At 73.0% G+C, this 57,671-nt stretch carries 48 protein-coding genes, 2 rRNA genes and 1 pseudogene (1 of these 51 running past the window's edge); 36 read left to right on the forward strand and 15 right to left on the reverse strand.

Features of this window, described 5'->3' with window-relative positions; genetic code table 11:
* The 4 genes and pseudogenes from FHX78_RS27605 to FHX78_RS37175 all read left to right on the forward strand — a co-directional run.
* Positions 1 to 1,464 (forward strand): 23S ribosomal RNA (locus FHX78_RS27605) (it extends 1,656 nt beyond the left edge of the window).
* Between the two features lie 104 nt (positions 1,465 to 1,568).
* Positions 1,569 to 1,685, forward strand: a 5S ribosomal RNA gene (gene rrf / locus FHX78_RS27610).
* Between the two features lie 538 nt (positions 1,686 to 2,223).
* Positions 2,224 to 2,892, forward strand: a pseudogene (locus FHX78_RS38335) (hypothetical protein); the annotation flags it as partial.
* Positions 2,893 to 3,138: 246 nt separating this feature from the next.
* Positions 3,139 to 3,960, forward strand: coding sequence for a tetratricopeptide repeat protein (locus tag FHX78_RS37175; RefSeq protein ID WP_194734455.1), 822 nt, complete (start codon positions 3,139 to 3,141; stop codon positions 3,958 to 3,960).
* Positions 3,961 to 4,027: 67 nt separating this feature from the next.
* Here the strand turns inward: FHX78_RS37175 and FHX78_RS27620 are convergent, their stop codons facing one another.
* Positions 4,028 to 5,317 carry a DUF1015 domain-containing protein gene (locus FHX78_RS27620; RefSeq protein ID WP_145870108.1) on the reverse strand — a complete coding sequence of 430 codons (1,290 nt, stop codon included), beginning with the start codon at positions 5,315 to 5,317 and terminating at the stop codon, positions 4,028 to 4,030.
* Between the two features lie 72 nt (positions 5,318 to 5,389).
* On the opposite strand from FHX78_RS27620, the gene FHX78_RS27625 reads away from it, so the two are divergent.
* From FHX78_RS27625 to FHX78_RS27640, 4 genes are all read left to right on the forward strand, one after another.
* A complete protein-coding gene (locus tag FHX78_RS27625; protein WP_145870109.1) occupies positions 5,390 to 6,418 on the forward strand; it encodes an HAD hydrolase-like protein in 1,029 nt (342 codons plus the stop codon).
* Between the two features lie 82 nt (positions 6,419 to 6,500).
* Positions 6,501 to 7,544 (forward strand): FecCD family ABC transporter permease, encoded by a 1,044-nt coding sequence (locus FHX78_RS27630; RefSeq protein WP_145870110.1) that lies wholly within the window; start codon positions 6,501 to 6,503, stop codon positions 7,542 to 7,544.
* The gene (locus tag FHX78_RS27635; protein WP_145870111.1) at positions 7,541 to 8,578 is read left to right on the forward strand and encodes a FecCD family ABC transporter permease; all 1,038 of its coding nucleotides are present in this window, start codon (positions 7,541 to 7,543) and stop codon (positions 8,576 to 8,578) included. The genes FHX78_RS27630 and FHX78_RS27635 overlap by 4 nt, the downstream gene beginning before the upstream one ends.
* Entirely contained in the window at positions 8,575 to 9,456 is an 882-nt protein-coding gene (locus FHX78_RS27640; RefSeq protein ID WP_145870112.1) for an ABC transporter ATP-binding protein, read from the forward strand. Before FHX78_RS27635 ends, FHX78_RS27640 begins: the two co-directional genes overlap by 4 nt.
* On the opposite strand, the gene FHX78_RS27645 is transcribed toward FHX78_RS27640, so the two are convergent.
* Positions 9,440 to 9,787, reverse strand: coding sequence for a sterol-binding protein (locus tag FHX78_RS27645; protein WP_145870113.1), 348 nt, complete (start codon positions 9,785 to 9,787; stop codon positions 9,440 to 9,442). The genes FHX78_RS27640 and FHX78_RS27645 overlap by 17 nt on opposite strands.
* A gap of 41 nt (positions 9,788 to 9,828) precedes the next feature.
* Between FHX78_RS27645 and FHX78_RS27650 the strand changes: the two genes are divergently transcribed.
* From FHX78_RS27650 to FHX78_RS27670, 5 genes are all read left to right on the forward strand, one after another.
* On the forward strand, positions 9,829 to 10,203 hold the full coding sequence (locus FHX78_RS27650) for a hypothetical protein (RefSeq protein ID WP_145870114.1): 375 nt from the start codon (positions 9,829 to 9,831) through the stop codon (positions 10,201 to 10,203).
* 7 nt (positions 10,204 to 10,210) lie between these two features.
* Entirely contained in the window at positions 10,211 to 11,026 is an 816-nt protein-coding gene (locus FHX78_RS27655; protein ID WP_145870115.1) for a TlyA family RNA methyltransferase, read from the forward strand.
* The gene (locus FHX78_RS27660; RefSeq protein WP_145870116.1) at positions 11,023 to 11,928 is read left to right on the forward strand and encodes an NAD kinase; all 906 of its coding nucleotides are present in this window, start codon (positions 11,023 to 11,025) and stop codon (positions 11,926 to 11,928) included. The genes FHX78_RS27655 and FHX78_RS27660 overlap by 4 nt, the downstream gene beginning before the upstream one ends.
* A gap of 175 nt (positions 11,929 to 12,103) precedes the next feature.
* Entirely contained in the window at positions 12,104 to 13,822 is a 1,719-nt protein-coding gene (gene recN / locus FHX78_RS27665) for a DNA repair protein RecN (RefSeq protein ID WP_145872182.1), read from the forward strand.
* A gap of 590 nt (positions 13,823 to 14,412) precedes the next feature.
* Positions 14,413 to 15,549, forward strand: a complete 1,137-nt coding sequence (locus FHX78_RS27670; protein ID WP_145870117.1) for a glycosyltransferase family 4 protein — start codon at positions 14,413 to 14,415, stop codon at positions 15,547 to 15,549.
* A gap of 16 nt (positions 15,550 to 15,565) precedes the next feature.
* Here the strand turns inward: FHX78_RS27670 and FHX78_RS27675 are convergent, their stop codons facing one another.
* Both FHX78_RS27675 and FHX78_RS27680 read right to left on the reverse strand, forming a co-directional pair.
* The gene (locus FHX78_RS27675) at positions 15,566 to 17,197 is read right to left on the reverse strand and encodes a PucR family transcriptional regulator (protein ID WP_145870118.1); all 1,632 of its coding nucleotides are present in this window, start codon (positions 17,195 to 17,197) and stop codon (positions 15,566 to 15,568) included.
* A 158-nt stretch (positions 17,198 to 17,355) separates the two neighbouring features.
* Positions 17,356 to 19,158: a glycoside hydrolase family 15 protein gene (locus tag FHX78_RS27680; RefSeq protein ID WP_145870119.1), complete on the reverse strand. Its 1,803-nt coding sequence runs from the start codon at positions 19,156 to 19,158 to the stop codon at positions 17,356 to 17,358.
* A gap of 462 nt (positions 19,159 to 19,620) precedes the next feature.
* On the opposite strand from FHX78_RS27680, the gene FHX78_RS27690 reads away from it, so the two are divergent.
* The 11 genes from FHX78_RS27690 to FHX78_RS27740 all read left to right on the forward strand — a co-directional run bounded on the left by FHX78_RS27690 (position 19,621) and on the right by FHX78_RS27740 (position 32,630).
* Complete coding sequence (locus tag FHX78_RS27690; RefSeq protein ID WP_145870121.1) at positions 19,621 to 21,270, forward strand: CTP synthase; 1,650 nt, start codon at positions 19,621 to 19,623, stop codon at positions 21,268 to 21,270.
* 111 nt (positions 21,271 to 21,381) lie between these two features.
* Entirely contained in the window at positions 21,382 to 22,008 is a 627-nt protein-coding gene (locus tag FHX78_RS27695; RefSeq protein ID WP_145870122.1) for an NUDIX domain-containing protein, read from the forward strand.
* Positions 22,009 to 22,269: 261 nt separating this feature from the next.
* Entirely contained in the window at positions 22,270 to 24,330 is a 2,061-nt protein-coding gene (locus tag FHX78_RS27700; RefSeq protein WP_145870123.1) for a tetratricopeptide repeat protein, read from the forward strand.
* A 145-nt stretch (positions 24,331 to 24,475) separates the two neighbouring features.
* Entirely contained in the window at positions 24,476 to 25,591 is a 1,116-nt protein-coding gene (gene ald, locus FHX78_RS27705) for an alanine dehydrogenase (RefSeq protein ID WP_167531998.1), read from the forward strand.
* A 446-nt stretch (positions 25,592 to 26,037) separates the two neighbouring features.
* Positions 26,038 to 27,174, forward strand: a complete 1,137-nt coding sequence (locus FHX78_RS27710) for a ParA family protein (protein ID WP_145870125.1) — start codon at positions 26,038 to 26,040, stop codon at positions 27,172 to 27,174.
* Complete coding sequence (locus FHX78_RS27715) at positions 27,159 to 27,710, forward strand: hypothetical protein (protein WP_145870126.1); 552 nt, start codon at positions 27,159 to 27,161, stop codon at positions 27,708 to 27,710. The genes FHX78_RS27710 and FHX78_RS27715 overlap by 16 nt, the downstream gene beginning before the upstream one ends.
* A gap of 321 nt (positions 27,711 to 28,031) precedes the next feature.
* Positions 28,032 to 29,111: a segregation and condensation protein A gene (locus FHX78_RS27720; RefSeq protein ID WP_425282240.1), complete on the forward strand. Its 1,080-nt coding sequence runs from the start codon at positions 28,032 to 28,034 to the stop codon at positions 29,109 to 29,111.
* Positions 29,108 to 29,773, forward strand: a complete 666-nt coding sequence (gene scpB / locus FHX78_RS27725; protein WP_145870128.1) for an SMC-Scp complex subunit ScpB — start codon at positions 29,108 to 29,110, stop codon at positions 29,771 to 29,773. The genes FHX78_RS27720 and scpB overlap by 4 nt, the downstream gene beginning before the upstream one ends.
* Positions 29,773 to 30,816: a pseudouridine synthase gene (locus FHX78_RS27730; protein WP_145870129.1), complete on the forward strand. Its 1,044-nt coding sequence runs from the start codon at positions 29,773 to 29,775 to the stop codon at positions 30,814 to 30,816. The genes scpB and FHX78_RS27730 overlap by 1 nt, the downstream gene beginning before the upstream one ends.
* 63 nt (positions 30,817 to 30,879) lie before the next feature.
* Entirely contained in the window at positions 30,880 to 31,599 is a 720-nt protein-coding gene (locus tag FHX78_RS27735; protein ID WP_145870130.1) for an NUDIX hydrolase, read from the forward strand.
* Entirely contained in the window at positions 31,596 to 32,630 is a 1,035-nt protein-coding gene (locus FHX78_RS27740) for an ADP-ribosylglycohydrolase family protein (protein ID WP_145870131.1), read from the forward strand. The genes FHX78_RS27735 and FHX78_RS27740 overlap by 4 nt, the downstream gene beginning before the upstream one ends.
* A 27-nt stretch (positions 32,631 to 32,657) precedes the next feature.
* Here the strand turns inward: FHX78_RS27740 and FHX78_RS27745 are convergent, their stop codons facing one another.
* Together FHX78_RS27745 and FHX78_RS27750 are read right to left on the reverse strand one after the other, a co-directional pair.
* Positions 32,658 to 33,359, reverse strand: a complete 702-nt coding sequence (locus tag FHX78_RS27745) for a nucleotidyltransferase domain-containing protein (RefSeq protein ID WP_145870132.1) — start codon at positions 33,357 to 33,359, stop codon at positions 32,658 to 32,660.
* A gap of 22 nt (positions 33,360 to 33,381) precedes the next feature.
* Positions 33,382 to 33,795 (reverse strand): Rieske (2Fe-2S) protein, encoded by a 414-nt coding sequence (locus FHX78_RS27750; RefSeq protein ID WP_145870133.1) that lies wholly within the window; start codon positions 33,793 to 33,795, stop codon positions 33,382 to 33,384.
* A 246-nt stretch (positions 33,796 to 34,041) separates the two neighbouring features.
* Here FHX78_RS27750 and aroH point away from each other — a divergent pair, with 246 nt between their 5' ends.
* From aroH to der, 5 genes are all read left to right on the forward strand, one after another.
* Positions 34,042 to 34,404 (forward strand): chorismate mutase, encoded by a 363-nt coding sequence (gene aroH / locus FHX78_RS27755; protein WP_145870134.1) that lies wholly within the window; start codon positions 34,042 to 34,044, stop codon positions 34,402 to 34,404.
* Positions 34,401 to 35,486, forward strand: coding sequence for a prephenate dehydrogenase (locus tag FHX78_RS27760; protein WP_145870135.1), 1,086 nt, complete (start codon positions 34,401 to 34,403; stop codon positions 35,484 to 35,486). The genes aroH and FHX78_RS27760 overlap by 4 nt, the downstream gene beginning before the upstream one ends.
* Before the next feature lie 135 nt (positions 35,487 to 35,621).
* Entirely contained in the window at positions 35,622 to 36,308 is a 687-nt protein-coding gene (gene cmk, locus FHX78_RS27765; RefSeq protein WP_145870136.1) for a (d)CMP kinase, read from the forward strand.
* Positions 36,305 to 36,952 carry a lysophospholipid acyltransferase family protein gene (locus tag FHX78_RS27770; protein ID WP_145870137.1) on the forward strand — a complete coding sequence of 216 codons (648 nt, stop codon included), beginning with the start codon at positions 36,305 to 36,307 and terminating at the stop codon, positions 36,950 to 36,952. Before cmk ends, FHX78_RS27770 begins: the two co-directional genes overlap by 4 nt.
* Before the next feature lie 77 nt (positions 36,953 to 37,029).
* A complete protein-coding gene (gene der / locus FHX78_RS27775) occupies positions 37,030 to 38,520 on the forward strand; it encodes a ribosome biogenesis GTPase Der (RefSeq protein ID WP_145870138.1) in 1,491 nt (496 codons plus the stop codon).
* 68 nt (positions 38,521 to 38,588) lie between these two features.
* Here der and FHX78_RS27780 read toward each other — a convergent pair whose 3' ends face one another.
* A complete protein-coding gene (locus tag FHX78_RS27780; protein ID WP_145870139.1) occupies positions 38,589 to 39,002 on the reverse strand; it encodes a hypothetical protein in 414 nt (137 codons plus the stop codon).
* Between the two features lie 88 nt (positions 39,003 to 39,090).
* Entirely contained in the window at positions 39,091 to 39,873 is a 783-nt protein-coding gene (locus tag FHX78_RS27785; RefSeq protein ID WP_145870140.1) for a hypothetical protein, read from the reverse strand.
* A 540-nt stretch (positions 39,874 to 40,413) separates the two neighbouring features.
* Between FHX78_RS27785 and FHX78_RS27790 the strand changes: the two genes are divergently transcribed.
* A complete protein-coding gene (locus FHX78_RS27790; RefSeq protein WP_145870141.1) occupies positions 40,414 to 41,085 on the forward strand; it encodes a LysM peptidoglycan-binding domain-containing protein in 672 nt (223 codons plus the stop codon).
* Positions 41,086 to 41,190: 105 nt separating this feature from the next.
* Here FHX78_RS27790 and FHX78_RS27795 read toward each other — a convergent pair whose 3' ends face one another.
* From FHX78_RS27795 to FHX78_RS27805, 3 genes are read right to left on the reverse strand one after another with little or no spacing between them, the layout of a single operon-like run.
* Complete coding sequence (locus FHX78_RS27795) at positions 41,191 to 41,859, reverse strand: ABC transporter ATP-binding protein (RefSeq protein ID WP_145870142.1); 669 nt, start codon at positions 41,857 to 41,859, stop codon at positions 41,191 to 41,193.
* Positions 41,856 to 44,957: an ABC transporter permease subunit gene (locus FHX78_RS27800; protein ID WP_145870143.1), complete on the reverse strand. Its 3,102-nt coding sequence runs from the start codon at positions 44,955 to 44,957 to the stop codon at positions 41,856 to 41,858. The genes FHX78_RS27795 and FHX78_RS27800 overlap by 4 nt, the downstream gene beginning before the upstream one ends.
* An 11-nt stretch (positions 44,958 to 44,968) precedes the next feature.
* On the reverse strand, positions 44,969 to 45,448 hold the full coding sequence (locus tag FHX78_RS27805) for a hypothetical protein (RefSeq protein WP_145872183.1): 480 nt from the start codon (positions 45,446 to 45,448) through the stop codon (positions 44,969 to 44,971).
* 144 nt (positions 45,449 to 45,592) lie between these two features.
* On the opposite strand from FHX78_RS27805, the gene FHX78_RS27810 reads away from it, so the two are divergent.
* Entirely contained in the window at positions 45,593 to 46,159 is a 567-nt protein-coding gene (locus FHX78_RS27810; protein WP_145870144.1) for an MTB12 C-terminal domain-containing protein, read from the forward strand.
* The gene (locus tag FHX78_RS27815) at positions 46,128 to 47,429 is read left to right on the forward strand and encodes an ABC transporter substrate-binding protein (RefSeq protein ID WP_145870145.1); all 1,302 of its coding nucleotides are present in this window, start codon (positions 46,128 to 46,130) and stop codon (positions 47,427 to 47,429) included. Before FHX78_RS27810 ends, FHX78_RS27815 begins: the two co-directional genes overlap by 32 nt.
* A 12-nt stretch (positions 47,430 to 47,441) precedes the next feature.
* Here the strand turns inward: FHX78_RS27815 and ctaD are convergent, their stop codons facing one another.
* A complete protein-coding gene (gene ctaD / locus FHX78_RS27820) occupies positions 47,442 to 49,133 on the reverse strand; it encodes an aa3-type cytochrome oxidase subunit I (protein WP_145870146.1) in 1,692 nt (563 codons plus the stop codon).
* 419 nt (positions 49,134 to 49,552) lie between these two features.
* Between ctaD and FHX78_RS27825 the strand changes: the two genes are divergently transcribed.
* Positions 49,553 to 49,768, forward strand: a complete 216-nt coding sequence (locus FHX78_RS27825) for an I78 family peptidase inhibitor (protein WP_145870147.1) — start codon at positions 49,553 to 49,555, stop codon at positions 49,766 to 49,768.
* Positions 49,769 to 49,849: 81 nt separating this feature from the next.
* On the opposite strand, the gene FHX78_RS27830 is transcribed toward FHX78_RS27825, so the two are convergent.
* Entirely contained in the window at positions 49,850 to 50,854 is a 1,005-nt protein-coding gene (locus FHX78_RS27830) for a phosphatase PAP2 family protein (RefSeq protein WP_145870148.1), read from the reverse strand.
* 237 nt (positions 50,855 to 51,091) lie between these two features.
* On the reverse strand, positions 51,092 to 52,399 hold the full coding sequence (locus tag FHX78_RS27835; protein ID WP_145870149.1) for a glycosyltransferase family 39 protein: 1,308 nt from the start codon (positions 52,397 to 52,399) through the stop codon (positions 51,092 to 51,094).
* 262 nt (positions 52,400 to 52,661) lie between these two features.
* Here FHX78_RS27835 and FHX78_RS27840 point away from each other — a divergent pair, with 262 nt between their 5' ends.
* Together FHX78_RS27840 and FHX78_RS27845 are read left to right on the forward strand one after the other, a co-directional pair.
* On the forward strand, positions 52,662 to 54,269 hold the full coding sequence (locus FHX78_RS27840) for an MFS transporter (RefSeq protein WP_145870150.1): 1,608 nt from the start codon (positions 52,662 to 52,664) through the stop codon (positions 54,267 to 54,269).
* Positions 54,270 to 54,390: 121 nt separating this feature from the next.
* Complete coding sequence (locus FHX78_RS27845) at positions 54,391 to 55,581, forward strand: acyl-CoA dehydrogenase family protein (RefSeq protein ID WP_145870151.1); 1,191 nt, start codon at positions 54,391 to 54,393, stop codon at positions 55,579 to 55,581.
* 36 nt (positions 55,582 to 55,617) lie between these two features.
* On the opposite strand, the gene FHX78_RS27850 is transcribed toward FHX78_RS27845, so the two are convergent.
* Positions 55,618 to 56,055, reverse strand: a complete 438-nt coding sequence (locus FHX78_RS27850) for a cell division protein SepF (protein ID WP_145870152.1) — start codon at positions 56,053 to 56,055, stop codon at positions 55,618 to 55,620.
* Positions 56,056 to 56,346: 291 nt separating this feature from the next.
* Here FHX78_RS27850 and FHX78_RS27855 point away from each other — a divergent pair, with 291 nt between their 5' ends.
* Complete coding sequence (locus FHX78_RS27855) at positions 56,347 to 57,522, forward strand: DUF5685 family protein (protein WP_145870153.1); 1,176 nt, start codon at positions 56,347 to 56,349, stop codon at positions 57,520 to 57,522.
* Positions 57,523 to 57,671: the final 149 nt, after the last annotated feature.

A 57,671-nucleotide genomic window follows, 5' to 3' on the forward strand; every position in this document is an offset into this window, starting at 1 on the left:
TCCATCCCGGGCGGTGGTTGTCCCGGGGTAAGGGTGTAGGACGTCAGGTAGGTAAATCCGCCTGGCAATAGTCTGAGACCTGATGCCGAGCCGATTGTGGTGAAGTGGATGATCCTATGCTGTCGAGAAAAGCCTCTAGCGAGTTTCATGGCGGCCCGTACCCTAAACCGACTCAGGTGGTCAGGTAGAGAATACCGAGGCGTTCGGGTGAACTATGGTTAAGGAACTCGGCAAAATGCCCCCGTAACTTCGGGAGAAGGGGGGCCACGTCCGGTGAGAGCACTTGCTGCTTGAGCTGGGGGTGGCCGCAGAGACCAGCGAGAAGCGACTGTTTACTAAAAACACAGGTCCGTGCGAAGCCGTAAGGCGATGTATACGGACTGACGCCTGCCCGGTGCTGGAACGTTAAGGGGACCGGTTAGCTTGGATTCGTCCGGGCGAAGCTGAGAACTTAAGCGCCAGTAAACGGCGGTGGTAACTATAACCATCCTAAGGTAGCGAAATTCCTTGTCGGGTAAGTTCCGACCTGCACGAATGGCGTAACGACTTCTCGACTGTCTCAACCATAGGCCCGGTGAAATTGCACTACGAGTAAAGATGCTCGTTTCGCGCAGCAGGACGGAAAGACCCCGGGACCTTTACTACAGTTTGATATTGGTGTTCGGTTCGGCTTGTGTAGGATAGCTGGGAGACTTTGAAGCGGCCACGCCAGTGGTTGTGGAGTCGTCGTTGAAATACCAGTCTGGTCGTGCTGGATGTCTAACCTGGGTCCGTGATCCGGATCAGGGACAGTGTCTGATGGGTAGTTTAACTGGGGCGGTTGCCTCCTAAAGGGTAACGGAGGCGCCCAAAGGTTCCCTCAGCCTGGTTGGCAATCAGGTGTTGAGTGTAAGTGCACAAGGGAGCTTGACTGTGAGACCGACGGGTCGAGCAGGGACGAAAGTCGGGACTAGTGATCCGGCGGTGGCTTGTGGAAGCGCCGTCGCTCAACGGATAAAAGGTACCCCGGGGATAACAGGCTGATCTTCCCCAAGAGTCCATATCGACGGGATGGTTTGGCACCTCGATGTCGGCTCGTCGCATCCTGGGGCTGGAGTCGGTCCCAAGGGTTGGGCTGTTCGCCCATTAAAGCGGTACGCGAGCTGGGTTTAGAACGTCGTGAGACAGTTCGGTCCCTATCCGCTGTGCGCGTAGGAGTCTTGAGAAGGGCTGTCCCTAGTACGAGAGGACCGGGACGGACGAACCTCTGGTGTGCCAGTTGTTCTGCCAAGGGCATGGCTGGTTGGCTACGTTCGGGAGGGATAACCGCTGAAAGCATCTAAGCGGGAAGCCTGCTTCGAGATGAGGGCTCCCACCTCCTAGAGAGGGTAAGGCTCCCAGTAGACGACTGGGTTGATAGGCCGGATATGGAAGCACGGTAACGTGTGGAGTTGACCGGTACTAATAGGCCGAGGGCTTGTCCTCAGTTGCTCGCGTCCACTGTGTTAGTTCTGAGACAACGACCGTTGTCGGCTTTGAGCAGAACAGACAATAGAAGAGTGTGCTTGTTCGCTCGAAACCATTAGGGTTTCGGTGGTCATAGCGTAGGGGAAACGCCCGGTTACATTCCGAACCCGGAAGCTAAGCCTTACAGCGCCGATGGTACTGCAGGGGGGACCCTGTGGGAGAGTAGGACGCCGCCGAACAATCTTTGGAAGGACCCCTGGTCCCAGCGTTCAGCTGGGACCAGGGGTCCTTTTTTATTTATGCTTGCAGTACCGAAGACAGGAGTCACCGATGTCCACCAACTCTCCCGATGACCGACCGGAGCGCGACCAGCGGCGACGGGACAGTGGTGACCGGTCCGACCGGCCTGACCGCGGCGGTCAGCGCGGCGGCCCGCGCAGGGACAACGACCGCGACCGAGGGTTCCGGCGCGACGACCGCGCCGGTGGCCGGCCGGAGCGTGGTGGTTTCCGCGGACGGGACGACAACCGCGGTGGCGAGCGCGGCGGTTACCGCGGCCAGGACGATCGCCGTGATGACCGCCGTGACGGCCGTCGCGACGGTGACCGTGAGCGCTCCGGCTTCCGTCGTGACGACGACCGGGGCTACGGCCGCCGCGACGACCGACGCGATGACCGACGGGGCGACGACCGGGGCGGTGACCGCGCCGGCTACCGGGGCCGCAGCGACGACCGTGGGGAGCGCGGCGGGTTCCGCCGTGACGACAGCCGTGGTGGCGAGCGTGGCGGTGACCGCGGTGGCTTCCGTGGGCGTGATGACCACCGTGGCGGTGACCGTGGCGGCTTCCGGCGTGACGACGACCGTGGTGGTTTCCGCCGCGAGGACAGCCGGGACGGCGACCGTGGTGGTTTCCGTCGTGAGGACAGTCGTGGTGGTGACCGGGGTGGTTACCGCGGGCGCGATGACCGGGGTGGGGAGCGCGGCGGGTTCCGGCGTGACGACAGCCGCGGTGGTGACCGCGGTGGTTTCCGCCGTGACGACAGCCGTGGTGGCGAGCGTGGCGGTGACCGCGGTGGCTTCCGTGGGCGTGACGACCACCGTGGCGGTGACCGTGGCGGCTTCCGGCGTGACGACGACCGTGGTGGTTTCCGCCGCGAGGACAGCCGGGACGGCGACCGTGGCGGATACCGCCGTGACGACAGCCGGGACGGCGATCGCGGTGGCTTCCGTCGTGAGGACAGTCGTGGTGGTGACCGGGGTGGTTACCGCGGGCGCGATGACCGGGGTGGCGAGCGCGGCGGGTTCCGGCGTGACGACAGCCGCGGTGGTGACCGTGGCGGCTTCCGCCGTGACGACAGCCGCGGTGGCGAGCGCACCGACAGCCGTGGCGAGCGCGGTGGCTTCCGGCGTGAGGACACGCGCGGCGGTGACCGTGGCGGCTTCCGCCGCGAGGACAGCCGGGGTGGCGACCGTGGCGGCTTCCGCCGGGAGGACTCCCGTACGGGCGAGCGCGGTGGATTCCGTGGGCGTGACGACCGTGGGCGTGACGACCGGGGACGTGACGACCGTGGGCGTGGGCCTCGTCGGGACGACCGGGGCGGACGTCCCGGTGGGTTCCGTGGGCGTGACGACCGGCACGGCGGCGGGCGGTTCCGTGAGGAGCGCGACCGGGACCGCGAGCCGATCAAGCGGCTGCCGATCCCCGAGGACGTCACCGGCGAGGAGATCGACAAGGACGTACGGCAGGAGTTGCAGAGCCTGCCCAAGACGCTCGCGGAGGACGTCGCCAAGAACCTGGTGATGGTCGCCCGGCTGATCGACGAGGACCCCGAGGGCGCGTACGGCTACTCCAGGGTGGCCCTGCGGCTGGCGTCGCGCGTCGCCGCCGTACGGGAGGCGGCCGGTTTCGCCGCGTACGCCAACCAGAAGTACTCCGAGGCGCTCGCCGAGTTCCGTGCCGCGCGGCGGATGACCGGCACCGTGGAGCTGTGGCCCCTCATGGCCGACTGCGAGCGCGGGCTCGGGCGGCCGGAGAAGGCGCTGGACATGGCCGGGGCGCCCGAGGTGCAGAAGCTGGACAAGGCCGGGCAGGTCGAGATGCGGCTCGTCGCGGCCGGCGCCCGGCGTGACATGGGGCAGCTGGACGCGGCGATCGTGACGCTGCAGAGCTCCGAGCTGGCGTCCCACTCCGTGCAGCCGTGGACCGCGCGGCTGCGCTACGCCTACGCCGACGCGCTGCTCGCGGCCGGCCGGTCCGGTGAGGCGCGTGAGTGGTTCGCCAAGGCCGTGGAGGCCGACCGCGACGGCAGCACGGACGCCTCCGACCGGCTGGCCGAGATGGACGGCGTCGAGTTCGTGGACGCCCTCGGCGAGGACGAGCACGAGGACGAGGACCGGGACGCGGACGACACCGTCCGCGCGGACGAGCACGTCGAGCACGTCGAGCACGTCGAGCCCGTCGAGCACGACAGGGACGACGAGGACGACGAGGACGATGAGGACGACAAGGACTGACGTCCTCGGCGGGCAGCGGGTGTGAAGGGGCGGGTCTCGTGGAGGCCCGCCCCTTGCCCGTCAGACCTCAGAGGTCGAGTGCGCGCAGGACCAGGCCGGAGGCCGGCTTCGGGCCGAACGACGTCGACTTGCGCGGCATCGTGACGCCCTGGCGCGCGAGGTCACGGACGACGTCCTCGTGCACCGGGTGCATCAGGACGGCCGTGCCGCCGTCGCGGCGGGCCTTCTCGACCGTGGCGGCCGTGTCGTGGATGTAGGCGATGTGGGCCGGGGAGTCGGGGACGCGCCAGACGTGGTCGAGGAGGGTGGCGTGCAGCACCGTCGCGTCCAGGGTGCGCCAGGCCGGCGGCCGGTCGGCCGGGACCGTACGGGCGAGCAGGTCCGGGTCCGGGCGGTCGACGAGGTGGAAGGCGCCGTCTCCGGCGAGGAGGAAGGCGTTGCCGTCGGAGGCCGCCGCGGCGAGGGCGTCCATCGCCCCGGACAGCGGGGCGTCGAGGCGGCGGACCCGGAACAGGCCGTCGAGCGCGGCCAGGGCGTCCGCGGGCGGCAGCCCGTGCAGCAGGCGGTGGATGGCGCGGACGCGCAGGGGGTAGCGGGCCGTGTCGACGAGGAGGACCAGGCCGTGGTCCCAGGGGCTGGGGGACGGATGCTCCGCGCGGAGCCGGCGGTAGGTCGCCCAACGGTGGTGGCCGTCGGCGATGAGCGCCTGGTGGCCGGCGAGCTCCCGCCGGACCGCGGCCAGGTCGGCGGGGTCGGTGAGGGACCACAGACGGTGGTGGAAACCGTCCTCGGTGGTCGTCGCCAGGAGGGGCGGCCGCCCGGCCGTGCGGTCGATCAGGTCGGCGGTGGCGGTCGCCGAGTCGTCGCCGCGGTAGGTGAGCAGCAGCGGTTCGAGGTTGGCGGAGGTGGCCCGCATGAGGTCCGCGCGGTCGGCGACGATGTGCGGCATGACGTCCTCGTGCGGCAGGACCAGCCGCTCGCCCGGGTCGGAGACGCGCAGGGCGCCGATGAGGCCGCGCTGCACCATGCCGTCGCCGTCGCGCTGCTCGTAGACGTACAGGCCGGGTGCGGGGTCGGCGGTCAGGACGCCCTCCGCGCGCCAGCGGCGCAGGGTGTCGGCGGCCTGGGCGTTGCGGGCCTCCGGTGTGTCCGCCTCCGGGAGGATCAGCCGGACGATGTTGTACGGGTCGGCGGACTGGAGGTGGTGCAGGCCGTCGGGGCGGACGACGACGTCGTACGGCGGGGATGTCACGGCGGCCAGGCTGCCGACCCGGTCGGGGTCGTAACGAAGGCCTCGGAACGGGGTGAGTTCCAGGCCTCGGGGCGCCTTTGCTTCCGAGTGACCTGCGGTGTTCATCCCGGCATCGTACGGGTGTCGGTGGCATGGGGGATGATCGGGGGAAAACCGTCGAACGAGGAGCGATGCGGAATGAGCCGGAGCGTCAGGACGAGGCCCGAGGGCAGTGGGCAGGCCCTGAGCGAGGCGTACGACACGGCGCTGCTCGATCTCGACGGTGTGGTGTACGCGGGCGGTGACGCGATCGCCCACGCGGTGGAGTCGCTCGCGGCGGCCCGCGAGGGCGGTATGCACCTCGCGTACGTGACGAACAACGCCCTGCGCACCCCGGACGTGGTGGCCGGGCACCTGACCGAGCTGGGGATACCGACGGAGGCCGGCGACGTCATCACCTCCGCGCAGGCCGTCGCCCGGCTGATCAGCGAACAGGTGCCGCAGGGTTCCCGGGTGCTGCTGATCGGCGGCGAGGGACTGCGGGTGGCGCTGTGTGAACGCGGGCTCGTACCGGTGGAGTCGGCGGACGACGACCCGGTGGCGGTCGTGCAGGGGTACGGCGGGCCCGAACTGCCGTGGGGGCGCTTCGCGGAGGCGTGCTACGCCGTGGCGCGCGGGGTGCCGTGGTACGCCTCCAACACCGATCTGACGATCCCCAGCGGGCGCGGCATCGCCCCGGGCAACGGCGCGGCGGTGGAGGTCGTCCGGATCGCCACGGGGGCCGAGCCGCAGGTCGCGGGCAAGCCGCTGCCGCCGATGCACCGGGAGACGATCCTGCGCACGGGCGCCCGGCGGCCGCTGGTGGTGGGGGACCGGCTGGACACGGACATCGAGGGCGCGTTCCACGGCGAGGTCGACTCGCTGCTGGTGCTGACCGGGGTGACCGACGGCGCCCGGCTGCTCGCCGCGCCGCCGCGGCACCGGCCGACGTATGTCGACGCCGACCTGCGCGGGATGCTCACCGGGCAGCCGGAGGTCGTCGGCGCGGGCGACGGGTTCCGGTGCGGCGGCTGGACGGCGGTGGCCGGGTCGGCGGCGCTGGAGCTGGACGGGGACGGTGACGCGCTGGACGGGCTGCGCGCGCTGTGCGCGGCGGCGTGGACGGCGGCCGGGGACGGTGTGTGCGAGCTGGACGGCGGGAAGGCCCTGGCGCGCCTGGGCCTCTGAGCGGCCGTCGCGGACGTCCGCCCGCCCCGGTGCGGGAGCCGGGGACCTTGAGCAAATGGCAGGGTAGGCTAACCTAACCTGCGTGTTGGTCGAGAGTCCCCCAGAACAGCGCGCGGACATTGCCCCCGCGCCCCCGAACCGCCGGGCGATACGTTTCCTCGGACTGCTCGTCTCCGTGGTGATCCTGGTGCTCGTCGCTGTGGCGAGCATCGTGGTCGGCGCGAAGGAGCTGTCGCTGGAGCAGGTCTGGCACGGCCTGTTCGCGGAGACGGGCACCTACGGCGACGTCGTCGTGGCCGACAGGCTGTCACGGACCGTGCTGGGCGTGCTCGTAGGCGCCGCGCTCGGTCTGGCGGGGGCGGTGCTCCAGGCACTCACCCGCAACCCGCTGGCCGACCCGGGACTGCTCGGCATCAACGCGGGCGCGTCCGCGGCCGTGGTCAGCGCCATCACCTTCTTCGGCGTCACCTCGCTGTCCGGCTACGTGTGGTTCGCGTTCAGCGGTGCGGCGGCCGTCGGCGCGCTGGTGTGGTTCCTCGGCGGCAGCCGGGGCGCGACGCCGGTGCGGCTCGCGCTCGCCGGTACGGCCATCAGCGCCGCCCTGTACGGGTATCTCCAGGCCATCATGATCCTGGACGACGCCGCGCTCGGCCGGATGCGCTTCTGGACGGTGGGCTCGCTGGCCACGGGGAACGACTCGACCATCGAGCAGGTCCTGCCGTTCCTGCTGGCCGGGTTCGTCCTCGCCCTCGCGCTCGCCCGGCCGCTCAACGCCATGGCCATGGGCGACGACACCGCCAAGGCGCTCGGCGCCAACCTCAACCGTACCCGGGCGCTGTCCATGCTCGCCGCGACCGTGCTGTGCGGGGCCGCGACCGCCGCCTGCGGGCCCATCATGTTCGTCGGCCTGATGGTGCCGCACGTCGTGCGTTCCTTCACCGGACCCGACCTGCGCTGGATCCTGCCGTACGCGGCCGTCCTGTCGCCCGTGCTGCTGCTCGGCGCCGACGTGCTCGGCCGGATCGTCGCCCGCCCCGCCGAACTCCAGGTCGGCATCGTCACCGCGATCCTCGGCGGTCCGGTCTTCATTTATCTCGTACGACGGCGGAGGACGGCCCAGCTGTGAAGACCAACCGCGCGGTGCGCACCCCCGGCGGCCTCTCGGTCCGGCTGGACGCGCGCGCCCTCACCGTCGTCGTGCTGCTGCTGCTCGCGGCGCTCACCGTGAGCGTGGTGCTGATCGGCACCGGCGACTTCCCGATCCCGGCCGCCGACGTGCTCAGGACCCTCGTCGGAGAGGGCAACGCCGGCCAGGAGTTCATCGTCACCGAGCTGCGGCTGCCCCGGGTCGTGGTCGGGCTGCTGGTCGGCGCCTCCCTGGGACTGGGCGGCGCGCTGTTCCAGTCCATCTCCCGCAACCCGCTGGGCAGTCCGGACGTGCTCGGCCTCGGACAGGGCGCGACGGCCGGTGCGCTCACGATGATCGTGCTGTTCTCCGGCAGCGCCAACCAGGTCGCCCTCGGCGCGCTCGCCGGCGGACTGGTGACCGGGTTCGCCATCTACGCGCTCGCCTGGAAGCGGGGTGTGCACGGCTATCGGCTGGTCCTGGTCGGCATCGGTGTCTCCGCGGTCGTCACGGCGGTCAACGGCTACCTGCTCACCAAGTCCGACATCGTGGACGCGGCCCGCGCGGTCGTCTGGATGACGGGATCGCTCGACGGCCGTGACTGGGACCAGGTCTGGCCCCTGCTCGCCCTGTGCGCCGTCCTCGTACCGCTCGTCCTCGTCAACTCCCGCGGCCTGCGGATGATGGAGATGGGCGACGACGTCTCGTACGCCCTCGGCGTGCGGGTCGAGCGCGTGCGGCTGCTGCTGATGCTGTCGGCCGTCCTGCTCACCGCGTCCGCGACCGCCGCCGCCGGACCGGTCAGCTTCGTCGCGCTCACCGCGCCGCAGCTCGCCCGGCGGCTGACCCGCTCGCCCGGGCCCAACCTGGTGCCCGCCCTGGTGATGGGCGCGACGCTGCTGGTCACCGCCGACTGGGTGTCGCAGCGGGCGTTCGGCGCCGACCAGCTGCCCGTGGGCGTGGTCACCGGCGTGCTCGGCGGCGTCTACCTGCTGTGGCTGCTGGTCACCGAGCGCAGGGCGGGTCGGATATGAGCACCGACAGCACCACCAGCAGCGGGCCGAACCACCGAAGGAGCACCGTGAACCGACTGTCCGCCGAGAACGTCACCCTGGCCTACGACCAGCGGGTCATCGCCGAACAGCTGTCGGTGGAGATACCGGACAACTCCTTCACCGTGATCGTCGGGCCCAACGCGTGCGGCAAGTCGACGCTGCTGCGGGCCCTGTCCCGGATGCTCAGGCCGAGCGAGGGACGGGTCCTGCTCGACGGGCAGGTCATCCAGTCGATGCCCGCGAAGAAGGTCGCCCGCACCCTCGGCCTGCTGCCCCAGTCGTCGATCGCGCCCGACGGCATCACGGTCGGCGACCTGGTCGGCCGCGGCCGCTACCCGCACCAGGGACTGCTGCGCCAGTGGTCCGCCGAGGACGAGCGGGTCGTCCAGGAGTCGATGGCCCACACCGGCGTCGCCGAACTCGCGGAACGCTACGTCGACGAACTCTCCGGCGGGCAGCGCCAGCGCGTGTGGATCGCGATGGCGCTGGCCCAGCAGACCCCATTGCTGCTGCTCGACGAGCCGACCACCTACCTGGACATCCAGCACCAGATCGACGTGCTGGACCTCTGCGCCGACCTCCACGAGCAGCAGGGCCGCACCCTCGTCGCCGTCCTCCACGACCTCAACCACGCGGCCCGCTACGCCACCCACCTCATCGCCCTGCGCGGCGGGAAGGTCATCGCCCAGGGCGCGCCGAACGACATCGTCACCGCCGAGCTGGTCGAGGAGGTCTTCGGCCTGCGCTGCCAGGTCATCGACGACCCCGAGACGGGCACACCGCTGATCGTTCCGGCGGCGCGCAGGGCACGGGCGAAGGACACGGCGGAGAAGGTGGGAGTCACAGGAGCTTCCTGAGGCGGAACAGGTCGCGCAGGCCCGCCTCGACGCGCACCCGGCCCGACCCCCAGGCCCTGGCGAAGTGCAGCTCGCCGTCGACCAGGGCCACCAGGTCGTCGCCCGCCATCGCGAGCCGCAGCTGCGCCCTCTCCCGCGGCGGGCCGGGAAACGTGTCGTGGACCTCGATCCGGCCGCCGGTGAGCCGGCCGGCGAAGGTCACGTCCAGGTCGGTGATGTGACAGCTGACCGAGCGGTCCATCGCGGCGGCCGCGCGGGCGTCCCCCTCGGCGTGCCGCATGCTGTCCGAGAACGTGTCGAGCGCCGCACGGCACTCCTCGATCGTGGCCATCGCCGACGACGGTACCGCAGCCTTCGCGGTAGCGTCGGGGCATGAACGACGCAGTACCGCAGGCGCGGGACGCGGAGCCGGAGCCGGGCCCGGGTGCCGCGGCGCCGGAGCACCCCGCGCCGCAGCCGCCGCCCGGCGACGACGGCCCCGCCGCCCCCGCGCCCCTGCACGTGCCCCGCACCCCCACCGGGCACCCCGAGGTGGACGCCCACGTGGAGCGGCTGGCCGACGCCGACCACCTCACCACGGACGGCCATGTCGCGGTGTACGAGGATGTGCACCGGGGGCTGCGCGACGCGCTCACCGCGCTCGACGCCCGCCCGGGCCCTCCGGCTCCCGCCGGTCACCCGGCGGCCACCCCGCAACCAGGCCCTTCGGGCCACCCATCCGACATGGCACACGGACACAGGAGCTGAACCGAACGTGGCAGGAGTCGCACGCCGCCGTCTCGACGCGGAGCTGGTCCGCCGTAAGCTCGCGCGCTCGCGTGAGCACGCCAGCCAGCTGATCGCCGCGGGGCGGGTCAGCGTCGGCAGGACGGTCGCGACCAAACCCGCCACACAGGTGGAGACCGCCGCCGCGATCGTCGTCTCCGAGGACGCGGGCGACCCCGACTACGTCTCGCGCGGGGGCCACAAGCTGGCCGGCGCGCTCGACGCCTTCGTGCCGCGCGGACTGGTCGTCCGCGGGCGGCGGGCCCTCGACGCCGGCGCCTCCACCGGCGGCTTCACCGACGTCCTGCTGCGGTCCGGGGCGGCGCACGTGGTCGCCGTGGACGTCGGATACGGACAACTCGCCTGGTCGCTGCGGAACGATGAACGCGTCACCGTCAAGGACCGTACGAACGTACGCGAGTTGACGCTCGAAGCGATCGATGGGGAACCTGTGGATCTTGTGGTGGGGGATCTGTCCTTCATCCCGCTCGGACTGGTGCTGCCCGCCCTGAAACGGTGCGTGAAGCCGGACGCCGACCTGGTGATGATGGTCAAACCGCAGTTCGAGGTGGGCAAGGAGCGGCTGGGCAGCGGCGGCGTCGTCCGCAGCCCCCAGCTGCGCGCCGAGGCCGTCCGGGGAGTGGCGGCCAAGGCCTGGGAGCTGGGCCTGGGGGCGATGGGCGTGACGGCGAGCCCGCTTCCCGGGCCCTCGGGGAATGTCGAATACTTCCTGTGGCTGCGGGCCGGGGCTCCGGAACTGGACCCGGCCGATGTTGACCGTGCTGTGGCGGAGGGGCCGCGTTGACACCGAACCGAGCTCGTACTGTTTTCCTGCTCGCCCACACGGGGCGGCCCGCGGCCATCCGCAGCGCCGAACTCGTGGTCAAGGGGCTGCTGCGCTCCGGCCTCGGGGTGCGCGTCCTGGAGGACGAGGCCCGCGACCTGCCGCTGCCGGACGAGGTGGAGACCGTCAAGGAGGCCACCCCGCAGTGCCTCGACGACTGCGAGCTGCTGATCGTGCTGGGCGGGGACGGCACGCTGCTGCGCGGCGCCGAGTTCGCCCGCGCCTCCGGCGTGCCCATGCTCGGCGTCAACCTCGGACGGGTCGGGTTCCTCGCCGAGGCCGAGCGGGACGACCTCGACAAGGTGGTCGACCGGGTGGTGAACAAGGCGTACGAGGTCGAGGAGCGCATGACCGTCGACGTCGTCGTGCACCGCAACGGCGACATCGTGCACACGGACTGGGCGCTGAACGAGGCGGCCGTGCAGAAGGTGTCCGCCGAGCGGATGCTGGAGGTCGTCCTGGAGATCGACGGGCGGCCGGTCACCGGGTTCGGCTGCGACGGGATCGTGTGCGCCACCCCGACCGGTTCGACCGCGTACGCGTTCTCCGCGGGCGGGCCCGTGGTGTGGCCCGAGGTCGAGGCGCTGCTGATGGTGCCGATCAGCGCGCACGCGCTGTTCGCCAAGCCGCTGGTGACCTCGCCGGACTCGGTGCTGGCGGTGGAGATGCTGCCGCACGTCCCGCCCGGGGTGCTGTGGTGCGACGGGCGGCGGACCGTCGAGCTGCCGGTCGGCGCGCGCGTGGAGGTGCGACGGGGGGCGGTGCCGGTGCGACTGGCCCGGCTGCACCACGCCTCCTTCACCGACCGGCTGGTCGCGAAGTTCGCGCTGCCCGTGTCCGGGTGGCGGGGGGCGCCGCACTAGGAGGCCTCGCCGGGACCGGGGCGGGTTCCGGGGAGCCGGCCGGTGCGGCACCGTCCGCGGCGGCTCGCGCGGCTCCCCGTAACCCTGGGGGACGTGCACTCCCGTGGGTGACAAGGGCGGGGGCGGTCGCACTCCCCGGCTCGGACCTCGTAAGGTCGTGTCCGTGTTGGAGGAGATGCGGATACGGTCGCTCGGAGTCATCGACGACGCTGTCGTCGAGCTGTCGCCCGGCTTCACCGCCGTCACCGGCGAGACGGGCGCGGGCAAGACCATGGTGGTCACCAGCCTGGGTCTGCTGCTGGGTGGACGGGCGGATGCGGCCCTGGTGCGGATCGGCGCGCGCAACGCGGTCGTCGAGGGGCGGATCGCCGTGCCCGAGGGCGCCGCGGCCGTCGTACGGGCCGAGGAGGCGGGGGCCGAGCTCGACGACGGGACGCTGCTGGTGAGCCGTACCGTTTCCGCCGAGGGACGCTCGCGGGCGCACCTGGGCGGGCGGAGCGTGCCCGTGGGGCTGCTCGCCGAGCTCGCCGACGACCTGGTGGCCGTGCACGGCCAGACCGACCAGCAGGGGCTGCTCAAACTGTCCCGGCAGCGCCAGGCGCTCGACCGGTACGCCGGTCACGCGGTGGGCGTGCCGCTCGGCAAGTACGCGGAGGCGTACAAGCGGCTGCGGGCCGTCACCACCGAGCTGGAGCAGATCACCACCCTGGCGCGCGAGCGGGCCCAGGAGGCCGACCTGCTGCGCTTCGGGCTGGACGAGATCGCCGCCGTGGAACCCCGCGCGGGAGAGGACGTGGAACTGGCGGAGGAGGCCGAGCGGCTCGGGCACGCCGAGGCCCTGGCGTCCGCCGCGGCCGTCGCGCACGCCGCGCTCGCGGGCAATCCGGAGGACCCCGAGGGCGTCGACGCCGGGACGCTCGTCGCGGGCGCCCAGCGGGCCCTGGAGGCCGTACGGGCGCACGACCCGGCGCTGGCGGCGCTCACCGACCGGATCGGGGAGGTCGGCATCCTGCTGCGCGACGTCGCCGGGGAGCTGGCCGGGTACGCCGACGACCTGGACGCCGACCCGCTGCGGCTGGCGGCCGTCGAGGAGCGGCGGGCCGCGCTCACCGGACTGGTCCGCAAGTACGGCGAGGACGTCTCCGCCGTACTGGCCTGGGCCGAGCGGAGCGCCGAGCGGCTGACCGAACTCGACGGCGACGACGAGCGGATCGGGGAACTCACCGCCGAACGCGACGCGCTCCGCGCCGAACTGGGCGTGCTGGCCCAGGAGCTGACCGACGCCCGTACGGAGGCGGCGGAGCGGTTCGCGGCGGCCGTGACGGCCGAGCTGGCCTCGCTCGCCATGCCGCACGCGCGGGTGTCGTTCGACATCCGGCAGACCGAGGACCCGGAGGGCGTCGAGGTGGGCGGGCGGACGGTCGCCTACGGCCCGTCGGGCGTGGACGAGGTCGAGCTGCTGCTGGCCCCCCACCCCGGAGCGCCGCCGCGGCCCATCGCGAAGGGCGCGTCGGGCGGTGAGCTGTCGCGTGTGATGCTGGCCGTGGAGGTCGTGTTCGCGGGCACGGACCCCGTGCCGACGTACCTCTTCGACGAGGTGGACGCCGGGGTCGGCGGCAAGGCGGCGGTGGAGATCGGGCGGCGGCTGGCGCGGCTGGCGAAGACGGCGCAGGTCGTGGTCGTCACCCACCTGCCGCAGGTCGCCGCGTTCGCCGACCGGCAGCTGCTGGTGGAGAAGACCAACGACGGGTCGGTCACCCGGTCCGGCGTGAAGGTCCTCGAAGGGGAGGACCGCATCCGCGAGCTGTCCCGGATGCTGGCCGGGCAGGAGGACTCCGAGACGGCCCGCGCCCACGCGGAGGAACTCCTGGCGACGGCACGGGCGGACGGCTAGCCGGTCACGGTCCCGCGGACGGGCGACCGCACCCGCGTGCCCGCTGCCCCCGGACTCTCGCCGCCGCGCTGTGCGGTGCGTACGACGACGCCGCCGCGGCGGTGTACGGGGACGAGGTGAGCGCGGGGGCCCGGTCGCTGGGGGAGGACTGAGCGGGGGTCCGCCGTCCGCGGGGGACCGGTACGCGCCGGACGGGAGTCCGCCACCCCGGGGGCGGGGCAGGCCGGCGTCGGCCGTGGCGGGCCGGGCGGACGGGCTCCGTCTGTGGCGAAGTTGAGGGGATCGTCGTCAGGCGAGGCGGAGCCCTGCGGAACGGCGCCGGACGAGGCGGAGCCGGATGAAAGGGTGTCAGCCGTGGCGGGGCCGGGTGGACGGAGTCCACCCGTGAGGAAGCACGCCGACCCGTGTCACCCGTGTGGGTGACAGGGAGGGGCGGGTGCCGCCCGGTGGGGGCCCTCGGCGGTGCCCGAAGCGGTGTGCGGACTGGCATGCTTGACGGAGTACGCGTAGGCCCGCGCGGTACACCCCCTCCGCACGATCCTTCTGTACGTTCTTCGTGACCGCCCGACCCGAACCAGGAGCCCGGCCACGTGACCCCCGTGAGCAGCCCCTCACCGCACGGCCGGCCGCCGCTGCGCACCGTGCAGGTGCTGGGCGGAGGCAACACCATCAGCAGCGCCCATGTGCGCTCGCTGGCCGCGGGGCTCGTCGCACGGGGCGTGCGGGTTACGGTGTGCGCCCCCGTCGAGGCGGATCACACCCACGACTTCACCGGTGTGGGCGCCGGCCACGTGCACGTGCCGCGCAGCAGCGACCCGGGGTCGGTGGCCGCGCTGCGGGCCGCGTGCACCGGCGCCGACCTGGTCCACGCGCACGGACTGCACGCCTCCTTCCGCACCGTGCTCGCCCTGAGCGGCCGGAACACCCCGCTCGTCGTCACCTGGCACGACCGGGCCCACGCCGACGGCCCGCGCGCCCACTTCCTGCGCGTGCTGGAGCGGCGGGTCGTCAAGGCGGCCACCGTGGTGCTCGGGACGACGTCCGCCCTCGTCGACCGGGCGCGCCGTGCGGGGGCGCGGGACGCGCGGCTGGCCGCCGTCTCCCTCCCCGGGCCCCGCACCTCGCCGCCGCGCGACGACCCCGACCGGCGGCGGCCCAAGACGCGGGCCGAACTCGGTGCCATGGGACGCCCGTTGCTCATCGCCGTGGGCTCCCTCGAACGGCATCGCGGCTACGACGTCCTGCTGGACGCCACACACGCGTGGCAGCGGCTGGACCCGGTGCCGCTGGTCGTGCTCGCGGGGGAGGGGCCGCTGCGCGCCGAACTCCAGCAGCGGATCGAGCGCGAGGAACTGCCGGTCCGGCTCCTCGGCCGGCGCGACGACATCACGGACCTGCTCGCCGCCGCCGACGTCGCGGTGCTGCCGAGCCGGTGGGAGGCGCGTTCCCCGCTCGCCCAGGAGGCCCTGCACGCGCGCGTGCCGCTCGTCGCCACCGCCGTGGGCGGCATCCCCGAACTCGTCGGCGACGCCGCCGAACTCGTCCCGTACGGCAACGCGCGAGCGCTCGCCGACGCCGTCGTACGGCTGCTGGACGATCCAGGACGCCGGGACCTGCTCAAGGAGCGGGGTGTGCGGCAGGCCGCCACCTGGCCCACCGAGGACGAGACGGTCGCCCAAGTCCTCAGCGTCTACGACGAGCTGACCCAGCTGCGGCCGCTGGTCTGACACCGGATCGGAGAGGTCACGGCACGTGCCGCCGGGCCCGCAGGGCCAGGCTCAACGCCAGGACCGTCTGCGGGTCGTCGAGGTCGGTGCCCAGCAACTCCCCGATGCGGGCCAGCCTGTTGTAGAGCGTCTGGCGGTTCAGGTGCAGTTCGCGGGCGGTCTCCGCCTTGCGCCCGGCGTGCGCCAGATAGGTCTCCAGGGTCGGCAGCAGCGGCGGCTTGGAGCGGCGGTCGTGGTCCAGGACCGGACCGATCGCGCGGTCCACGAAGGCCGCCAGGTCCGGGTGGTCGCGCAGCCGCCACAGCAGCAGGTCGATGTCCAGCCTCCGGGCGTCGTGCCAGGGGCGGTCCGGCAGGCCCTGCGCCGCGGTCGCCGTCTCCGCCGCGTGCCGCAGCCCCGTCGACGCCGCCGCCCAGCCGCCGGCCGGCCCGACGACCACCACGGGCGGCTGTCCGCCCGGCCGCAGCGTCCCCGCGCGCTCCACCCCGGCGCGCAGCGCCGCCGCCACCCGGTCCGCCATCGCCGGCCGCTCCGCCTCCGAGCGCAGTCCGAGCAGCAGCGGCACCCGCCCCTCGACCGGCCGCACGCCCAGCAGCACGGGCACCCCGAGCGAGGCGAGCTCCTCGCCCACCGCGCGGGCCAGCACCGCCCAGCCCCCTCCCTGCGGGGCCAGAACGTCACCGGGCCGCATCACCACCGGCAGCAGCGGACCCGCACCCGGCTTGAAGCCCAGCACACGCGCCTGCGCGGGCGCGTCCCGAGCGGTGACACGGCCCTCGGCGAGGTCGGTGAGGAAGTCCCCGCGGCCGCGCGCCGCCAGCTCCTCCTCCTGACGGGCCTGCATCAGCACCACGGCGAGGATGCCCGCCGCCCGCTCGGCCGCCATCCGGTGCACCGGTTCCGGCGTGCTGCGCACCGGCAGCAGCACCAGACGCGCCCGGACGCCGCCGCTGCCGGGGCCGCCACCGGGCACGTCCACGAGGGCCGAACCGGCCGGCGGATCGTCCTGGTGCCGGTCCCGCAGCCCTTCCCACACCTGGAGCGGGTCCGCGCCCTCGGGCCCCTCGCCGGCCGCGTACAGCAGCTGTCCGTCGGTGGTCTCCAGGAACACCGGATTGCCGGTGAATCCGGCGAGGATCTCCAGGACCTGGGGGACCCCGCCGCCGCTCAGCAGCGCCTCGGTGCACCGGCGGTGCACCTCCTCCGCGCGTTGCAGCAGCGCGTAGTGCCCGTTGACGATCTCGGTGTGGATCTCCTCGGTGACCGTCACGAACGGCACCTCGCGGTGCAGCTGGACCAGCGGCAGCCCCGCCGACCGGGCCGACTCGACGAGGGCGGCGGGCAGCCGCTCGAAGCGCGGACCGAGCTCGACGACGAGGGCCGCGATGCCCCGCTCGGCCAGGGTCCGCACGAACACCCGCTGGTCGGCCGGCCGGGTGCCGAGCCCGTACCCGGTGGTCAGCAGCAGCTCGCCGCCCTTGAGCAGCGAGGCGATGTTGGGCACCTCGCCCGCGTGCACCCAGCGCACCGTGCGCCCCAGCCGGTCGGCGCCCGCCACGACCTCCGGCAGTCCACTGCGCAGCCCGGGCAGCTCCAGCGCCCGCCGCACGGTGATCCCGGCGCCCCGGGTGTCGTATCCGCTGTCCATGCCCCGGACGCTACCTGCGCGGATGTCCCGCGCACAGCCGGGGTTCGCCCGCCGGCGGGCGGGCGGGGACACCGGCGTGGCCGTCACGGGCCGGCGGGACGACAGCCCGGGCGGCGAGCGCAGATGTGACGGCGCCCGCCCCCTCGGGTGGCCGGGCCTCAGCCCCCGTACGCCCCGGAGGCCGTCAGGCGCAGGGCCGTGTCGATCAGGGGCACGTGGCTGAAGGCCTGCGGGAAGTTGCCCACCTGGCGCTTCAGGCGCGGGTCCCACTCCTCGGCCAGCAGCCCGAGGTCGTTGCGCAGCGCCAGCAGCTTCTCGAAGAGCTTCCGCGCCTCGTCGACCCGGCCGATCATCGCCAGGTCGTCGGCCATCCAGAACGAGCAGGCCAGGAACGCGCCCTCGTCGCCCGGCAGACCGTCGACGCCCTCGTGCTGCCCCTCCGTCGGGTAGCGCAGGATGAAACCGTCGGAGGTGGACAGCTCGCGCTGGATCGCCTCGATGGTGCCGATCACGCGCTTGTCGTCCGGCGGCAGGAAGCCCATCTGCGGGATCAGCAGCAGGGAGGCGTCCAGCTCCTTGGAGCCGTAGGACTGCGTGAAGGTGTTGCGCTCCTTGTCGTAGCCCTTCTCGCACACGTCCCGGTGGATGTCGTCGCGCAGCTGCTTCCACTCCTCCAGCGGGCCGTCGGCGTCGCCGGACTCGATGAGCTTGATGGTGCGGTCGACCGCGACCCAGGCCATCACCTTGGAGTGCACGAAGTGGCGGCGCGGGCCGCGCACCTCCCAGATGCCCTCGTCCGGCTCCTGCCAGTGCTTCTCCAGGTAGCGGATCAGCTTCAGCTGGAGCAGGGAGGCGTAGTCGTTGCGGGCCAGGCCGGTCATGTGGGCCAGGTGCAGGGCCTCGGTGACCTCGCCGTAGACGTCCAGCTGGAGCTGGTGCGCGGCGCCGTTGCCCACCCGGACCGGGGCGGAGTTCTCGTAGCCGGGCAGCCAGTCCAGCTCCGCCTCGCCGAGCTCGCGCTCACCGGCGATGCCGTACATGATCTGCAGGTTCTCCGGGTCGCCCGCGACCGCGCGCAGCAGCCACTCGCGCCAGGCGCGGGCCTCCTCGCGGTAGCCGGTGCGCAGCAGCGAGGACAGGGTGATCGCCGCGTCCCGCAGCCAGGTGTAGCGGTAGTCCCAGTTGCGGACGCCGCCGATGTCCTCGGGCAGGGAGGTGGTGGGCGCGGCGACGATGCCGCCGGTCGGGGCGTACGTCAGGGCCTTCAGCGTGATCAGGGAGCGGATCACGGCCTCGCGGTAGGGGCCGTGGTACGTACAGTGCTCGACCCACTCGCGCCAGAACTCCTCCGTCGCCTCCAGCGACTGCTCCGGCTCCGGCAGCGGCGGCGGCTGCTTGTGCGAGGGCTCCCAGGAGAGGGTGAACGCGATCCGCTCGCCCGGCGCCACGGTGAAGTCCGAGTACGTGGTCAGCGCCTTGCCGTAGGTCTGCGCGGGGGTGTCGAACCACACCGAGTCCGGGCCCGCGACGGCGACCGTGCGGCCCTCGTGGCGGTGCACCCACGGGACGATCCTGCCGTAGGAGAACCGCATCCGCAGCGTCGAGCGCATGGGCACCCGGCCCGAGACGCCCTCGACGATCCGGATCAGCTGCGGGGCGCCGTCGCGCGGGGGCATGAAATCGGTCACCCGGACCGTGCCGCGCGGGGTGTCCCACTCGGACTCCAGGATCAGCGAGTCGCCGCGGTAGCCGCGCCGGGTCGCCCTGGGCGGCTCGGCGTCGGCGGCGTGCGCGGGGCCCAGCCGCCAGAAGCCGTGCTCCTCGGAGCCCAACAGGCCGGCGAAGATGGCGTGCGAGTCGAAGCGGGGCAGGCACAGCCAGTCGACTGTGCCGTCCCGGCAGACCAGGGCGGCGGTCTGCATGTCTCCGATGAGTGCGTAATCTTCGATGCGCCCGGCCACGTGCAACTCCAGTCGAACGGCCACGTCACCCCGCGAGGGGGTTGTCGCTAGTGCGGTCAAGGGGATTTGGGCAATGCGTCGTTGAGCTGTGAAGCAAAGCAGTCGCTCAGCCGTGAATGCAAAGTGACAATCTTTGCTCAACGAACTGACGAGCTCACGTTGTTCCGGGACTTACGGGCTGGGGTGGTGCCGTTCGGCCGGCCGGGCTCGGCAGCGAGTGTCCGAGCAGGATACGACGCACGTAGATGATCTGTGTGCCGCTCCGGACAACGAAAGTCCGCTGAATGAGTGAGCAGTGGGTGGGGGCCCGGTGTGCGGGGCACACGGGTGTCGGCGCGTGCGCGGAGCGTGGCCGGGAGCCATCCCCCCGAGGCGCTGATACGCTGGTAGCCCGTGGACCGGTGGGCCAGAAACCCCGGAACCGCACCCACAGACCGCGACCACGGGAGCCCCCTCTTGGCCATGCCGCCCAAATCCTCGACGACCAAGCACATCTTCGTCACCGGGGGTGTCGCCTCTTCTCTCGGCAAGGGGCTGACCGCCTCCAGCCTGGGCATGCTGCTCAAGGCCCGGGGCCTGCGCGTCGTGATGCAAAAGCTCGACCCGTACCTCAACGTCGACCCGGGGACGATGAACCCCTTCCAGCACGGTGAGGTGTTCGTCACCAACGACGGCGCCGAGACCGACCTGGACATCGGCCACTACGAGCGCTTCCTCGACCGCGACCTCGACGGATCGGCCAACGTCACCACCGGCCAGGTGTACTCCACGGTGATCGCCAAGGAGCGCCGCGGCGAGTACCTGGGCGACACCGTGCAGGTCATCCCGCACATCACCAACGAGATCAAGCACCGCATCCGCCGCATGGCGACGGACGAGGTCGACGTGGTGATCACCGAGGTCGGCGGCACGGTCGGCGACATCGAGTCGCTGCCCTTCCTGGAGACCGTCCGTCAGGTGCGGCACGAGGTCGGCCGCGACAACGTCTTCGTGGTGCACATCTCGCTCCTGCCGTACATCGGCCCCTCCGGCGAGCTGAAGACCAAGCCGACCCAGCACTCGGTCGCCGCCCTGCGCAACATCGGTATCCAGCCGGACGCGATCGTGCTGCGCTGCGACCGCGAGGTGCCGACCGCGATCAAGCGGAAGATCTCGCTGATGTGCGACGTCGACGAGGACGCCGTGGTCGCCTGCCCCGACGCCCGCTCGATCTACGACATCCCCAAGACCGTGCACGGCGAGGGCCTGGACGCCTATGTCGTGCGCAAGCTGGACCTGCCCTTCCGCGACGTGGACTGGACGACCTGGGACGACCTGCTCGACCGCGTCCACAACCCCGACCACGAGATCACGCTCGCCCTGGTCGGCAAGTACATCGACCTGCCCGACGCCTACCTCTCGGTCACCGAGGCGCTGCGCGCGGGCGGCTTCGCCAACCGGGCCCGCGTGAAGATCAAGTGGGTCACCTCCGACGACTGCAAGACCCCGGCCGGCGCGCAGGCGCAGCTCGCTGACGTCGACGGCATCTGCATCCCGGGCGGCTTCGGCGACCGCGGTGTGCTCGGCAAGGTCGGCGCGATCAAGTACGCCCGCGAGAACCGGATCCCGCTGCTGGGCCTGTGCCTGGGTCTGCAGTGCATCGTGATCGAGGCCGCGCGCAGCCTCGCCGACATCTCCGACGCCAACTCCACCGAGTTCGACCCGGCCACCTCCCACCCGGTGATCTCCACCATGGCCGAGCAGCTCGACATCGTCGCCGGTGAGGGCGACATGGGCGGCACCATGCGGCTCGGCATGTACCCGGCCAAGCTGGCCGAGGGCTCCATCGTGCGCGAGGTGTACGACGGCAAGGAGTACGTCGAGGAGCGCCACCGTCACCGCTACGAGGTGAACAACGCCTACCGCGCGGAGCTGGAGAAGAAGGCGGGCATCGTGTTCTCCGGCACCTCCCCGGACGGCAAGCTCGTGGAGTACGTCGAGTACCCGCGCGAGGTCCACCCGTACCTGGTCGCCACCCAGGCGCACCCGGAGCTGCGCTCGCGTCCGACGCGTCCGCACCCGCTCTTCGCGGGCCTGGTGAAGGCCTCGGTCGAGCGGAAGATCTCGAAGTAACCCACCCGGTTGTACGGTTGCCGGGGTGCGGACCCTTCCGGGTGCGCACCCCGGCCCGCCCTTTTCCGGGCCGGGCACGCGCACGACCGCTGTACGTCGGGAAGGACAGGCATGACGATCAAGGACACCCCGGACGAGTGGGAGATCCGGGGGACCGTGACCCCGTTCGTGGGCAACAAGACCTCCGTGCGCACCGACGACGTGGTCATGCCCGACGGGACGGTGGTCCACCGCGACTACCAGGTCCACCCCGGATCCGTGGCCGTCCTCGCCCTCGACGACGCCGACCGGGTGCTGGTGCTGCGCCAGTACCGCCACCCCGTGCGCCACAAGCTGTGGGAGATCCCGGCCGGCCTGCTCGACGTCCCCGGCGAGAACCCGCTGCACGCCGCCCAGCGCGAGCTGTACGAGGAGGCGCACGTCAAGGCGGAGGACTGGCGGGTGCTGACCGACGTCTACACCACGCCCGGCGGCTGCGACGAGGCCGTACGGATCTTCCTGGCCCGGGGGCTGTCCGAGGCCGAGGGCGACCGCTTCGCGGTCGAGGACGAGGAAGCCGACATGGAGCTGGCCCGGGTCCCGGTCGCGGAGCTGGTCCGGGGCGTGCTGGCCGGTGAGCTGCACAACAACTGCCTCGTGGTGGGCGTCCTCTCACTGGTCGCCGCGCGCGAGGGAGACGGCCTCGACGCGCTGCGCCCGGCGCAGGCACCCTGGCCGGCGCGACCCTTCGAGGTGTGACGCCGCGGGGCGCCCCGCGGCGCGGCACGGGGCCTGCGGCCCCGTGGGTACCGGCCACGCAGCCCCCGGCGCCCCTTTCGCATCGGCTTGTCCGGGTGTCGCCGGGCCGTAGGTCCTACGATCTGTTGATCCGATCGGGGGAGTCTCGCTCTCGGCGCCGCGCTCCTCACGGAACGTCGCAGAGGGTGAACTAGGCTCTGGAAAACGCCCGATCCGGAGTCCCGGCGGGCTTGCGCGTGCGGTGGGACGGGAGTGTGGCCCGTGACGGATCAGGCGGTGGACCCAGGCAGTGTGCGGCTCGCTCAGGACGCCGCACCGGAGGGTCGATTCCTGGGCCGTACCAGGGAGTTGAAGGAGTTGCGCGCCGACATCGAGCGCGCGGGACTGGACACCCTCTCCGGTCGCAAGGCGCCCCGCGCGCGCGTGCTGCTCATCGCGGGGCGGCCCGGGTCCGGCCGGACGGCGCTGGCCGGTGAACTCGTGCGCGAGGTCGCCCACCGCTATCCCGACGGCGTACTGCGCGCCCGCCTCAGCGAACCCGACGGCACCCGCGTGCCCGTCGGGCGGGTCGCGCGGGAACTGCTCGACACCCTGGAGGCCCCCGCCCCGGCCGGAGCCCCCGAGGACGAACTGACCGAGGCGCTGCGCACCGCCCTGGCCGACCGCCGGGTGGTGCTCCTGCTGGACGACGCGGCCGACGCCGAGCAGGTCGACGCGCTGCTGCCGGACAACGCGGACTGCCTGGCCGTCGCCGTCTCCTCGGGCCCGCTGACCGGCATCACCGACGTCCGCCCCTGCACCCTCGGCGGCCTCGACACCAAGTCCGCGGTGGAACTGCTCTCCCGGTTCACCGGGTCGGTCCGCATCACGGTCGACCCCCGGGCCGCCGAACGGCTCGCCGAGCAGTGCCAGGGCCAGCCGGCCGCCCTGGTGCTGGCCGGGGGCTGGCTCGCCGCCCGGCCCCAGGCGGCCGTCGCCGACCTCGCCAAGCAGCTGCACACGGACCCCGGGCAGGGCACCGTCGTCGGCCGCGTCCTGGGACTCGTGCACGCCTCGCTGCCCGCGTCCGCCGCCCGGATGCTGCGCCTGCTCGGCCTCGCCCCGGCCGGTCTGGTCGACCCGCACATCGCCGCCGCCCTGGCCGGCTGCTCGGTGGAGACCGCGCGCACCGCCCTGGACGACTTCGTCGCCCACGGCCTGCTGCACGCGGCGGACTCCGCGCAGCCGCCGCAGTACGAGGTGCCCTGCTGTCTGCACGCCCTGCTGCACGAGCTCGCCCGGACCCACGAGCGGCCCGCCGAGCTCCAGCTGGCCCGCGCCCGCATGCTGGAGCGGACCGTGCGGCTGCTCCAGTCGTGCAGGGCGATCACCGAGACCGACAGCCCCCAGGCGCGCGAGAAGCTCCTCGGCATGCCGCGCGCCCTGCGCTTCCCCACCCCCCGGGCCGCCGCCGACTGGCTGCGCAGCCGCCGGCCCGCCCTGCTGGCCGCCGCGCGGCTCGCGGTCGCCGACGGGGAGCTGGACACCCTCGCCCGGCGCCTGATGTCCCAGCTCGTGCGGGCCATGGTGGCCCACTTCGGCACCCAGGCCGCCGCGAGCGACCTGTACGACGTCCACGGCCTGGTCCTCGGCGTCGCCGAGCGCCGCCGGCTGCCCCGGGAGCGGGCGGCGGCCCTGCTCAACCTCGGCGACCTCGACGCCCGCACCGGCCGCACCTCCGAGGCCCTGCTGCGCTACCGGACCGCGCTGGACGCCGGACGCGAGGCGAACGACCCGTACGCCACCGGCCGCGCGATGGAATCCGTCGGCGGCGCCCATCTGGAGCTCGGTGACTACGACCGGGCCGCCGACTGGTTCGGCCGGGCGCTGGCCGAGCGGCTCGCCCGGGGCGACCGCGCGGACGCCGCCCGGCTCTACGGCCGTATCGGCGCCGCCCACACCTACGCCGGACGGTACGGCGAGGCGCTGCGCAACTGGCGCGCGGCCGTCGCCGGGCACCGCAAGAACGGCGACGTGGCCGCGCAGGCGCGGGCGCTGAGCGAACTGGCCCGGGTGCAGGAGTACGCGGGCCGCCTCGAGGAGTCGCTGCGCACCTGCCGGGAGGCCGTGGAGTGGGCGCGCCGGGCCGACGACACCCGGCTGCGGGCGGCGCTGCACCTGCGGCTCGCCGACTCCTTCGACCACCTCGGCGACCCCGCGTCGGCCGCGCTGCACCGGAGTACGGCGGAGCGATTGCTGGCCGAGGAGGCCCCGGAGGACGACTCTCAACCGGAACAACGCGCTAACACCTGCGAAATCCGCAGCACATCTGCTGAAGATTGATGCAATGAAAGGCTAGACAGCGGGAACGCCTTCATTAGACTGGCTCTGCCGCACCTTCTCCTGCGGTCTCCCCCGGTGTGCCCGAGTGTGCCCGGGTATGTGTAGTGATAGCCCCATACCCTCTGAGCCAAGGACCGTGATCGACGTGAAGGTCGGCATCCCCCGCGAGGTCAAGAACAACGAGTTCCGGGTGGCCATCACCCCCGCCGGCGTGCACGAGCTGGTGCGCCACGGCCACGAGGTCGTCATCGAGCGCGGCGCCGGCGCCGGCTCCTCGATCCCGGACGAGGAGTACCTCGCCGCGGGCGGGCGGATCCTGGACACCGCCGACGAGGTGTGGGCCACCGCGGACCTGCTGCTGAAGGTCAAGGAGCCCATCGCGGAGGAGTACCACCGCCTGCGCAAGGACCAGACCCTCTTCACCTACCTGCACCTGGCCGCGTCCAAGGAGTGCACGGACGCCCTGCTGGAGTCCGGCACCACCGCGATCGCCTACGAGACCGTCGAACTGCCCAGCCGCGCCCTGCCGCTGCTCGCGCCGATGTCCGAGGTCGCGGGCCGGCTGGCCCCCCAGGTCGGCGCCTACCACCTGATGCGCGCCAACGGCGGCCGCGGTGTGCTGCCCGGCGGTGTCCCCGGCGTGCTGGCCGGCAAGGCCGTCGTCATCGGCGGCGGCGTCTCCGGCTGGAACGCCGCGCAGATCGCCATCGGCATGGGCTTCCACGTGACCCTGCTCGACAAGGACATCAACAAGCTCCGCGAGGCCGACAAGATCTTCGGCACCAAGATCCAGACCGTCGTCTCCAACGCCTTCGAGCTGGAGAAGGCGTGCCTGGAGGCCGACCTGGTGATCGGCGCGGTGCTCATCCCCGGCGCCAAGGCCCCGAAGCTGGTCACCAACGAGCTGGTCTCGCGGATGAAGGCAGGGAGTGTCCTTGTCGACATCGCGATCGACCAGGGCGGCTGCTTCGAGGACTCCCACCCCACCACGCACGCCGAGCCGACTTTCGGGGTGCACGACTCGGTCTTCTACTGCGTGGCCAACATGCCCGGCGCGGTGCCCAACACCTCCACCTACGCGCTGACCAACGCCACGCTGCCCTACATCGTCGAACTCGCCAACCACGGCTGGGCGCAGGCGCTGCGCCGCGACCCCGCGCTCGCCAAGGGTCTCAACACGCATGACGGCAAGGTCGTTTACAAGGAGGTCGCCGAGGCGCACGGCCTCGAGCACGTGGAGCTCGCCTCGCTGCTCGGCTGAGTCGCCCGGACGCTAAGTCGACCAAGTCACCGGCCGGAGAAGTCGATACACCCCCGCATCGGGCTTCGCTCGATCGGGGGGACCCGGTCACCGGTCGTCAACCCGGCACGCCCGGCCGGACCTTGCCCGACAAGGTCCGGCCCGATGTGTGTATGGTCACTTCCCGAATCAGGGACAACTCGCCTCGAACGTAACCCTTCTACCGATTCGCACACCCGTGAAACCTGCCGTGCGACGGCCGTACGCCCTTGACAGAGGGTTGTTTCATTGCCGACACATCGGGCCGGGTCCGGCGGATTGTGTTGCTGCGGACGCCCGACACGCCATAGAGTCGCCAACCGTCGGCATGGTGCCACGCTGACCTGTCTAGAAGTTTCCTGGTCACCAAGGAGGTAAGACGACTTGTGAATGAGTCGACATTTACTCCCGGGGGTGGTCAACCAGGAATGCCTGCACCGGGCCAGGGGTCCGCGGGATTCGCTGCTGTCGGCTCCGTCGCGGTGCGCACCTTCGCAGCCCACCAGGGTCACCAGACAGCAGGGGTGACTCACCCAGCACACCGAAGCATGGATGGCCATCACGTGAACGCCATGGCCGGCGACGGAAGTGGCGCGCCCCACAACCAGTTCGCCGACTACGACGAACTGCCCGAGGGGCACTTCTACGACCCCGACGCCGAGTACGAGCCCGATCCCGAGTACGCGGCCACGCTCGCGCCCGACGCGGCGCGCCAGCGCCGCGAGCGCATCGGCCCGACCGGGCGCCCGCTGCCGTACTTCCCGATCCCGGGCCCGCTGAGCGACCACGGCCCCGCGAAGATCATCGCGATGTGCAACCAGAAGGGCGGCGTCGGCAAGACCACGTCGACCATCAACCTGGGTGCCGCGCTCGCGGAGTACGGCCGCCGGGTGCTGCTCGTCGACTTCGACCCGCAGGGCGCGCTGTCGGTCGGCCTCGGCGTCAACCCGATGGAACTCGACCTCACCGTCTACAACCTGCTCATGGAGCGGGGCATGGCGGCCGACGAGGTGCTGCTGAAGACCGCGGTGCCCAACATGGACCTGCTGCCCAGCAACATCGACCTGTCGGCGGCCGAGGTCCAGCTGGTGAGCGAGGTCGCGCGCGAGTCGACGCTGCAGCGGGCGCTGAAGCCGCTGATGGACGACTACGACTACATCGTGATCGACTGCCAGCCCTCGCTCGGCCTGCTCACGGTCAACGCGCTGACCGCCGCGCACAAGGTGATCGTGCCGCTGGAGTGCGAGTTCTTCGCGCTGCGCGGTGTGGCCCTGCTGACCGAGACCATCGAGAAGGTCCAGGAGCGGCTCAACCCCGACCTGGAGCTCGACGGCATCCTCGCCACGATGTACGACTCGCGCACGGTGCACAGCCGTGAGGTGCTCGCCCGTGTGGTCGAGGCGTTCGACGACCACGTCTACCACACGGTCATCGGGCGCACGGTCCGCTTCCCGGAGACCACGGTCGCCGGCGAGCCGATCACCACGTACGCCTCCAACTCCGTCGGTGCCGCCGCCTACCGCCAGCTCGCCAGGGAGGTGCTCGCCCGGTGTCACGCCGAGTGAGTCTGCCCGGGGCCGACGAACTCTTCCGTACGACAGGGGGGATGGCGCTCCAGGCGTCCACGCCCAGGCGTCAGACCAACGGCGATGCCCGCGTCCCCGCCCCCGCCGGGGAGAGCGACGCCGTGGCGGCCCAGGAGGACGCGCCGCAGTCGGTGCCCGCGCAGGGCGGCGACGGCGAGGGCGCGGAGCACGTCGCGGCGGACGCGGAACCGGACGGGGCCGGGGAGTCCCGCAGCCGTGGCGCGGCGGGCCCGGGGCGGCGCCCGGCGGCACAGGACGCCGCGGCCCCGCGCAAGCGGGGGAGAGCGGCGGCGCGGCGGCCCAGTGGCCGCGAGCGGCACGACGAGAAGATCACCGTGTACGTGTCCGCCGAGGAACTGATGGACCTCGAGCACGCCCGTCTCGTCCTGCGCGGCGAACACGGTCTCGCCGTCGACCGCGGCCGGATCGTGCGCGAGGCGGTCGCCGTCGTCCTCGCCGACCTGGAGAGCCGCGGGGACGCCAGCATCCTCGTACGACGCCTGCGCGGACGGTAGCGGTAGCCTGCGGAGGCCATGACCTCGAACGACGCACCCGTCCCCGCGCCCGGCGACCGGCCTCACCGCCGTCGCGCCCTGGGCCGGGGCCCGGGAGCGGTGCCGCCGGCCGGGCCGGAGGCCGCCCCCACGCCGGCGGCGCCGGGTCGGACGCCCGCGGAGGACGAGGCGGCGGCCGGGCCGGACGGGCGGCCGGCGGAGGAGAGCACCACGACGGCACCCGGGACGCCCTCCACGCCGGTGCACGACGGGGCCGTGCTCCCGCCGGGAGGCGGACACGGGGCATCCGAAACGCCCCCCGGGCCGGTGCCCGAGGGCGTGATGCCGCCGGGACACGGACCCGGCACCCTTCCGCCGGCGGCCACGGGCCACGGGCCCCAGGAACCGCCCGCCGCGGCCACGACGGTCCCGGGCGGCCCGGACCTGCCGTCGGGGCGGGAGACGGACGCCGAGGGCGCCTCTGAGGCCCGGAGGGAGTCTCCGGGTGAGCCGCATGCCGGACCCGGCGTTGCGTCGGGGGACCGGCCGGGCGGGGCGCCGGGGGCGGTCCCCGTGGGGGCCGGTGACTCCGGGAGCGCCGACGACGGCGGTGACGGCCGGTTCAAGGTGCGGCTGTCCAACTTCGAGGGCCCCTTCGACCTGCTGCTCCAGCTGATCTCCAAGCACAAGCTGGATGTCACCGAGGTCGCCCTGTCCAAGGTGACCGACGAGTTCATGGCGTACATCCGGGCCATGGGACCGGACTGGGACCTGGACGAGACGACCGAGTTCCTGGTCGTGGCGGCCACGCTGCTCGACCTCAAGGCGGCGCGGCTGTTGCCCGCCGCCGAGGTGGAGGACGAGGCCGACCTCGCCCTGCTGGAGGCCCGTGACCTGCTGTTCGCGCGCCTGCTCCAGTACCGCGCGTACAAGCAGGTCGCGGAGATCTTCAGCCGCCGCCTGGACGGCGAGGCCCGGCGCCACCCCCGTACCGTCGGACTCGAACCGCAGCACGCCGAGCTGCTGCCCGAGGTCGTCATCGGCATCGGCCCCGAGGGGTTCGCCAGACTCGCGGTCAAGGCGATGCAGCCCAGGCCCAGGCCGCAGGTGTACGTGGACCACATCCACGCGCCGCTGGTCAGTGTCCGGGAGCAGGCCGGGGTCGTCGTCGCGCGGCTGAGGGAACTGGGAGAGGCCAGCTTCCGCCTGCTGGTGCAGGACACCGACGACACGCTGACCGTCGTGGCCCGCTTCCTCGCCCTGCTGGAGCTGTACCGCGAGAAGGCCGTCGCCCTCGACCAGGAGACCGCGCTCGGCGAGCTGACCGTGCGCTGGACCGGAGGGGACGGGGACGCCGCCACCACCGTCACCGACGAGTTCGACCGGCCGCCCGAGCAGCCGAAGGAGGACAGGAAGACGTGAGCGAGGAGACCACCGAGGCCCCCGCGGGACCGCGCGCCGTCGCGGACCTCGCCCTCGGGCCCGCCCTGGAGGCGGTCCTCATGGTCGTGGACGAGCCCGCGACCGAGGAGCACCTGGCGAAGATACTGGAGCGCCCGAAGCGGCAGGTCGCGGCCGCGCTGCGGGAGCTGGCCGACGAGTACACCGCCCAGGGCCGCGGCTTCGAGCTGCGGCTCGTCGCGGGCGGCTGGCGCTTCTACACCCGCCCCGAGTACGCCCCGGCCGTCGAGGGCTTCGTCCTGGACGGTCAGCAGGCCCGGCTCACCCAGGCCGCCCTGGAGACCCTCGCCGTGGTCGCCTACCGGCAGCCGGTCAGCCGCAGCCGCGTCTCCGCCGTGCGCGGAGTCAACTGCGACGGTGTGATGCGCACCCTGCTGCAACGCGGTCTGATCGAGGAGGCGGGCACGGAACCCGAAACAGGTGCGATCCTGTACACGACGACGAACTACTTCCTGGAGCGGATGGGCCTGCGCGGTCTGGACGAGCTCCCGGAGCTCGCGCCCTTCCTCCCGGAGGCGGAGGCGATCGAGGCCGAGACCCAGGAAGGCGTGCCGTCGTTCGATCCGGACGCACCGGACCCGGACGACGGTCCACCGACGAACACGACGACGACGGAATTCTGATGCGAAGCAGTGGCAGCGGAAACAGCGGCGGACGCGGTAACCACCGCGGAGCCGGCAACAACAGGGACCAGAAGCAGGGGCAGGGCCGCCCCCGCAAGCCCCGCCCCGAGGAGCGCCGCTACGACGTCGGCCCCGGTGCCACCAAGGACGGTCCGAAGGCCGGGCGCGGCGGCGCCAAGCCGTCGCCCCAGAAGGGCGGCCGGGGCCGCACCGCCCCGGCGCGTTCGCGCGAGTACGAGACGCGGATCGAGGAGCGCAACCGCGACCGGTACGCGGACCGCAAGGAGGTCAAGCTCCCGAAGACCTTCCCGGGCGCGGAGCAGGAGGGCGAGCGGCTGCAGAAGGTCCTCGCCCGCGCGGGCTACGGCTCCCGGCGTGCCTGCGAGGAGCTGATCGAGCAGGCCAGGGTCGAGGTCAACGGCGAGATCGTCATGGAGCAGGGCAAGCGGGTCGACCCGGAGAAGGACGAGGTCAAGGTCGACGGCCTGACCGTGGCGACGCAGTCGTACCAGTTCTTCTCGCTGAACAAGCCCGCCGGTGTCGTCTCGACGATGGAGGACCCCGAGGGCCGGCAGTGCCTCGGCGACTACGTCACCAACCGTGAGACCCGGCTCTTCCACGTCGGCCGGCTCGACACCGAGACCGAGGGCGTCATCCTGCTCACCAACCACGGCGAGCTGGCGCACCGTCTCACCCACCCGAAGTACGGGGTGAAGAAGACCTACCTCGCGCACATCGTCGGGCCCATCCCGCGCGACCTCGGCAAGCGCCTCAAGGACGGCATCCAGCTGGAGGACGGCTACGCGCGCGCGGACCACTTCCGGGTCGTGGAGCAGACCGGCAAGAACTACCTCGTCGAGGTGACCCTGCACGAGGGCCGCAAGCACATCGTGCGCCGCATGCTCGCCGAGGCCGGGTTCCCCGTCGACAAGCTGGTGCGCACCGCCTTCGGCCCGATCACCCTGGGCGACCAGAAGTCGGGCTGGCTGCGCCGGCTGTCCAACACCGAGGTCGGCATGCTGATGCAGGAGGTCGACCTCTAAAGGCTTGTGCTTCCACCGCACCCCCTTTTATAGTCGCAGTGACTATTAAAGGGGGTGCGGGTGGTGGACGGCTACGACAGGCACGCCTTCGAACCCTTCGCCGTCACCGTCGACCTCGCCGTGTTCACGATCCGCGGGGGCGCGCTGCACGTCCTGCTCGTCGAGCGGGGCGAGGAGCCCTACGCCGGGCGGTGGGCGCTGCCCGGAGGATTCGTACGGCCGGACGAGTCCGCCGAGCGTGCCGCGCGGCGGGAACTGGGCGAGGAGACCGGGCTGACGGACGTGTCCGGGCTGCACCTGGAGCAGCTGCGGACCTACAGCGAACCCGGCCGCGACCCCCGGATGCGGGTCGTGTCCGTCGCCTTCGCCGCGCTCCTCCCGGACGCGCCCGAGGCACACGGCGGCAGCGACGCCGCGCAGGCCCGCTGGACACCGTACGGCTCCGCGCGGGGGCTCGCCTTCGACCACGACCGGATCCTCGCCGACGCGCGGGAACGGGTCAGCGCCAAGCTCGAGTACACCTGCCTCGCCACCGCCTTCTGCCCGCCCGAGTTCACCCTCGGGGAACTCCAGCAGGTCTACGAGACCGTGTGGGGCACCGCCCTCGACCGGCCCAACTTCCGGCGCAAGGTACTCGCCACCCCGGGCTTCGTCGAGGCCGTCCCGGGCGCCGCGCGCCTCACCGGCGGCCGCGGCAAACCCGCCGCCCTCTACCGCGCGGGCACCGCCACCGCCCTCCACCCGCCCCTGCTCCGGCCCACCCCGGAAGGACGCCCCGCATGACGCCCCACGGCACGACGAACGCCGTCACCAAGCGCGCCGCCACCGGAGCGCTCACCGGACTCGCCCTCGGCGACGCGCTGGGCTTCCCGACCGAGTTCGACGACGTCCCGTCGATCCTCGCCACGTTCGGCCCGTGGCGGCAGATGGAGCTGCCCCGGCCGGCGATCGTCACCGACGACACCCAGATGACGCTGGCCCTGGGCAGGGGGCTGCGGACGGCGATGGAGCGGGGCACGCTCGCGCCGAGACGGCTGACGCGGCCGGTGCGCGAGGAGTTCGTGGAGTGGTGGCGCTCGCCCGAGAACAACCGCGCCCCCGGCGCCACCTGCCTCAAGGCCTGCCACCTGCTCGCCCACGAGGACCGGCCCTGGCAGGACGCCTCCCAGACCGGCTCCAAGGGCTGCGGCGCCAACATGCGGGTCGCGCCGATAGGCCTGGTCCCCGGCCTGACCGACGAACAGCGCGCGGGCGCCGCCCAGGTGCAGTCGGCGCTCACCCACGGACACCCCACCGCGCTCGCCGCCTCCGACCTCACCGCGCACGCCGTACGCCTGCTGGCCGAGGGCGCCGAGCCGACCGGGCTGATCGGACTGCTGCGCTCCTACGCCTACGACAACCGCACCCGCTACCACGAGTCCTGGCTCGGCGACCTGTGGACCCGCGCCCAGGACCCCACCCCCGAACACTTCATCGCGCGCGGCTGGGACGAGTGCCTGGAGATCCTCGGGCGCCTCCAGGAGGCCGTGCGCACCGTCTCGCCGGAGACCGACCCCTGCCTGGCCACCGGCGAGGGCTGGATCGCGGAGGAGGCCCTGGCGACCGGCCTGCTCTGCTTCCTCCTCTTCGTCGACGAACCCCTCACCGCCCTGCGCCGCGCCGCCTGCACCGCGGGCGACTCCGACTCCATCGCCTGCCTCACGGGCGCCTTCGCCGGCGCCCACCTGGGCGCGGACGCCTGGCCGGCGGACTGGGCCGACCGCATCGAGTACCGGGACGAGCTGCTGGCACTGGGAACGCTCTGGGACGCCTGACCCGGCCGGGAGCGCGCGGGGGAGGACTCAGGGCCTGGGCCGATCGCTCCGCAGGGCCGAGGAGCGGCGGGTGCGCAGGAGGAAGTCCTCCACGCGGCGCCGGTCCGGCTCCTCGGGCAGCGGGCCGTGCCGGGCGGCCTCCGCGGCCTCCTCCGCCAGCCGCGTCATCCAGGACTCCACCCCGGACCAGGGCACCTCACCGCGCTTCACCGCGAGCAGCGGTGCGCGCTCCTCGCCCACGTCGATCGTGAGGACGCCCGTGCGGAGCAGGTCCCGGGCGCTGATCAGCAGACGGAGCAGGTGCATGGCGTGCTTCCAGCGCGGGGCCCCGTGGGAGCGCACGTCGGCCTCCAGCTTGCGGCGCTGGCCGTGGGCGTAGCGGGTGAACGTCTCGTGGACCGCCCGGGACAGGAATGCCCCGCGCAGCTCCAGCAGCTCGCGGCCGGTGGCGTCGGCGTACTCCACGAGCGGGGAGTGCAGGCACTCCAGGATGTTGGGGTTGGCGCGCAGGGCCAGCTCGCAGAAGCGTTCCAGCTCCCAGCTGAACTGCTCCTCGGCCGGCCCCTCGACATGCGTCGGCGGCTTGTCGAAGCGCCAGAACAGGGCAGTGGGCGCGAGGAAGACGCCCCGGCGGTCGGTGTCGCTGCCCTCCGTGGCCAGACCGAAGGCGCGCGAGCCCATGACGCAGGCGTAGATCGTGTGGTCGGCAACCAGGGTCTCGGGGCGCATGCCCGGGAGCGTACGCGGCGGTTCACGCCAGGCGGATCGAATTTCCCTCCACCGTGATCGACTGCTCGGGCAGCGCCCGGGTCGCCGGGCCCCGGTCCACCGAACCGTCGGCGATCCTGAACCGGCTGCCGTGGCAGGCGCAGTTGATGGTGCCGTCCGCCACGCCGGCCACCACGCAGTTCTGGTGGGTGCAGATCGCCGAGAAGGCCCTGAAGTCGCCCTCCTCGGGCTGGGTCACCACCACCTTCTCGTCCTTGAGGACCGTCCCGCCGCCCACCGGGATGTCGGCGGTCGAGGCCAGCTCCTGCCCGGCGGTGGCGTCCGGTGCGGGCGATTCCGACGAGGGGCCGCCCTCGCCGCCACCGCCGCAGCCCGCGGCCAGTGCCGCCGCGCCGGACGCGAGAAGGACCGTGCGGCGACTCGCACGACGGGTCATGACGTCACTCCGAGGGGATCCGGGGGCAGGGGGCGGGGGAGAGAGCGGGGGAGCACCGTGGTGCACGGCCGGCGGTCCCCGCATCCTGACACCGAATGGGCCGAAGGTTAAGCAATGAGTGGTGAAGTGTCATCAAACGGGCACGCCGTCCCGTCTCAGCGGGCGAGCGCCCGGCCACGGCCGTCCCGGGCCTGACTACGCTGGATGACCGAACAGCAGACACGCACGTCAGCAAGGAGCATCGTCGTGGCGGTACGCGCGGTCCGTGGGGCCGTCCAGTTGGAGCGGGACGAGGCCGGTCACATGGAGGAGCAGGTCGGCGCCCTGCTCACCGCGATCATCGAGCGCAACGGCCTGCACACCGACGACCTGATCAGCCTCTGGTTCACGGCCACGCCCGACCTGCACAGCGACTTCCCGGCCGTCGCCGCCCGCAGGCTCGGCATCGTCGACGTCCCCCTGATCTGCGCCCAGGAACTCGACATCGCCGGCGCCATGCCCCGCGTCGTCCGGGTCCTCGCGCACATCGAGTCCGACCGGCCCCGCGCCGACATCGCGCACGTCTACCTCGGCGCCGCGGCCGCCCTGCGCAAGGACATCGCCCAGTGAGAACCGCACTCGTCATCGGCACCGGACTCATCGGCACGTCCGCCGCCCTCGCCCTGTCCCAGCGGGGCGTCACGGTCCACCTCGCCGACCACGACCCGGAGCAGGCCCGCACGGCCGCCGCGCTCGGCGCCGGGACGGACGAGAGCCCCGACGGGCCGGTGGACCTGGCCCTCGTCGCCGCCCCGCCCGCCCACGTGGCCGACGTGCTCGCCGACGCGATGCGGCGCGGGGTGGCCCGCGGCTACCTCGACGTGGCCAGCGTCAAGGGCGGACCGCGCCGCGAGCTCCAGGCACGCGGGCTCGACCTGGCCTGCTACATCGGCACCCACCCCATGTCCGGACGTGAGAAGTCCGGCCCGCTGGCCGCCTCCGGCGACCTCTTCGAGGGCCGCCCCTGGGTGCTGACCCCGACCCGGGACACCGACACCGAGGTGCTCAACCTCGCCCTCGAACTGGTCTCGCACTGCCGTGCCGTGCCCGTCGTCATGGACGCCGACGCCCACGACCGTGCCGTGGCCCTCGTCTCCCACATGCCGCACCTGGTGTCCAGCATGGTCGCCGCCCGTCTGCAGCACGCCGAGGAGGCCGCCGTACGGCTGTGCGGGCAGGGCATCCGGGACGTGACCCGGATCGCCGCCTCCGACCCCCGGATGTGGATCGACATCCTGTCCGCCAACCCCGGGCCGGTCGCCGACCTGCTCACGGACGTCGCCGCCGACCTGGAGGAGACCGTGCGCGCCCTGCGCGCGCTGGAGTCCTCCGACGCGGACAAGCGCCGCGAGGGCGCCACGGGCATCGAGGACGTGCTGCGCCGGGGCAACGCCGGCCAGGTCCGCGTCCCCGGCAAGCACGGCACCGCGCCGCGCGCCTACGAGGTCGTGACGGTGCTCATCGACGACCAGCCCGGCCAGCTGGCCCGGATCTTCGCCGACGCCGGCCACGCCGGGGTCAACATCGAGGACGTCCGCATCGAGCACGCCACCGGACAGCAGGCCGGTCTGATCCAGCTGACGGTGGAGCCCAAGGCGGCACCGGTGCTCTCGGCGGGCCTGCGGGAACGGGGCTGGGCGATCCGGCAGTGAGGGGCCGGGGCCGCCCTTCCCCCGAAGGGCCGGATCGTCCGCTTGTCGGAAGGGTTCCGGGGAGCCAGTAACCTGGTGCGGGGCGTGTCCGCGCCCCGCACACCCCACACCAGCGCACCAGGAAGGTGTTCCTCCGTGGAAAACGGCGCCGCCCAGCCCGTGATTGTCGCCATAGACGGCCCCTCCGGCACGGGCAAGTCGAGCACGTCGAAGGCCGTGGCGGCGCAGCTCGGCCTGAGCTACCTGGACACCGGCGCCCAGTACCGGGCGATCACCTGGTGGATGGTGCACCACGGCATCGACACCGACGACCCCACCGCGATCGCCGCCGTGGCCGCGAAGCCGGAGATCGTCTCGGGCACCGACCCCGAGGACCCGACCATCACCGTCGACGGCGTCGACGTGGCCGGCCCGATCCGCGGGCAGGACGTCACCTCCAAGGTCAGCGCGGTCAGCGCGGTCCCCGAGGTGCGGACCAGGATCACCGAGCTGCAGCGCTCCATCGCCGCCTCCGCCGTCACCGGCATCGTCGTCGAGGGCCGTGACATCGGCACCACCGTGCTCCCCGACGCCGACCTGAAGATCTTCCTCACCGCCTCCGAGGAGGCGCGGGCTGCCCGCCGCAGCGGCGAGCTGAAGGGTGCCGACCTGAAGACCACCCGCGAGGCCCTGGCCAAGCGGGACGCCGCGGACTCCAGCCGCAAGACCTCCCCGCTGGCCAAGGCCGGCGACGCGGTCGAGGTGGACACCACCGACCTGACCCTGCCGCAGGTCATCGAGTGCGTCGTCACCCTCGTCGAGGAGAAGCGGGCCGGGAAGTGACCGACGTCCCATCGGTGCGGGGCGCCGAGGTCGGGCGGCGCATCGGCGTCGGCCTGATGTACGGGCTGTTCAGGCCGCGCGTGCTGGGCGCCTGGCGGGTGCCGGCGGCCGGCCCGGTGATCCTCGCCGTGAACCACTCCCACAACGTCGACGGCCCGATGGTCATGGGCGTGGCGCCCCGGCCGACGCACTTCCTGATCAAGAAGGAGGCGTTCGTCGGCCCGCTCGACCCGTTCCTGACCGGTATCGGCCAGCTCAAGGTGGACCGGGACACCACCGACCGCACGGCGATCTCCCGGGCGCTGGGCGTGCTGGAGCAGGGCGGCGTCCTCGGCATCTTCCCCGAGGGCACGCGCGGTGAGGGCGACTTCGCCTCGCTGCGCGCGGGGCTCGCGTACTTCGCCGTGCGCGGCGGGGCGCCGATCGTGCCCGTCGCCGTGCTGGGAAGTTCGGAGCGGCCCGGACGGTTGATAAAGGCGCTGCCCCCGCTGCGCTCCCGCGTCGACGTCGTCTTCGGCGACCCCTTCGACGCGGGCGACGGCAGCGGGCGGCGTACGCGCAAGGCGCTCGACGAGGCGACCGAGCGCATCCAGAAGCAGCTCACCGCGCACCTGGAAAACGCCAGGCGCCTCACCGGGCGCTGAGCGACACTTGAGTAGTGGATCACCCGTGTGCCGGGTGCCCCACCGATCACCACGATGAACGACGAGGTACGGACTTCATGAACGACCACATCCAGCCCGACGGCTCGGACGCGTACGAGGGTGCGCACGAGCACGACCACGGGGCGCTGGGCGATGCCGAGTTCGCGGAGTTCATGGAGCTCGCCGCGGAGGAGGGCTTCGACCTCGAGGACGTCGAGGGCGCCATCGAGGCGGCCGGCCACGGCCCGCTGCCGGTGCTCGCCGTCGTCGGCCGGCCCAACGTCGGCAAGTCGACCCTGGTGAACCGGATCATCGGCCGCCGCGAGGCGGTCGTCGAGGACAAGCCGGGCGTCACCCGCGACCGTGTCACCTACGAGGCCGAGTGGGCGGGCCGCCGCTTCAAGGTCGTCGACACCGGCGGCTGGGAGCAGGACGTCCTCGGCATCGACGCGTCCGTGGCCGCGCAGGCCGAGTACGCGATCGAGGCCGCCGACGCGGTCGTCTTCGTCGTCGACGCCAAGGTGGGCGCGACCGACACCGACGAGGCCGTGGTCCGGCTGCTGCGCAAGGCCGGCAAGCCGGTCGTGCTGTGCGCCAACAAGGTGGACGGCCCGAGCGGCGAGGCCGACGCCGCCTACCTGTGGTCCCTGGGCCTGGGCGAGCCGCACCCGGTCTCCGCGCTGCACGGCCGCGGCACCGGCGACATGCTGGACCAGGTCCTGGAGGTGCTGCCGGAGGCCCCGGCGCAGACCTTCGGCACCGCCGTCGGCGGCCCCCGCCGGGTCGCGCTGATCGGCCGTCCGAACGTCGGCAAGTCCTCGCTGCTGAACAAGGTGGCGGGCGAGGAGCGGGTCGTCGTCAACGAGCTCGCCGGCACCACCCGCGACCCGGTCGACGAGATGATCGAACTGGGCGGCAAGACCTGGAAGTTCGTCGACACGGCGGGCATCCGCAAGCGCGTCCACCTCCAGCAGGGCGCCGACTACTACGCCTCGCTGCGCACTGCCGCCGCCGTCGAGAAGGCCGAGGTCGCCGTCGTCCTCATCGACGCCGCCGACTCCATCTCGGTGCAGGACCAGCGCATCGTGACCATGGCCGTGGAGGCGGGCCGCGCCCTCGTCCTCGCCTACAACAAGTGGGACACCCTCGACGAGGAGCGCCGCTACTACCTGGAGCGGGAGATCGAGACCGAGCTGGGCCAGGTGGCGTGGGCGCCGCGGGTGAACGTCTCGGCGCACACCGGCCGGCACATGGAGAAGCTGGTCCCGGCCATCGAGACGGCCCTGGAGGGCTGGGAGACCCGGGTGCCGACCGGCCGTCTGAACGCCTTCCTCGGCGAACTGGTCGCCGCCCACCCGCACCCGGTGCGGGGCGGCAAGCAGCCGCGCATCCTGTTCGGCACCCAGGCGGGCACCAGGCCGCCGCGGTTCGTACTGTTCGCCTCCGGCTTCATCGAGGCCGGCTACCGGCGCTTCATCGAGCGCCGGCTGCGCGAGGAGTTCGGCTTCGAGGGGACGCCGATCCACATCTCGGTGCGGGTGCGCGAGAAGCGCGGCAGGAAGAAGTAGCGGACGGCGGACAGGGGGAAGGGGCGGTCCCGGTGCGGGACCGCCCCTTCCCCCTGTCCGTGCCCCGGTCAGGCGCCTCTGCGCGGGGTCGGCGGCAGTCCGGCCGGGACGTGGTGCATCCCGGAGACGTTCCGGCCGACCGTGCCGACCCGCTGCCACTGCGGCTGCTGACCGGTGCCCTGACGGGTGCTGCCCGCCCCGTAGCCGCCGTACGCACCGCTGACCAGGGAGGCGCCGAACGAGCCGGGGCTGTGGCCGCCGTACGAGCCCGTACTGTGCGGGATGTTCCCGAAGGCGGTGAAGCCCAGGTCCTCCTCGCCGCTGCGGTCACCCGGCAGCGAACGGAAGGACTTGACGTACTCGGTGTAGAGGGCGTCGTAGATCGGCGTGGCCGAGGGGCCGCTCCGGGAGTCCTGCGCCGGGCGCACGGGGGCGGGGACCGAGGCGAGGGACTGGCGGCGGGGAACGTCATATGCGTGCACGTATGTCCAAACGACCCCGTGCCGTTGGGGATGCGGCCGTTTTGCGGCTTTCGCCGCTCGCGTGCCCGGCGCGCGCCGGCCGGGTCGGTCAGACGCCGGCGAGCGGCAGCGCCGAGGCGACCAGCTGGCCGTTGGCGGCCGCCTTGTCCAGCGCGTCGCGCAGCAGGTCCTCACGCGGCTGGCGGCCGATCGAGCCGACCGGGGCCGCGAACATCAGCACCTGGTGGTGCTTGTTGGCGGCCGTCCGCCAGCCGTCGGTGACCTGGAGCGGCTGGTGCGCCTGCCACCAGGCCACGGGCCGGCCGCCGCCGGGGTTCGGCTGCAGCACCGCGTGCAGCTGTCCCGCGGCGAGCAGCACCGACCAGCCGTGCAGCACCGGAGGCACGGCCGACAGCTCGGTCAGGGGCATGAAGCCCTGCTCGATCAGCAACGGCAGGAAGTCGTCGCCCGCCCCGAGCGAACCGGGCCGCGCGACCGGCGCGGTCGGCTCGACGACCAGGGCCGGGTGCAACTCCCCGGAGATCAGGACCAGTCCGCTGGTCACCCCGAGCACGGCCTGCTCCGGGGCGGCGTTCGCGGGCGCCGGCGCGCCGGTGTCCCCGCCGATGGCCCGCACGGCCCCCTGCAACTGCGCCTCGGTGACCTGGACCACCTGCGAGGGCAGGCAGGTGGCGTGGGCGAAGGCGAGCACGGCGGTCTCGTCGCCGATGAATAGGACGGTGCTGGTGCGCTCCTGCTCCGGGTGGCCCGGGGTGCGGCAGGAGGTGCAGTCGTAACTGCCCGGGGCGGACTCTCCGGCGAGCAGTCGGTCTGCTTCTTCGTCGCCGATCTCGGCGCGTACCTCGTCGCTGACGTCGAGCATGCGCGGCACGGGTGGCTCCCTCGGGATGCGGTGCGTGGCGAGGCCGGGTGGCTCCCGGCCCGTGGTCCGGGTGGGTCCCCGGGCTCATGAAGAAGACAACGGGCGATCTGTGGCGGGAGTCACGCCCCAAGGCGAACGGAATCGAACCATCCAGCGCACTCGGTCACGGCCGGCGCGGAATCCGGCACTCATCGTCAACTTCCCGTGTACGCACTGCGGTTGACCGGGTGAGGAGACTCACAGATTACCGGGTTCGGTGGTCGACAAATCCGGAAATCAGCGAATGAAGTGGGTGGCCGGAAATCGCCGATACCCAGGGTAATGGGCAACTGGCCTGGCACAACAGGCCATTGGTTGATCCGGGCCCCCTGGGCTCCTTAGATTCCTCCGCCGTGTGCAACGAGCACCGCTCGGGTACGTCCGCCGAACGCACCGCACAGCACCAGCGATCGACCCGCAGGCGGACGGGGCGGGCGCGGCTCACCCGCCTCATGGCGGCGTGGGCGGCGTTCCGTCCTGGGGACCCCGAGTCCTGGGGAAGGGACCTACATGTCCGCATGTGCCGATAACACCCGCCACCACGCTCGCAAGACCCGTACGACGGCGGTCCTCGCCGGCGCGGCACTGCTCGCGCCCCTCGCCCTGCTGACCGCGACCGGGAACGCCGCGGCGGCGGACGGCGGGGTGTGGGACCGCATCGCCCAGTGCGAGAGCGGCGGCGACTGGCACATCAACACCGGCAACGGCTACTACGGCGGACTGCAGTTCTCCGCCGCCACCTGGCGCGCCTACGGCGGCACGGCCTACGCGCCGACGGCCGACCGGGCCACCAGGTCCCAGCAGATCGCGGTGGCCACCAAGGTCCAGCGCGCCCAGGGGTGGGGCGCCTGGCCGACCTGCTCGGCCCGCGCGGGGGCGTCCGGGAGCGCACCCGCCACGGACCCGGTGGCGGCGGACAGGGCCCCGTCGAAGTCCCCGGCCCCCTCCGAGCCCTCGAAGTCGTCGAGTCCGGCGCGGTCGTCCGAGCCGTCGGCGGCCCCGGCCGCCGGGCACGGGGACCGGACGGCGTCCGGCGGCGACTACACCGTCCGCGCGGGCGACACCCTGAGCGGCATCGCCGCACGGCACGGGCTCGACTGGCGGCGCCTGTACGACGCCAACCGGTCCGTCGTCGGCGGCGATCCGGACGTGATCGTCCCCGGGCAGCGACTCGACGTCTGAGCCGCCCCCGCACCCGGCACACGGGCCCCGTCCGACCGGCCGGACGGGGCCCCGCGCCCTCCCAGGGCCTGTCGTTCGGGTCACGCCGGCGTCGCGGGGCCGACCCTAGAACCGCTGCGCCGAGGCGGACCGGCCGAGTTCACCCGCCTCCCCGGCGAAGACCACCGCGCCCCGGCGCAGGACGTACACGAAGGCCCGCCGGCCGAGCAGCGCGGGCGGCAGCCGCTGCTCGGCGACGACCACGCACGCGTCGAGGCCGGCCAGCAGCGCGTAGGTGCGGGCCGCGACCGCGGGGGCCATGCCCTGCGCGGGCTCGTCGACGAGCACCACGCGCGCGCGGGCGAGCAGCGCCCGGGACAGGGCCAGCATGCGCTGCTCCCCGCCGGAGAGCGTGCCCGCCCGGCGTTCCAGCAGCGGCCGCAGCGCCGGGTAGGCGGCGAGCGCGGGCTGCGGGTCGGGCGCGGTGAGGGCGAGGTTCTCGCGCACCGTGAGGGAACCGAACACCGCCTGCCGCTCCGGCACCAGGCACATCCCGCGCCGCGCCCGCTCGAACGCCGGTACGCCGGTCACGTCCACGCCGTCCCACCGCACCGCCCCGCCGGACAGCGGCACGGCCCCGGCCAGCGCGCGCAGCACGGTCGTACGTCCGGAGCCGTTGCGGCCCAGCAGCACGGTGAGTCCGGGGCCCGGGGCGGCGAGGGTGACGCCGTGCAGGGCCTCCAGGGGGCCGTACCGGACGCGCGCGCGGTGCAGTGAGAGGACGGTCGCGGTCATGGGCGCTCCGCCTCCCCGAGGGAGCCGAGGACACGGCCGGGGGGACCGGAGGCGACGATCCGGCCCGCCGCCATCACGTGCACGACGTCGGCGAGGCCGGCCACCAGGTTCGGATCGTGCTCGACGACCAGGAGCGCCGTGCCGTCGGCGGCCAGCGCCTTCAGGATCCGCGCCAGCGCGGCGACCTCGGCGGTGTCGAGCCCGGCGGCCGGTTCGTCCAGCAGGAGCACGCGCGGACCGGTGGCCAGGGCCCGCGCGAGTTCCACCCGGCGCAGCGTCCCGGTGGGCAGCCCCGCGGCGGGGCGGGCCCGCACCGGTCCGTCGAGGCCGAGCAGCCGCAGCGTGCGCTCCACCGCGCGGGGATCGCCCGGCCGGCCCTGCTCGGCGCCGACGCGCACGTTCTCGGCCACGGTCAGCGTCGGGAAGACCGCCAGCTGCTGGAAGGTCCGCGCGATGCCGAGCCGGGTGCGGGCGTGCGCGGGCAGCCGGGTGATGTCGCGCCCCGCGAGCCGGACCGAGCCCCGCGCGGGCCGCAGCGTGCCCGCCAGACAGTGGAACAGCGTGCTCTTGCCGGCCCCGTTGGGCCCGACGACGGCGGTCACCCGCCCGGCCACGAGGCCGAGATCCACACCGTCCAGCGCGGTGAACCCGCCGTAGCGGACGCGCAGGGCACGGGCTTCGAGGACGGGGGGTGCGGCGGGTTCGTCCGCGGGGGCGGGGGCCGGGCGCCGCGATCCGGGGGACGGACCGCCCGGGGCGGCGCGGACCGGCCCGTCCCGCAGCGGGCGGGCGGCGGTCCCGCCGGGCGTGACGGCCTCCTCGCGGGCGGTCGCCTCCGTCCCGTCGTCGCGGCGGGCGGTACGGCGGGGGGACGGGGTACCGGCGCTCTCGCCGGCTGGGACGGCGCCCCTCCGGGGCGGACCGCCCGGCGGGCGGTCCGCGGCCGTTGCCGAGGCCGGGAGGCGCGGCCGGCCGCCCGGCGGGTGCTCCGTCGGCTCGGGCGGGGGCCGGTCGCCCGGCCGGTGTTTCGGCGGGTGCGGGGGCCGCGGCCGGTCGCCCGGCGGGCTGACGGGGGGACGTTCCGCCGCCCCACCCCCGCCCGCACCCCCTGCCGCGAGCCGGTCGTGACGGCGCCCCGGAAAGCCGGGCACCCGGTAGCGCCCGCCCGGGGCTCCCCTCCGCCGTCGGCGCGCGCCCGTGGCCGTCGCCCCCGCCGGCACCGGAACCGGTACCGGGGCGGGTTCCGGCCCGCGCAGCAGGTGGCGTACCCGGGCGCCCAGCGGAGTCGGTTCCGGCGGCCGGGCCGGCCGCAGGCGCTCCGCCGCCGCGCGCAGCACGTCGTGCGGGCCGCCCGGGAAGCGGCCGGCCAGGACCGCCAGCACGCCGATCACCGCCGCCGCCACGCCACCGCGCGTACCGGCGTCCAGGCCGACCAGCAGCGCCGCGGCCAGCAGCGCGCCCAGGGCGCTGTCGGCGCCCAGCACCACCACCGCGGCGAACCACAGCAGGCCCCGCACCGGGTCGTACGCCGCGGGGTCGAAGGCGCGCAGTCCCATGCCGAGCATGCCGCCGCCGAGCGCGGCCAGCGCGGCACCGCAGACGAAGGCCAGCAGCTTCAGCGACGGCACCCGCACGCCCGCCGCCCGCGCCCCGGACTCGTGGTCCCGCATCGCCGCCAGCGCGCGGCCCGTACGGCCCCGGCGCAGGGCCCAGGCCGCCGTCAGCGCGCACGCCAGGAGGGCCAGCTCCAGGACGTAGTACGCGCGGTCGCCGTCGAAGCCCGCCGGGCGGCCCAGGGACAGCCCCGACGTGGCGTACGGCTGGTCGAAGACGAAGCGGCTCACGCCGACGCCGACCGCGAACGTCGCCAGTGCCAGTGCGAGCCCCCGGCGGCCGATCGCCGGCCAGCCGGTCAGCACGCCCAGCGGGGCGACCAGGACGACCGCCACCGCGAGCGCGACCAGTTCCGGCAGCCGGGGCAGGCCGGGGAAGCGGCCGGCCGCGAGCAGCGCCGTGAACAGGGCGCCCAGGCCGGCGTACGCCGCCTGCCCGAGCGAGATCTGGCCGCCCCGGCCGGTGACCACCACCAGCGACAGCAGCACCACCCCGAGCGCCGGCACCTGCACCGCCGTGTGCAGGTCGCCCCCGGCGAAGCCCAGCGGCAGCAGGAAGAGCACCCCGGCCACGATCCAGACGCCCGGCGGGGTCGGCGCCCGCCCGCCGGCCGTGCGCGGGAGCGCGTCGCGCGCGCCCGCCCCGGGCAGCACCAGTGCGGCGAACAGCAGCGCCACGACGAACAGGTTGGCGCCGACCGCCTGGAACAGCGGCTCGCCCCACCCCGACGGGTGCAGCCGCGTCAGCTGACTCTGCGCCACCCCGATGCCGAGCGCGACGGCCACCGCCACCGGCAGACTCCGCATCCGCGCGGCGACCGCGACCGCCACCACCTCCATGACGAGCAGCGGCAGCCCGTACGGGTCGAGCCGCACGTACGGCGCCAGCAGCACCCCGGTCAGACCGGCCGTGAACGAGCCGAAGGCCCAGCCCGCCGCCGCCACCCGGTCCGCGTCGACACCCGCGAGCACGGCCAGTGACCGGTCGTCCACGACGGCCCGCAGCTCCCGCCCGAACCGCGTCCACCGGATCACCGCGCCGACCCCGGCGGCCAGTACGGCCACCACCGCGAGCTGCCCCCACGGGTCCGCCGGCACCAGCACCGGCGCGTCGTCCCGCGCTCCCTGCCCCCACAGCAGCGCGGCCCCGCCCACCAGCAGCACGAACACCCCGATGGACGCCACGAGCGCACGCGCCGGGTCCCCGCCCCGCACGGACAGCGGCCGGAACACCCACCGCTCCAGCACCACTCCGAGTCCCGGCGCCACCACCAGCAGCGTCAGCGCGGAGGCCCACCACAGCGGCCAGCCCCAGTCGACCACGCACCCGCGCAGCACGTACGCGCACACCATCGCGATCGCCCCGTGCGCGAAGTTGAGCACCCCGGTCGCCCGGTACGTCACGATCAGGCCGATACCGGTGAGCGCGGCCGCCGCGCCCACCGACAGACCGGCCAGGGTCAGGTCGTACGTCAGGGAGGCCATCGGCGAGGGCGTCAGCCGTCGGTCTCTTCGGCGGGTTCGCAGATCGGGCAGGGCTCCAGCCCACCGTGCGCCACGCGCCGCGCGTCCACCACAACCGCCTCCGTCCTCCCCGCGACCAGCGGGCAGTCCGCGCGATGCCACAGCGTCCCGCCCGGCACCATCAGCATCTCCCCGCTGACCGCGACCGGCGCGTCGGCCGCCGCGCGGGGACCGTCGGCGCCTTCCGGTGCCGCGGCCACGAGTAGCCCGTACAACTCCTCCACGCGCGCGGCGGCGAGCGCGCCGCGCCCCTGGGCCAGCAGCACCGCACCCGCGACGATCAGCGCGGCGCCCGGGACAGTGCAGGAGGCCAGATAGGGCAGCTGCCGTTCGGCGTACCGCTCACCCGAGACGCCGTACCAGCCGAGGACGCACAGCACCGCACCGGCGGCGAGCACGGCCCAGCCGGCCCACAGGACGGGGTGCGCGGTCCGCAGTCGGGCTGTCCGCATCATGGCTCCCACGCGTCGGGGTCTGTGCACGTGCCTGCCCCGCCCCCGGCCGAGCCGGCCGACCGGTTGCACTATGCCCCCTGCGAGCCGACCCTGAAAACACCGGGCGCACACGGCCCGTACCGACACCCGATTGGTGAGCCAATGGTTCTCGGCAGCGACCTCAGGCGGGGGAACGCGAGGAGGGGACACGGCCCACGGGCGGGGCGGGGCACGGCCCTCGCGGCAGCCGTGGCGCTGGTGCTCGCCCCGGCCCTCGCCGCGTGCGGTGACGGGGGCGGCGGCGACAGCCCGGTCCCCACCCAGACGGCGGAACGGACGCCGAGCGCACCGGGCAGCGCGCCCGCGGACCGGGCGGCGGCCGAGCGGGAGGTCAAGCAGAACTGGGAGAAGTTCTTCGACCCCAGGACGTCCCTGGACGACAAGAAGAAGCTCCTGCAGCACGGCCAGTTCATGGGCCCCGTCCTCGAGGCGTTCAGCGGCGACGAGCGCGGCGGGCAGGTCAAGGCGCAGGTCACGGAGGTCTCGTTCACCTCGCCGACCGAGGCGGACGTCAAGTTCGCGCTGAGCCTCAAGGGCGTCACCGCCCTGCCGGACGCGTCCGGGAAGGCCATCGAGGAGGACGGCACCTGGAAGGTGTCCGTCAAGTCCCTGTGCGCGCTGGTGGAGCTGAGCGGTGATGGCTCGCCCCCGGCCATCCCGGGCTGCTGAGGCACTCGCCGCGGCCCTGCTCCTCGTCCTGACCGCGGCCTGCGGCAGCCGCCTGCCGGAGAGCGACTTCGAGCACGACGGCCGCAGCCCGTCCGCCCCCGCCCGGGACACCGGCGAACCGGTCCGCGTGGGCATCGTCACCAGCGCCACCAGCCCGGTCGGCGGCGGCGCCTTCACCGGCCCGCGCGACGGCGCGAAGGCCTGGTTCGACCGGCTCAACGCGCGCGGCGGCATCGCCGGACGGCCCGTCGAGGTGCGGCTGTGCGACGACGGCGGCAGCGGCGTCGGCAACAACGAGTGCGTGCACCGGCTGATCGACGAGGACGAGGTCGTCGCCCTGGTGGCCACCACCGCCCTGGACTACGCGGGCGCCTCCCGCGTCTCCCGCGCGGGGGTGCCCGACATCGGCGGCCAGCCCATCGGCGCCGCGTACGACACCTACCCGCACCTGTACAGCATCTACGGCAGCAGCGCGCCCAGGAACGGCACCCCCGGCTGGGACGGCGAGCTGTACGGCGGCACGGAGGTCTACCGCTACTTCGCGCGCGAGCACGGCGCCCGCACGGCCGCGGTCGTCTCCTACAACCAGTCGGCGTCCGCCGCCTACGCCCGGCTCGTCGAACGGGGGCTGAGGGCCGAGGGCTACCGGGTCGTCACCGAACGGGTCGACTTCGCGCTGCCCAACTTCCGCGCGGTGGCCGCCGACCTGAAGGAGCAGGGCGCCGACCTGGTCTTCGACGCCATCGACGGCCACGGCAACGCCCGGCTGTGCCAGGCCATGGACGACGTCGGCGCCCGGGTCACCGCCAAGGTCACCCACGCGCAGAACTGGACCTCCACCGTCGCCGAGGACCTCGCGGACGCGCCGCGCTGCCGCAACGCGCTGTGGGCGACCGGCTCCAGCCGCAACTTCGAGGACACCGGCCACCGGGCCGTACGCGCGTTCAGGGACGCCACGAAGGGGCTGCGGACGCACTCGCAGTGGCAGCTGGAGGGCTGGGCGGCCGCCCGCTGGTTCACCGAGGCGGCGACGTCCTGTGCGCGCACGGGCATCACCCGCGCGTGCGTCGACGCCCGGGTGAACGGCGCCGAGGGCTACACCGCCGGCGGGCTGCTGCTCCCCGTGTCGTTCAGGCCGTCGCCCGAGCCGCCGGGGACCAGCAGGGCCTGCCTGTCCGTGGCCCGCTGGCGGGACGGCGAGGGCTGGGTCACCCAGGGCGACATGAACCGCACCTGCTTCCGGGTGCCGCACCTGGCGTACGAGCCCTGACGCCCGCCGCCGTCAGCGGGGCTCGGGACCGGCTTGCTCGCTCCCTGGCTCCGGCTGGGAGGTCACGGCCGCGTACTCCGGGTGGTTCATGTCGAACGCCGGCGACTCCGAGCGGATCCGGGGCAGCGTCGTGAAGTTGTGCCGGGGCGGGGGGCACGAGGTGGCCCACTCCAGGGAGCGGCCGAAGCCCCACGGGTCGTCGACCTCGACCTTCTCGCCGTACTTGGCGGTCTTCCAGACGTTGTAGAGGAACGGCAGCGTGGAGAGGCCGAGCAGGAAGGCGCCGATGGTCGAGAGGGTGTTGAGCGCGGTGAAGCCGTCCGCCGCCAGGTAGTCGGAGTAACGGCGCGGCATGCCCTCGGCGCCCAGCCAGTGCTGCACCAGGAACGTGGTGTGGAAGCCGACGAAGAGGGTCCAGAACTGGATCTTGCCCAGCCGTTCGTCGAGCATCTTCCCGGTGAACTTGGGCCACCAGAAGTAGAACCCGGCGAAGGTCGCGAAGACGACGGTGCCGAAGACGACGTAGTGGAAGTGGGCGACGACGAAGTACGAGTCCGTGACGTGGAAGTCCAGCGGCGGCGACGCGAGCAGCACCCCGGTCAGCCCGCCGAACAGGAACGACACCAGGAACCCGGTCGCCCACAGCATCGGCGTCTCGAAGGACAGCGAGCCCTTGATCATGGTGCCGGTCCAGTTGAAGAACTTCACGCCCGTCGGCACCGCGATCAGGAAGCTCATGAAGGAGAAGAACGGCAGCAGCACCGCACCGGTGGCGAACATGTGGTGCGCCCACACCACGACCGACAGGCCCGTGATGGCCATGGTGGCGCCCACCAGCGTCAGATAGCCGAACAGCGGCTTGCGGCTGAAGACCGGGATGATCTCGGTGACGATGCCGAAGAACGGCAGCGCGATGATGTAGACCTCGGGATGGCCGAAGAACCAGAACAGGTGCTGCCACAGCAGCGCCCCGCCGTTCGCCGCCTCGAAGACGTGCGAGCCGAACCGCCGGTCCGACTCCAGCACCAGCAGCGCCGCCGCCAGCACCGGGAACGCCATCAGGATCAGGATCGACGTGAACAGCGTGTTCCAGACGAACAGCGGCATCCGGAACATCGTCATCCCCGGGGCGCGCATCCCGACGATGGTGGCGATGAAGTTGACCGCGCCGAGGATGGTGCCGAAGCCGGACAGCGCCAGCCCCATGATCCACAGGTCGGGGCCGAGGCCCGGCGAGAAGTGCTCGCTGTTCAGCGGCGCGTACGCGAACCAGCCGTAGGCGGCCGGCCCCCCGGTCACCACCAGCGAGCCGAGCACGATCAGACCGCCGAACAGGAACAGCCAGTACGAGAACATGTTCAGCCGGGGGAAGGCCACGTCGGGCGCGCCGATCTGCAGCGGCATCAGCTCGTTGGCGAACCCGGCGAAGCTGGGCGTCGCGAACAGCAGCAGCATGATCGTGCCGTGCAGCGTGAACATCTGGTTGTACTGCTGGTTGTCGATGAGCTGAAGTCCCGGCCGGGCCAGCTCGGCCCGCATCAGCAGCGCCATCACGCCCGCGATCAGGAAGAACACGAACGACGTGACCAGGTAGAGGTGGCCGATCCTCTTGTGGTCGGTGGTGGTCAGCCAGTCGATCACCACCCGCCCGCCCCGCTGCCGGCGCGCCGGCCGTGCCGCCGCGTGAACGGTCTGCGTCCCCATCGCTCGCCCCTTCGCTCATCGCGCGCCGGGCCCGCCGGAGCCCGTGCCACCTGTACCCCGGGCTCCTGCCATGATGCTCGCCCGCCCGCGCCGTCCGACAGGGAGGCGCGGCGGTCGTGTGACGGAAACGAGGAAATTCTGTGTGCATCCGCTTCCGTGATCATGCCTGGCGACGAAGGGGGAATAGGGCCCGGGGAGCCTTTCCGGCACTTTCCGCCGGGATTTATCGCGGCCGTGGTGTGACACGCGGGAATTCCGTTCGATTGCTGCGGAAGGCGTACCGAACCGCCCGTACGAGTGATGGCCGCCGTCATGACGTCTGTCGTGATCCTGTGACAGAAGTGTGACTGCGGAGGGATCCGGGCCGGTGTTCCCGGCGCGGACTTCCGCGATCAGGGGCCAGGGCATAGCGTGACGGTATGGCACCCATTCCGACACCCTCCGCGGAACCCCACGACACCCCGGACTCCTATGTAGGCCTCGCCGCGGACCGGGCGGAGCGCCTCGCGCGCGAGCGCGGCTGGTCCACGGTGCGGGCACTGCCGCCGGGCGCGATCATCACCATGGAGTACCGCTCGGGGCGGCTGAACTTCGAGGTGAGGGACGGTCGCGTGGCGCGGGCCTGGAAGGGCTGACACGCGGCGACGGCGACGGCCCCGGTTCCCTGACGGAACCGGGGCCGTGCCCTGTCTGCCGGACGCTCCGCGCCGTCCGTCTCAGGGACGGGTCGCGGGTGTCGTGCCGCGCGGGTGACGCTCCGAGTGCGGCGGACGGCGACTGCCCGCCGGGGTGACCGGGGAGCGCTCCGCGCGGGTGGTGTGCGGGCCGGGCGCCAGATAGGCGGGCGACCGGGTGGCCGGACGGCCCGCGTGGAGCGGCTCGGGAGCCGGGTCAGGACGGTCGGTGAGCGGCTTGAGCGGGACGGGCCGCCCGACCGGGCCCGCCGCCGGTGCCCTCCCGCTCCAGCGCGCCCGCAACCGGTCGCGCAGGGCGAGGATCCGGGTCTCGGCGCGCGCGATCAGCGGCTCGAACCAGGGCAGCGCGAGCAGGATCAGCAGGCCGGCGACCCAGCCCAGGATCACGTCGCTCAGCCAGTGGGTCCCGATGTAGACGGTGGACAGCCCCACGCCGAGCGAGGTCACCGCGGAGAGCGCGGACAGCCAGCGGCGGGCTCTCGGGGTGGAGGCCAGATAGGCCAGGATTCCCCAGGTCACCACGGCGTTGGCGGTGTGGCCGCTGGGAAATATATCGCCGCCGAGCCACATCTCGTTCGAGCCGATCTCGGTCGCGTAGTGCGGCCCCAGGCGCCCCATGCCGTACTTGGCGGCACCCACGGTGACGTTGAGCAGCAGCAGGGAGACGCCGAGGGCGAGCAGCGGGCGCAGGGTGTGCTGCCGCCAGGAGCGCCAGCCCAGCCAGGCCGCGACCATCACGGCGGTCGGTCCGCGCTGGCCGAGGACCACGTAGTAGTCGACGAAGGCGTGGATCTCGGACCACTGCTGGTAGGGGCGGAAGAACATCACCTGCCAGTCCAGCCGGACCAGCCAGGAGGTGATCAGCACGGCCCACACGATCGCCAGGTAGAAGGCCAGGGCGGCGCCGAAAAGCACCACCCGGTGCCGGCTCATCCGCGGCACGCCGATGTGAGCCGGTCGTTCCGGCTCACGATCCAGCCTCGCGAACACCCGGTCCAGACGGGTGGGCTTCCGTTCGGTACGCACCCAATCGACGTTACAGCGAGTGAGCGCGGAACCCCCTCCAATCAGCGTCTTTGTGATGACGATGTGATGTGGCATTCCTCTCAGGAGGCTGTTTATCCGCAGCGAATCCGCAATCCCCGGCGCTACCGGCCTTCAATTCCTTTGATCATTCAGGGTGACGGTTTTATCGCGCTTTTGAATTTGTTCACCCGGGCCTGGTGCGGAATTTCCCCGGTGCTCATCGGCCGTCCGGGCGGCTCAGGGCGGCCCCGAGCCGTTCAGCCAGAACGCGCCGTACACCGCCGAGGCGACCGCGACCGGCCCCAGCACCAGCGCCGACCTGGGCGTACGCAGCCGGGCCAGGGCCAGGGCGAGGGGCAGCAGCAGGGGGAACGCGGGCATCAGCAGACGCGGCTTCGAGCCGAAGTAGCTCGACGCGCACAGGGCGAGCGCGGTGACGACACCGGCGTACACCAGCAGGGGGAGCGGCTGGCGCTGCCGTACGCAGACCACGTACAGCCACATCAGGAGGCCGACTCCGAGGAGCAGTCCGAGCCCCGCCGGGACGGACGGGAGCGACGTGAACTTCCCGGCGACGAAGCGGGCGAAGGCGTATCCCCCGTCGAACCCGTTGCGCCATCCGGCCTGGACGTCGAGGTACCCCAGCGGACCGCTGCCGGTCCGGTGCCCGACCCACAGAACGTAACCGGCGGTCCCCAGGGGCGCGAGGAGCATGCCGAGCGCCCGGCGCACGCGGACACCGGGGGCGCGCGGACCGCGCCGGGCTCCGTCCGGTGTGCGGACGCGCCGGGCCGTCGCGGAAGGACCGGCGCGTTCGCCGGCCCGCGCGCCGTCCGCCGGTCCCGCGCTCCGTTGCCGCACGAAGGAGGGGCGGCGCGGCACGCTCTCCGCGCCTTCGGCGGAGCGGTCGCGCAGGAACGCTGCGGTCCCCGCCGCCCACACCGCCGCGACCACCGCCAGCCCCACCGGCCGGGTCAGTCCCGCCAGTCCCGCCAGGACCCCGGCCGTCACCCAGCGGCCCGTCAGCACCGCGTACAGCGACCAGGCGGCGAGCGCGGTGAACAGCGACTCGCTGTACGCCATCGACTGCACGACGCCCACCGGCAGCACCGCCCACAGCAGCACCGCGCACACCCCGGCCCGGCGCCCGTACACATGGTCGGCCACCGCGAAGATCCCCCAGGCCGCGGCGAGCGAGGCGAGCAGGGAGACGACGAACCCCCCGTCGGCGGGGGACAGCGGCGACACCGCCGCCACCAGCCGCTCCAGCCAGGGGAGCAGGGGGAAGAACGCCAGGTTGGAGTGCACGTCGCCGTTGGGCAGCCGCACCTCGTAGCCGTACCCCAGCTCCGCGACCCGGGTGTACCACAGGGCGTCCCAGCGGGCGGTCAGCAAGGTGTACGCGTCCTTGCCGCGCGCCTCGCTCCACAGGGCCAGGACGACCAGGCCCAGGGCACGCACGGCGGCGTACCCGAGGAGCGCCGGTGCGGCCCGGCGCAGTGCCCCGGGGCGGACCGGTGCGGCGCGCGTCTCGAGAACGTTCACGGGCCCGATTATCGACCGGGCGTGGAACCGCACCGTCCGGCGGAACGCGCGCACCCGGGCGAGGAGTGGTGTACGCCACATCGATCTCCCGGACGTGTGAGACACCCGCCACTCGACCCCGGCCCCCACTCGCGTACGCTGACGTGTCACTCGCCGTTCGTTGCACGGGCCGGAGACCACCGCTCCCCTCCGGCCGAGCCACGGGGGAGCCCCCGCCCCTGTGCGCCCGCCGATCGCGAGGGAACATCTGGGAGGTACGTACATGTCCGGGACGACCACGGCCGCCGCACTGCGCCGTCGGGCGGCCGGGGCCGGTGCCAACCGCTGGGTGGTACTCGTCGTCCTCTGCGCCAGCCTGCTGCTGGTCGCCGTCGACGCCACCGTCCTGCACGTGGCGGTCCCCGCCGTCACGGAGGACCTCAGGCCCGGCGGGGTGGAGCTGCTCTGGATCGTCGACGCCTACCCCTTGGTCTGCGCCTCGCTGCTGATCCTGTTCGGCACCCTGGGCGACCGGGTCGGCCGCAGACGCGTCCTGCTGCTGGGCTACGCCCTGTTCGGCGTCGCGTCCGGGACGGCCGCCCTCGCGGACAGCGCCCAGGTGCTGATCGCGGCCCGGGCACTGCTCGGCGTCGGCGGCGCGATGATCATGCCCGCGACGCTGTCGATCCTGCGCCAGGTCTTCCCCGACCGGCGCGAACGGGCGCTCGCCATCGGCATCTGGAGCGCGGTCGCCGCGGTGGGCGCGGCCGTCGGACCACTGCTCGGCGGCTTCCTGCTGGAGCACTTCTGGTGGGGCTCGGTCTTCCTGGTCAACATCCCGCTGATGCTGGTCAGCCTCCCGGTCGGGTGGCTGCTGCTGCCGGAGTCGAAGGGCGAGGGCGACGGCCCCTGGGACGTGGTCGGCGCGCTGATGGCCGCCGCCGGACTGTTCGCGGTGGTCCTCGGCGTGAAGCGGCTCGGCGGCGGCGACTCCGTGGGCAGCCCCTGGACCGTGGTGCCGCTGCTCGGCGGCGCCGCGCTGCTGGCCCTCTTCGTGCGCCGGCAGCGGCGCCGCACGCACCCACTGGTCGACCTGCGGATGTTCGCACGGCCGGCGTTCAGCACGTCGGTGGTCTGCATCGTGCTGGCGATGCTCGCCCTGGTGGGCCTGGAGCTGATCGCGGCGCAGTACCTCCAGCTCGTGCTGGGGCTCTCCCCGCTGGAGACCGGACTGCGCCTGCTGCCACTGACCGTCGCGGCGATGGCGGCGGGGCTCGCGGGCGCGCGGATGCTGCGGAGGTTCGGCCCGCGCCGCATGGTCGGCGCCGGCTTCTGCCTGACGGCCGCCGCGGTGGTGTCCCTGACCGCGATGGGCGGACACGACAACTTCCCGCTGCTGCTCACCGGTTTCGTGCTGCTCGGCTTCGGCCTGGAGACCACGCTGTTCGGGGCGTACGAGTCGATGCTCAGCGAGGCGCCGCAGGACCAGGCCGGCGGGGCGGCGGCGATCGGCGAGACCTCCTACCAGCTGGGTGCCGGGATCGGGATCGCGCTGCTCGGCAGCGTCATGAACGCCGCCTACGCTCCCGGCCTCGACGGCGTGCCCGGGGTGCCCGCGCGGGCGTCCGCCGCGGCGGGCCACTCGCTGGGCGAGGCGTACGAGGTGGCGGAACGGCTCGGCGGGCCCGCCGGGGAGGCCCTGCGGCACGCGGCGCGCCACGCCTTCGTGCACGGCCTGCACGTGACCCTGCTGGTGAGCGCGGGCCTGCTGCTGCTCGGCGCGGCGATGGCGCTGCGGCTGCCGCGGGCGATGCAGTGCGAGACGCCGGCCGTGGAGGTGCCCGCGCCGCGCGAGGCCACGCGGCGGCGTGGCTCCGAGCTGAAGGTGTGAGCCGTACCCGGCCGGGCCGGGTGGACGTGCGGGAGACCGCGCCGTAACGTCGCCCCGAGCCGTGACTAGCAGCGCTAGTTAATGTCCCGGAGTTGTCCGGAGAAGCCCCGGAGGGTGCCCCATGTCCGCGTCCGCGAAGTTGCCCCCCTTCGACCCCGCCGACCCGCTCGGCCTCGACGACCTGCTGGAGCCGGAGGACCTGGCGATCCGGGACACGGTGCGCGCCTGGGCCGAGGACCGGGTGCTGCCGTACGTCGCCGACTGGTACGAGAAGGGCGAGCTGCCCGTCATCCGGGAACTGGCGCGGGAACTCGGCGGGATCGGCGCGCTCGGCATGTCCCTCGACGGCTACGGCTGCGCGGGCGCGAGCGCCGTCCAGTACGGGCTCGCGTGCCTGGAGCTGGAGGCGGCCGACTCCGGCATCCGCTCGCTGGTCTCCGTCCAGGGCTCGCTCGCGATGTACGCGATCCACCGGTTCGGCAGCGAGGAGCAGAAGCAGCGCTGGCTGCCCGGCATGGCGGCCGGCGAGATCATCGGCTGCTTCGGGCTGACCGAACCCGACCACGGCTCCGACCCCGCCTCGATGCGCACGTACGCCAAGAAGGACGGCACGGACTGGGTGCTGAACGGGCGCAAGATGTGGATCACCAACGGATCCGTGGCCGGGGTCGCCGTGGTGTGGGCGCGCACCGACGACGGGATCCGCGGTTTCCTGGTGCCGGCCGGCAGCGCGGGCTTCTCCGCCCCCGAGATCAAGCACAAGTGGTCGCTGCGCGCCTCCGTCACCAGCGAGCTGGTCCTCGACGACGTGCGGCTGCCCGCCGACGCGGTGCTGCCGGAGGTGACCGGGCTCAAGGGGCCGCTCAGCTGTCTGTCGCACGCCCGGTACGGGATCGTCTGGGGCGCCATGGGCGCCGCGCGCAGCTCCTTCGAGGCGGCCGTCGGTTACGCGACGTCACGGGAGCAGTTCGGGCGGCCCATCGGCGGGTTCCAGCTGACCCAGGCCAAGCTCGCCGACATGGCGGTCGAACTGCACAAGGGGTTGCTGCTCGCCCACCATCTGGGGCGGCGCATGGATGCCGGCCGCCTGCGTCCCGAGCAGGTCAGCTTCGGCAAGCTCAACAACGTGCGCGAGGCCATCGACATCTGCCGCACGGCGCGGACGATCCTCGGTGCCAACGGGATCTCGCTCGCCTACCCGGTGATGCGGCACGCGACCAATCTGGAATCGGTGCTCACCTACGAGGGCACCGTCGAAATGCACCAGCTCGTGCTGGGCAAGGCGCTCACCGGGCTCGACGCCTTCCGGTGAGCCTCCGCGGAGGCAGGGCCGGTGTGCGGCCCTGCCTCAGCTCTGGTTGAAGAAGCCGTCCGACCGGTGCGCGGCCGGCTCCCCGCTGACCACCTCGGTGTCGGCCGGGCTGAGCAGGAACACCCGGCTGGAGACGCGCTCGATGGAACCGCGCAGACCGAAGATCAGGCCCGCCGCGAAGTCGACGACGCGCTTGGCGTCGGTGGCGTCCATGGCCGTGAGGTTCATGATGACGGGAACACCGTCGCGGAACAGCTCGCCGATGGCGCGGGCGTCCCGGAAACTGTCCGGGGTGACCGTGCCGATCCGGCGGCCCTTCTCCTCGGCGACGTCCGCGGCCACCTTGACCCGCGGGTCGGTGACCCAGGCCTCCCCGGGCTCGGTCCCCTCGGAGTAGTCGTCGTCGTAGTAGCGCTCGTCTTCGTTGTCGTCGACGAGGCCCAGCCAGGCACTCGCCTTGCGTACCGATCCCATGGACGCCTCCTCTCACAGCGGTCCTTCTTGCTTTCCGCATCCCTATGGTCGTCCATGATGCGGAGGGCGCGCCAAGTGGATAGACGCCGCGCGGGGGGTTTGTGACGGTACTGGTGCACAGCGAATCCGTCGAGAGTCCGTGTTTCCCAAGGGTCTTGGTGTAAACGGATGCTGACTGTGAGTGAAATATGATTCTTCCCGGCGTACGGGTGAGGAAGGGTGCGTACGGGTGAACGCGGCGGTCGATACGATGCCGCAGCTCGAACTCGCACAACTGCACGGGGGAACGTCGTGTTCGGAATGGTCAGGCCGTGTCGGCACCGGCTCGGGGAGAAGCTCACGGCCCAGTGGATGGCCCATTTGTGCGGGCTGTGCCTCGCGTTGCGCGGGGGCCACGGGCAGCTCGCCCGCGTCGTCACCAATTACGACGGGCTCCTCGTTTCCGTGCTGACGGAGGCTCAGGCCGGGTCTGGTGACGCGGGACGGCGCACCGCGGGACCCTGCCCGCTGCGCGGCATGCGCACCGCGTCCGTCGCGCACGGCGAGGGCGCCCGGCTCGCGGCGGCCGTCTCCCTCGTCCTCGCCTCCGCCAAGGTGCGCGACCACGTCGCCGACGGGGACGGACTGCTGGCCCGCAGGCCGGTGGCGCTCGCCGCCCGCCGGGTCGCGGCGAGCTGGGACCGGGCCGGGGCGCGGACCGGTTCGGACGTCGGGTTCGACACGGCCGTCCTCCTCGACGCCGTGGACCGGCAGACCGGCATCGAGACCCTCGCCGGGCCCGGCACCCCGATCCTCACCGTCACCGAGCCGACCGAGACCGCGACCGCCGCGGCCTTCGCGCACACCGCCGTGCTCGCCGGACGACCGCGCAACGCCGTCCCCCTCGCGGAGGCGGGACGCCTCTTCGGGCGCCTCGCGCACCTGCTGGACGCCGTGGAGGACAGGGACGCCGACACCGCGTCGGGCGCCTGGAACCCGCTCACCGCCACCGGAACCCCGCTGTCCGAGGCCCGCCGGCTCGCCGACGACGCGGTGCACGGCATCCGGCTCGCGCTGCGGGAGGTGGAGTTCCGCGACGGCGGACTCGCACACCGGCTCCTCGTCCATGAACTGCCCAACTCCGTCCACCGTGCCTTCGGTACGGTCTCCTGTGCCCACGGAACCGGCCCCTACGCACCCCCCGGCACTCCCGGTGGCCCCGGCGCCCCGCCGCCTCCCGAGCCGCCGCGCCGCGACCGGCGCGGGGCGCTGGCCGGCTGCGCCGTGTGGCTGGGGCTCGCCTGCACCTGCCAGTTGTGCTGCGGTACCTACGAGGACCCCTGGAACGGGGAGCGCAAGGAGGGCACCTGTTCCACCTGCGACTGCAGCGGGTGCGGCGACTGCTGCCAGTGCTGTCAGTGCTGCAACTGCGGCGGCGAGGACGGTTGTTGCGACGGCTGCGACTGCGGCTGCGACTGCGGCTGCTGAGCCGGGGGACGAGGACCGCCGGGCGGGCGCCGGATGCCCGAGGACGCGGGTTTCCGGACAGCTCGGGGCCGTTCGACCGGCCGTTGGGCGGGGGTGACCACGGGGGACGCGATCCCGCGCACGGACCAAGTCTCCTACACGGTTCAAAG

It is taken from the genome of Streptomyces capillispiralis (genome assembly GCF_007829875.1).
GTDB classification, from domain to species: Bacteria; Actinomycetota; Actinomycetes; order Streptomycetales; family Streptomycetaceae; genus Streptomyces; species Streptomyces capillispiralis.

Excerpts from the sequence above, each read along its gene's own strand:
- FHX78_RS27675 (WP_145870118.1), bottom strand. The coding sequence starts at position 17,197 with ATGGACAGCGGATACGACACCCGGGGCGCCGGGATCACCGTGCGGCGG.
- FHX78_RS27745 (WP_145870132.1), bottom strand. The coding sequence starts at position 33,359 with ATGCGCCCCGAGACCCTGGTTGCCGACCACACGATCTACGCCTGCGTC.
- FHX78_RS27620 (WP_145870108.1), bottom strand. The coding sequence starts at position 5,317 with ATGAACACCGCAGGTCACTCGGAAGCAAAGGCGCCCCGAGGCCTGGAA.
- FHX78_RS27690 (WP_145870121.1), top strand. The coding sequence starts at position 19,621 with ATGCCGCCCAAATCCTCGACGACCAAGCACATCTTCGTCACCGGGGGT.
- FHX78_RS27845 (WP_145870151.1), top strand. The coding sequence starts at position 54,391 with ATGTCCGCGTCCGCGAAGTTGCCCCCCTTCGACCCCGCCGACCCGCTC.
- FHX78_RS27640 (WP_145870112.1), top strand. The coding sequence starts at position 8,575 with ATGAGCACCGACAGCACCACCAGCAGCGGGCCGAACCACCGAAGGAGC.
- FHX78_RS27625 (WP_145870109.1), top strand. The coding sequence starts at position 5,390 with ATGAGCCGGAGCGTCAGGACGAGGCCCGAGGGCAGTGGGCAGGCCCTG.
- ctaD (WP_145870146.1), bottom strand. The coding sequence starts at position 49,133 with ATGGGGACGCAGACCGTTCACGCGGCGGCACGGCCGGCGCGCCGGCAG.
- FHX78_RS27795 (WP_145870142.1), bottom strand. The coding sequence starts at position 41,859 with ATGACCGCGACCGTCCTCTCACTGCACCGCGCGCGCGTCCGGTACGGC.
- FHX78_RS27730 (WP_145870129.1), top strand. The coding sequence starts at position 29,773 with ATGCGAAGCAGTGGCAGCGGAAACAGCGGCGGACGCGGTAACCACCGC.
- FHX78_RS27740 (WP_145870131.1), top strand. The coding sequence starts at position 31,596 with ATGACGCCCCACGGCACGACGAACGCCGTCACCAAGCGCGCCGCCACC.
- FHX78_RS27815 (WP_145870145.1), top strand. The coding sequence starts at position 46,128 with ATGGCTCGCCCCCGGCCATCCCGGGCTGCTGAGGCACTCGCCGCGGCC.
- FHX78_RS27720 (WP_425282240.1), top strand. The coding sequence starts at position 28,032 with ATGCCGCCGGGACACGGACCCGGCACCCTTCCGCCGGCGGCCACGGGC.
- FHX78_RS27790 (WP_145870141.1), top strand. The coding sequence starts at position 40,414 with ATGTCCGCATGTGCCGATAACACCCGCCACCACGCTCGCAAGACCCGT.
- FHX78_RS27710 (WP_145870125.1), top strand. The coding sequence starts at position 26,038 with ATGCCTGCACCGGGCCAGGGGTCCGCGGGATTCGCTGCTGTCGGCTCC.
- FHX78_RS27650 (WP_145870114.1), top strand. The coding sequence starts at position 9,829 with ATGAACGACGCAGTACCGCAGGCGCGGGACGCGGAGCCGGAGCCGGGC.
- FHX78_RS27645 (WP_145870113.1), bottom strand. The coding sequence starts at position 9,787 with ATGGCCACGATCGAGGAGTGCCGTGCGGCGCTCGACACGTTCTCGGAC.
- FHX78_RS27750 (WP_145870133.1), bottom strand. The coding sequence starts at position 33,795 with ATGACCCGTCGTGCGAGTCGCCGCACGGTCCTTCTCGCGTCCGGCGCG.
- FHX78_RS27840 (WP_145870150.1), top strand. The coding sequence starts at position 52,662 with ATGTCCGGGACGACCACGGCCGCCGCACTGCGCCGTCGGGCGGCCGGG.
- recN (WP_145872182.1), top strand. The coding sequence starts at position 12,104 with ATGCGGATACGGTCGCTCGGAGTCATCGACGACGCTGTCGTCGAGCTG.
- FHX78_RS27825 (WP_145870147.1), top strand. The coding sequence starts at position 49,553 with ATGGCACCCATTCCGACACCCTCCGCGGAACCCCACGACACCCCGGAC.
- FHX78_RS27695 (WP_145870122.1), top strand. The coding sequence starts at position 21,382 with ATGACGATCAAGGACACCCCGGACGAGTGGGAGATCCGGGGGACCGTG.
- FHX78_RS27805 (WP_145872183.1), bottom strand. The coding sequence starts at position 45,448 with ATGCGGACAGCCCGACTGCGGACCGCGCACCCCGTCCTGTGGGCCGGC.
- FHX78_RS27850 (WP_145870152.1), bottom strand. The coding sequence starts at position 56,055 with ATGGGATCGGTACGCAAGGCGAGTGCCTGGCTGGGCCTCGTCGACGAC.
- FHX78_RS27810 (WP_145870144.1), top strand. The coding sequence starts at position 45,593 with ATGGTTCTCGGCAGCGACCTCAGGCGGGGGAACGCGAGGAGGGGACAC.
- der (WP_145870138.1), top strand. The coding sequence starts at position 37,030 with ATGAACGACCACATCCAGCCCGACGGCTCGGACGCGTACGAGGGTGCG.
- FHX78_RS27800 (WP_145870143.1), bottom strand. The coding sequence starts at position 44,957 with ATGGCCTCCCTGACGTACGACCTGACCCTGGCCGGTCTGTCGGTGGGC.